Annotated in this window: 54 protein-coding genes, 1 tRNA gene and 1 pseudogene (2 of these 56 cut by a window edge); 27 read left to right on the forward strand and 29 right to left on the reverse strand. The window is 68.5% G+C overall.

The features are described 5' to 3' along the window. Positions 1-136 carry the start of an SDR family oxidoreductase gene (locus tag ACQPYS_RS25275; protein ID WP_433491002.1) on the reverse strand. It extends 680 nt beyond the left edge of the window, so 136 of the gene's 816 nt are visible here — the first part of the coding sequence; it begins with the start codon at positions 134-136; the stop codon falls past the left edge of the window. An 81-nt stretch (positions 137-217) separates the two neighbouring features. Between ACQPYS_RS25275 and ACQPYS_RS25280 the strand changes: the two genes are divergently transcribed. Continuing rightward, entirely contained in the window at positions 218-790 is a 573-nt protein-coding gene (locus tag ACQPYS_RS25280; protein WP_433491003.1) for a TetR/AcrR family transcriptional regulator, read from the forward strand. 82 nt (positions 791-872) lie between these two features. Beyond that, the gene (locus tag ACQPYS_RS25285; RefSeq protein ID WP_433491004.1) at positions 873-1,055 is read left to right on the forward strand and encodes a recombinase family protein; all 183 of its coding nucleotides are present in this window, start codon (positions 873-875) and stop codon (positions 1,053-1,055) included. Positions 1,056-1,256: 201 nt separating this feature from the next. Here the strand turns inward: ACQPYS_RS25285 and ACQPYS_RS25290 are convergent, their stop codons facing one another. The 6 genes from ACQPYS_RS25290 to ACQPYS_RS25315 form a co-directional block, all read right to left on the reverse strand. Continuing rightward, on the reverse strand, positions 1,257-1,448 hold the full coding sequence (locus ACQPYS_RS25290; protein ID WP_433491005.1) for a PspC domain-containing protein: 192 nt from the start codon (positions 1,446-1,448) through the stop codon (positions 1,257-1,259). A gap of 135 nt (positions 1,449-1,583) precedes the next feature. Further along, positions 1,584-2,969: a phosphoglucosamine mutase gene (gene glmM / locus ACQPYS_RS25295; protein WP_431940135.1), complete on the reverse strand. Its 1,386-nt coding sequence runs from the start codon at positions 2,967-2,969 to the stop codon at positions 1,584-1,586. 195 nt (positions 2,970-3,164) lie between these two features. Further along, a complete protein-coding gene (gene rpsI, locus ACQPYS_RS25300) occupies positions 3,165-3,677 on the reverse strand; it encodes a 30S ribosomal protein S9 (protein ID WP_433491006.1) in 513 nt (170 codons plus the stop codon). Continuing rightward, complete coding sequence (rplM, locus tag ACQPYS_RS25305) at positions 3,674-4,117, reverse strand: 50S ribosomal protein L13 (RefSeq protein ID WP_063037138.1); 444 nt, start codon at positions 4,115-4,117, stop codon at positions 3,674-3,676. The genes rpsI and rplM overlap by 4 nt, the downstream gene beginning before the upstream one ends. A gap of 151 nt (positions 4,118-4,268) precedes the next feature. After that, positions 4,269-6,131 carry a hypothetical protein gene (locus ACQPYS_RS25310; protein ID WP_433491007.1) on the reverse strand — a complete coding sequence of 621 codons (1,863 nt, stop codon included), beginning with the start codon at positions 6,129-6,131 and terminating at the stop codon, positions 4,269-4,271. A gap of 88 nt (positions 6,132-6,219) precedes the next feature. Further along, positions 6,220-8,829, reverse strand: coding sequence for an FHA domain-containing protein (locus ACQPYS_RS25315; RefSeq protein WP_433491008.1), 2,610 nt, complete (start codon positions 8,827-8,829; stop codon positions 6,220-6,222). Positions 8,830-8,943: 114 nt separating this feature from the next. On the opposite strand from ACQPYS_RS25315, the gene ACQPYS_RS25320 reads away from it, so the two are divergent. Continuing rightward, positions 8,944-10,377 (forward strand): metallopeptidase, encoded by a 1,434-nt coding sequence (locus tag ACQPYS_RS25320; protein ID WP_063037132.1) that lies wholly within the window; start codon positions 8,944-8,946, stop codon positions 10,375-10,377. 18 nt (positions 10,378-10,395) lie between these two features. Here ACQPYS_RS25320 and ACQPYS_RS25325 read toward each other — a convergent pair whose 3' ends face one another. Further along, a complete protein-coding gene (locus ACQPYS_RS25325; protein ID WP_433491009.1) occupies positions 10,396-11,964 on the reverse strand; it encodes an FHA domain-containing protein in 1,569 nt (522 codons plus the stop codon). Between the two features lie 145 nt (positions 11,965-12,109). Between ACQPYS_RS25325 and ACQPYS_RS25330 the strand changes: the two genes are divergently transcribed. The 11 genes from ACQPYS_RS25330 (at position 12,110) to ACQPYS_RS25380 (ending at position 22,567) form a co-directional block, all read left to right on the forward strand. Next, entirely contained in the window at positions 12,110-13,318 is a 1,209-nt protein-coding gene (locus ACQPYS_RS25330; protein ID WP_433491010.1) for a DUF7373 family lipoprotein, read from the forward strand. 401 nt (positions 13,319-13,719) lie between these two features. Next, positions 13,720-14,778: a TauD/TfdA family dioxygenase gene (locus tag ACQPYS_RS25335; protein ID WP_433491011.1), complete on the forward strand. Its 1,059-nt coding sequence runs from the start codon at positions 13,720-13,722 to the stop codon at positions 14,776-14,778. Further along, positions 14,750-15,760, forward strand: a complete 1,011-nt coding sequence (locus tag ACQPYS_RS25340) for an ornithine cyclodeaminase (RefSeq protein WP_063037124.1) — start codon at positions 14,750-14,752, stop codon at positions 15,758-15,760. Before ACQPYS_RS25335 ends, ACQPYS_RS25340 begins: the two co-directional genes overlap by 29 nt. After that, positions 15,751-17,133, forward strand: coding sequence for an alanine racemase (locus ACQPYS_RS25345; protein ID WP_433491012.1), 1,383 nt, complete (start codon positions 15,751-15,753; stop codon positions 17,131-17,133). Before ACQPYS_RS25340 ends, ACQPYS_RS25345 begins: the two co-directional genes overlap by 10 nt. A gap of 57 nt (positions 17,134-17,190) precedes the next feature. Continuing rightward, the gene (locus ACQPYS_RS25350) at positions 17,191-18,327 is read left to right on the forward strand and encodes a PLP-dependent cysteine synthase family protein (protein ID WP_433491013.1); all 1,137 of its coding nucleotides are present in this window, start codon (positions 17,191-17,193) and stop codon (positions 18,325-18,327) included. Beyond that, entirely contained in the window at positions 18,327-19,745 is a 1,419-nt protein-coding gene (locus tag ACQPYS_RS25355) for an MATE family efflux transporter (RefSeq protein WP_433493128.1), read from the forward strand. Before ACQPYS_RS25350 ends, ACQPYS_RS25355 begins: the two co-directional genes overlap by 1 nt. A gap of 39 nt (positions 19,746-19,784) precedes the next feature. Beyond that, positions 19,785-20,243 carry a flavodoxin domain-containing protein gene (locus ACQPYS_RS25360; protein ID WP_433491014.1) on the forward strand — a complete coding sequence of 153 codons (459 nt, stop codon included), beginning with the start codon at positions 19,785-19,787 and terminating at the stop codon, positions 20,241-20,243. A 250-nt stretch (positions 20,244-20,493) separates the two neighbouring features. Next, entirely contained in the window at positions 20,494-20,976 is a 483-nt protein-coding gene (locus ACQPYS_RS25365) for a pyridoxamine 5'-phosphate oxidase family protein (protein WP_433491015.1), read from the forward strand. Positions 20,977-21,193: 217 nt separating this feature from the next. Beyond that, on the forward strand, positions 21,194-21,769 hold the full coding sequence (locus ACQPYS_RS25370; RefSeq protein ID WP_433491016.1) for a TerD family protein: 576 nt from the start codon (positions 21,194-21,196) through the stop codon (positions 21,767-21,769). Positions 21,770-21,866: 97 nt separating this feature from the next. Next, positions 21,867-22,232, forward strand: a complete 366-nt coding sequence (locus ACQPYS_RS25375; protein ID WP_433491017.1) for a hypothetical protein — start codon at positions 21,867-21,869, stop codon at positions 22,230-22,232. Next, positions 22,229-22,567: a type II toxin-antitoxin system PemK/MazF family toxin gene (locus tag ACQPYS_RS25380; RefSeq protein WP_433491018.1), complete on the forward strand. Its 339-nt coding sequence runs from the start codon at positions 22,229-22,231 to the stop codon at positions 22,565-22,567. Before ACQPYS_RS25375 ends, ACQPYS_RS25380 begins: the two co-directional genes overlap by 4 nt. A 50-nt stretch (positions 22,568-22,617) precedes the next feature. On the opposite strand, the gene ACQPYS_RS25385 is transcribed toward ACQPYS_RS25380, so the two are convergent. From ACQPYS_RS25385 to ACQPYS_RS25410, 6 genes are all read right to left on the reverse strand, one after another. Then, the gene (locus ACQPYS_RS25385; RefSeq protein ID WP_433491019.1) at positions 22,618-23,364 is read right to left on the reverse strand and encodes a MazG family protein; all 747 of its coding nucleotides are present in this window, start codon (positions 23,362-23,364) and stop codon (positions 22,618-22,620) included. Continuing rightward, on the reverse strand, positions 23,361-27,026 hold the full coding sequence (mfd, locus tag ACQPYS_RS25390) for a transcription-repair coupling factor (RefSeq protein WP_433491020.1): 3,666 nt from the start codon (positions 27,024-27,026) through the stop codon (positions 23,361-23,363). Before mfd ends, ACQPYS_RS25385 begins: the two co-directional genes overlap by 4 nt. A gap of 262 nt (positions 27,027-27,288) precedes the next feature. After that, positions 27,289-27,684, reverse strand: a complete 396-nt coding sequence (locus ACQPYS_RS25395; protein WP_063037518.1) for a DUF302 domain-containing protein — start codon at positions 27,682-27,684, stop codon at positions 27,289-27,291. A gap of 61 nt (positions 27,685-27,745) precedes the next feature. After that, entirely contained in the window at positions 27,746-27,985 is a 240-nt protein-coding gene (locus ACQPYS_RS25400) for a YgaP family membrane protein (protein WP_431940121.1), read from the reverse strand. A 50-nt stretch (positions 27,986-28,035) separates the two neighbouring features. Next, a complete protein-coding gene (locus tag ACQPYS_RS25405; protein ID WP_063037516.1) occupies positions 28,036-28,302 on the reverse strand; it encodes a metal-sensitive transcriptional regulator in 267 nt (88 codons plus the stop codon). A gap of 73 nt (positions 28,303-28,375) precedes the next feature. Then, on the reverse strand, positions 28,376-30,514 hold the full coding sequence (locus tag ACQPYS_RS25410; protein ID WP_433493129.1) for an MMPL family transporter: 2,139 nt from the start codon (positions 30,512-30,514) through the stop codon (positions 28,376-28,378). 170 nt (positions 30,515-30,684) lie between these two features. On the opposite strand from ACQPYS_RS25410, the gene ACQPYS_RS25415 reads away from it, so the two are divergent. Next, complete coding sequence (locus ACQPYS_RS25415) at positions 30,685-31,302, forward strand: mycothiol-dependent nitroreductase Rv2466c family protein (protein WP_433491021.1); 618 nt, start codon at positions 30,685-30,687, stop codon at positions 31,300-31,302. Between the two features lie 273 nt (positions 31,303-31,575). Here the strand turns inward: ACQPYS_RS25415 and ACQPYS_RS25420 are convergent, their stop codons facing one another. The 3 genes and pseudogenes from ACQPYS_RS25420 to ACQPYS_RS25430 form a co-directional block, all read right to left on the reverse strand. Beyond that, positions 31,576-32,223, reverse strand: coding sequence for a TetR family transcriptional regulator (locus ACQPYS_RS25420; protein ID WP_433491022.1), 648 nt, complete (start codon positions 32,221-32,223; stop codon positions 31,576-31,578). 95 nt (positions 32,224-32,318) lie between these two features. Further along, a pseudogene (locus tag ACQPYS_RS25425) lies at positions 32,319-32,720 on the reverse strand (RNA-guided endonuclease TnpB family protein); the annotation flags it as partial. Positions 32,721-33,008: 288 nt separating this feature from the next. Then, positions 33,009-33,668, reverse strand: coding sequence for a TetR/AcrR family transcriptional regulator (locus ACQPYS_RS25430; protein WP_063037514.1), 660 nt, complete (start codon positions 33,666-33,668; stop codon positions 33,009-33,011). A gap of 319 nt (positions 33,669-33,987) precedes the next feature. On the opposite strand from ACQPYS_RS25430, the gene ACQPYS_RS25435 reads away from it, so the two are divergent. The 6 genes from ACQPYS_RS25435 (at position 33,988) to ACQPYS_RS25460 (ending at position 39,169) form a co-directional block, all read left to right on the forward strand. Continuing rightward, positions 33,988-34,058, forward strand: a tRNA-Gln gene (locus ACQPYS_RS25435). A 43-nt stretch (positions 34,059-34,101) separates the two neighbouring features. Then, the gene (gene glmU, locus ACQPYS_RS25440; RefSeq protein ID WP_433491023.1) at positions 34,102-35,592 is read left to right on the forward strand and encodes a bifunctional UDP-N-acetylglucosamine diphosphorylase/glucosamine-1-phosphate N-acetyltransferase GlmU; all 1,491 of its coding nucleotides are present in this window, start codon (positions 34,102-34,104) and stop codon (positions 35,590-35,592) included. Then, positions 35,589-36,569, forward strand: a complete 981-nt coding sequence (locus tag ACQPYS_RS25445) for a ribose-phosphate diphosphokinase (RefSeq protein WP_030522272.1) — start codon at positions 35,589-35,591, stop codon at positions 36,567-36,569. The genes glmU and ACQPYS_RS25445 overlap by 4 nt, the downstream gene beginning before the upstream one ends. Before the next feature lie 120 nt (positions 36,570-36,689). Continuing rightward, a complete protein-coding gene (locus ACQPYS_RS25450; protein ID WP_364595110.1) occupies positions 36,690-36,935 on the forward strand; it encodes a hypothetical protein in 246 nt (81 codons plus the stop codon). Positions 36,936-37,014: 79 nt separating this feature from the next. Next, positions 37,015-38,082 carry a hypothetical protein gene (locus ACQPYS_RS25455; RefSeq protein ID WP_433491024.1) on the forward strand — a complete coding sequence of 356 codons (1,068 nt, stop codon included), beginning with the start codon at positions 37,015-37,017 and terminating at the stop codon, positions 38,080-38,082. Between the two features lie 169 nt (positions 38,083-38,251). Next, complete coding sequence (locus ACQPYS_RS25460; protein ID WP_433491025.1) at positions 38,252-39,169, forward strand: ribonuclease Z; 918 nt, start codon at positions 38,252-38,254, stop codon at positions 39,167-39,169. A gap of 173 nt (positions 39,170-39,342) precedes the next feature. Here the strand turns inward: ACQPYS_RS25460 and ACQPYS_RS25465 are convergent, their stop codons facing one another. Continuing rightward, positions 39,343-39,816 carry a winged helix-turn-helix transcriptional regulator gene (locus ACQPYS_RS25465; RefSeq protein ID WP_433491026.1) on the reverse strand — a complete coding sequence of 158 codons (474 nt, stop codon included), beginning with the start codon at positions 39,814-39,816 and terminating at the stop codon, positions 39,343-39,345. 115 nt (positions 39,817-39,931) lie between these two features. Here ACQPYS_RS25465 and ACQPYS_RS25470 point away from each other — a divergent pair, with 115 nt between their 5' ends. Further along, a complete protein-coding gene (locus ACQPYS_RS25470; protein WP_433493130.1) occupies positions 39,932-40,840 on the forward strand; it encodes an NADP-dependent oxidoreductase in 909 nt (302 codons plus the stop codon). A 386-nt stretch (positions 40,841-41,226) separates the two neighbouring features. On the opposite strand, the gene ACQPYS_RS25475 is transcribed toward ACQPYS_RS25470, so the two are convergent. Genes ACQPYS_RS25475 through ACQPYS_RS25490 form a run of 4 tightly spaced genes read right to left on the reverse strand, consistent with a single transcriptional unit; the run spans position 41,227 to position 46,540 of the window. After that, the gene (locus tag ACQPYS_RS25475; protein WP_433493131.1) at positions 41,227-42,453 is read right to left on the reverse strand and encodes a CHAT domain-containing protein; all 1,227 of its coding nucleotides are present in this window, start codon (positions 42,451-42,453) and stop codon (positions 41,227-41,229) included. A gap of 58 nt (positions 42,454-42,511) precedes the next feature. After that, a complete protein-coding gene (locus tag ACQPYS_RS25480; protein WP_433491027.1) occupies positions 42,512-44,023 on the reverse strand; it encodes a tetratricopeptide repeat protein in 1,512 nt (503 codons plus the stop codon). 1 nt (position 44,024) lies between these two features. Beyond that, positions 44,025-45,173: a hypothetical protein gene (locus ACQPYS_RS25485; protein ID WP_433491028.1), complete on the reverse strand. Its 1,149-nt coding sequence runs from the start codon at positions 45,171-45,173 to the stop codon at positions 44,025-44,027. An 11-nt stretch (positions 45,174-45,184) separates the two neighbouring features. Beyond that, positions 45,185-46,540 carry a hypothetical protein gene (locus ACQPYS_RS25490; protein ID WP_433493132.1) on the reverse strand — a complete coding sequence of 452 codons (1,356 nt, stop codon included), beginning with the start codon at positions 46,538-46,540 and terminating at the stop codon, positions 45,185-45,187. A gap of 149 nt (positions 46,541-46,689) precedes the next feature. Here ACQPYS_RS25490 and ACQPYS_RS25495 point away from each other — a divergent pair, with 149 nt between their 5' ends. Together ACQPYS_RS25495 and ACQPYS_RS25500 are read left to right on the forward strand one after the other, a co-directional pair. Further along, the gene (locus ACQPYS_RS25495; protein WP_433491029.1) at positions 46,690-47,229 is read left to right on the forward strand and encodes a lipoprotein LpqH; all 540 of its coding nucleotides are present in this window, start codon (positions 46,690-46,692) and stop codon (positions 47,227-47,229) included. Positions 47,230-47,338: 109 nt separating this feature from the next. Continuing rightward, complete coding sequence (locus tag ACQPYS_RS25500) at positions 47,339-48,139, forward strand: hypothetical protein (protein WP_433491030.1); 801 nt, start codon at positions 47,339-47,341, stop codon at positions 48,137-48,139. Between the two features lie 141 nt (positions 48,140-48,280). Here ACQPYS_RS25500 and ACQPYS_RS25505 read toward each other — a convergent pair whose 3' ends face one another. The 6 genes from ACQPYS_RS25505 to ACQPYS_RS25530 form a co-directional block, all read right to left on the reverse strand. After that, entirely contained in the window at positions 48,281-49,042 is a 762-nt protein-coding gene (locus ACQPYS_RS25505; protein ID WP_433491031.1) for an ESX secretion-associated protein EspG, read from the reverse strand. Positions 49,043-49,112: 70 nt separating this feature from the next. Further along, positions 49,113-50,465 carry a hypothetical protein gene (locus ACQPYS_RS25510; protein ID WP_433491032.1) on the reverse strand — a complete coding sequence of 451 codons (1,353 nt, stop codon included), beginning with the start codon at positions 50,463-50,465 and terminating at the stop codon, positions 49,113-49,115. Beyond that, positions 50,465-50,848 carry a hypothetical protein gene (locus ACQPYS_RS25515; protein ID WP_433491033.1) on the reverse strand — a complete coding sequence of 128 codons (384 nt, stop codon included), beginning with the start codon at positions 50,846-50,848 and terminating at the stop codon, positions 50,465-50,467. The genes ACQPYS_RS25510 and ACQPYS_RS25515 overlap by 1 nt, the downstream gene beginning before the upstream one ends. A gap of 38 nt (positions 50,849-50,886) precedes the next feature. Then, the gene (locus ACQPYS_RS25520; protein ID WP_433491034.1) at positions 50,887-51,438 is read right to left on the reverse strand and encodes a DUF3558 domain-containing protein; all 552 of its coding nucleotides are present in this window, start codon (positions 51,436-51,438) and stop codon (positions 50,887-50,889) included. A gap of 527 nt (positions 51,439-51,965) precedes the next feature. Continuing rightward, positions 51,966-52,172, reverse strand: a complete 207-nt coding sequence (locus ACQPYS_RS25525) for a DUF397 domain-containing protein (RefSeq protein ID WP_433491035.1) — start codon at positions 52,170-52,172, stop codon at positions 51,966-51,968. Continuing rightward, positions 52,169-53,056, reverse strand: coding sequence for a DUF5753 domain-containing protein (locus ACQPYS_RS25530; protein WP_433491036.1), 888 nt, complete (start codon positions 53,054-53,056; stop codon positions 52,169-52,171). The genes ACQPYS_RS25525 and ACQPYS_RS25530 overlap by 4 nt, the downstream gene beginning before the upstream one ends. 306 nt (positions 53,057-53,362) lie before the next feature. Between ACQPYS_RS25530 and ACQPYS_RS25535 the strand changes: the two genes are divergently transcribed. Further along, entirely contained in the window at positions 53,363-53,692 is a 330-nt protein-coding gene (locus ACQPYS_RS25535; protein WP_431940104.1) for a hypothetical protein, read from the forward strand. Further along, positions 53,689-54,159: a hypothetical protein gene (locus ACQPYS_RS25540; RefSeq protein ID WP_433491037.1), complete on the forward strand. Its 471-nt coding sequence runs from the start codon at positions 53,689-53,691 to the stop codon at positions 54,157-54,159. The genes ACQPYS_RS25535 and ACQPYS_RS25540 overlap by 4 nt, the downstream gene beginning before the upstream one ends. A 122-nt stretch (positions 54,160-54,281) precedes the next feature. Here the strand turns inward: ACQPYS_RS25540 and ACQPYS_RS25545 are convergent, their stop codons facing one another. Further along, entirely contained in the window at positions 54,282-55,454 is a 1,173-nt protein-coding gene (locus tag ACQPYS_RS25545; RefSeq protein ID WP_433491038.1) for an aminotransferase class V-fold PLP-dependent enzyme, read from the reverse strand. Between the two features lie 205 nt (positions 55,455-55,659). On the opposite strand from ACQPYS_RS25545, the gene egtA reads away from it, so the two are divergent. Further along, positions 55,660-56,783, forward strand: partial view of an ergothioneine biosynthesis glutamate--cysteine ligase EgtA gene (gene egtA, locus ACQPYS_RS25550; protein ID WP_433491039.1) — the 5' portion only. It continues 253 nt past the right edge of the window; the window shows 1,124 of its 1,377 coding nt (coding positions 1-1,124); it begins with the start codon at positions 55,660-55,662; its stop codon lies off the right edge, out of view.

Raw genomic sequence — 56,783 nt, forward strand, 5'->3', positions numbered from 1 at the left:
CGGCCGCCCGGTGCGCTACGCCGTCCGGCCGTGGCCCGGGTCGGCGGGACACCGCGGCTACCTGCTCGCCGGCACCTGTGAGGTTTCGGACCAGCTCGCCGCCGACATTTCCGGTCGCGCCAGTTACCACGATCACTACGACTCCTCGAAATAAGTTAGTTGACTGACTTACGGGAGACGCTAGTCGGGCCGCGCTGACTTGTCTAGACTTAGTCAGATGACTCACTCAACTGCGCGGGGGCCGGACAAGCGGGAACGTCTCACCGCCGCCGCAGCCACCGTCCTGCATGAGCAGGGGGTCGAGAAGACGACACTCGCCGACATCGCGCGCGCCGCCGACGTACCCGTCGGGAACATCTACTACTACTTCAAAACCAAGGACGAGCTGGTCGAGGCCGCCATCGGCGCGCACGGCGACACGTTGCGCGCACTGCTTGCCAAGCTCGACTCGCTGCCCACCCCACGTCAGAGGCTGGACGCGCTCGTCCGCGGCTGGGTCGATCAGCGTGATCTCGCCGCGCGGTACGGGTGCCCCACCGGCACGTTGGCCTCGGAACTGGACAAGCGCGCCGACGGCCTAAACCAGCAGCTGGCCAAGCACATGCGCAGCCTGGTCGACTGGGCCGAACGGCAGTTTCATGAGATGGGACACCAGCGCGATGCGCGCGAACTGGCCGTCGCGCTGATCGCCGCATACCAAGGGATCTCGGTGCTGACCAACACGCTCCGCGAGCCCGAGCTGATGGCCACCGAAGGCCGCCGCCTGCAACGCTGGATCGACTCCCTCTAACCCGCACGGGCGGGGGCTGTATCCGACCTCCGCACCCGCAATTGCGCAGCTCGCGCCGCCTGAGCCGCACCAGGTTTCGCAGATGACATGCACCCACAAGGCCTCCGGGAAAGACACCAGCCGGCCCAGGCTCGACGAGCTGCTCGCGTTCGTCCGCGAAGGCGACGAAGTGATCGTGCACTCGATGGATCGGCTCGCCCGCAACCTCGACGATCTGTGCCGGCCGAGCAGGCTGCGCGGAGCAGACCACAGCCCTGGCGCGTGATCTTGGGTTCTAGTGGTCGTCAGGGCTGCGGTCTATCTCGGGCCGGTGGCTACATGAAGGTGGTTATCGGCCCATTCCGTAGGCGTGTGCTTCCTGGCGGACGGCCGCGCGGACTTGGTCCAGTTGCTGGCGCTGTCGTGAGGTGTGGTCGGTCCGCATGTTGCGTGACCGGCCTGTTCCGCAGGATGCTTCAGCGCCGGGTCAGCGCTTCGGCATCAAGATCCACAACGCCAGGTAGATCAGGAACTGCGGTCCGGGCAGTAGACAGGACGCGACGAACAGGAGCCGGACGAGTCCGGAACTCCAGCCGAGGTATTCGGCGATACCGCCGCAGACTCCACCGATCCACCTATCGGTGGACGAGAGGGTGAAACGGCGTGCGGGGGCGGTCATGGCGGTCCTTTCGATCGCGTTGCTATACCGTCCACTATCCGCACCCGGCCGGTGGCCCGCATCGGCAGCGCCACCGACCCGCACCCTGATTTCCGGGGTCCGCGGCTCAGGGTCGGACCCTGAGCCGCGGACCGTTCAGACCGCCGCGACCAGTTTCGCGAGATCCTCGGCGAGCTGCTGAGCCCTTTCGTGCTCCTCGGCCTCCACCATCACCCGGACCAGCTGTTCGGTACCGCTGGGGCGCAGCAGAATCCGCCCGGTCTCCCCGAGCTGCGCCTCGGCGGCACGGACGGCCTCCAGGACCCCGGGGTCGGCGTTGACCGCGACTTTGTCCGTGACCGGGACATTCACCAGTACCTGCGGGACCTTCTGGATCACATTCGCCAGCTCGGCCAGGGTCGTGCCGGTGCGCGACATCCGCGCCATCAGCTGCAGACCGGTGAGGATGCCGTCACCGGTGGTGCCGTGACGCGGGAAGACCACATGGCCGGACTGTTCCCCACCGAGGGTGTAACCGCCGCCGCGGAGTTCCTCGAGAACGTAACGGTCACCGACTCCGGTGGTACGCACGGTGATGCCGGCCGCGCGCATCGCCAGGTGCAGTCCCAGATTGCTCATCACGGTGGCGACGAGGGTGTTCCCGGCCAGCGTTCCGGCGTCCCGCATGCCGATGGCGAGGATCGCCATGATGGCGTCACCGTCCACCACCTCGCCCGCGGCGTCCACCGCCAGGCAGCGGTCGGCGTCGCCGTCGTGGGCCAGACCAAGGTCGGCCCCGTGTTCCCGGACCGCGCGCTGCACCTGTTCGATATGGGTCGACCCGCAGCCGGCATTGATATTGAGCCCGTCCGGGTCCGCGTTGATCGCGATGACCCGGGCACCGGCCTCCCGGTAGGCCGCCGGGCCGACCTCCGAGGCGGCGCCGTGCGCGCAGTCCACGACGACGGTCAGTCCGCTCAGATCCCGGCCGGTGGCCTCCACCAGATGTTCGATATAGCGCTCATGGGTCCCGCCCACGCCGAACTGGCCGGGCAGATCCGTACCGGGCTGCCGCGCCCCGGCGGCACCGAGTACCCGGCCGATCGCCGCACCCGTGGGACGGTCCGTCCCACCGGAGGCCACCCGGGCCTCGATACGTTCCTCGACGGCGTCTTCGAGCTTGTGCCCGCCCGCCGCGAAGATCTTGATTCCATTGTCCGGCATGGGATTGTGCGAGGCGGAGATCATCACGCCCAGACTCGCGTCGTACAGACCGGTCAGATAGGCGACGGCCGGGGTCGGCAGCACACCGACCGGTAACACATCCATTCCCGCGGCGGTCAGGCCCGCGGTCACCGCGGCCTCCAGCATCTCCCCGCTGGCGCGTGGATCCCGCCCGACCACCGCGACCTTGCGGTGACCGGTGTGCAGGTCCACACCCAGGACCTGCGCCGCCGCCCCGGCAACCCGTAACGCCAGCTCCGGGCTCAACGTATCGTTGGCGAGCCCGCGTACGCCGTCGGTGCCGAACAGATGTCCCATACCTTGCCCCTCGTCAGTGAGTCCACAGCGCGCGACGACGCCTGCCGAAACTGCCCTCGGAACGGCCGGCCGACGAACACCGCGGTAGATATAGCACGAGAGCAGGCGACCGGACTCCGGCCGGTCGCCTGCTCTCGGAACCGACACCGGCTCGTCCACCCGCACGCGGCGGGTGGACAGCCGGCATCGGCGATATCAGCGCTTCGAGTACTGCGGCGCTTTACGGGCCTTCTTGAGGCCGTACTTCTTGCGCTCGGTGGCACGCGGGTCACGGGTGAGGAACCCGGCGCGCTTGAGCGCGGGGCGGTCGTCCGCATTGACCACGGTCAGCGCCCGGGCGATGGCCAGGCGCAGCGCGCCGGCCTGACCCGAGGGGCCGCCGCCGTGCAGGCGGGCGTACACATCGAAGGATTCGACGCGCTCGACGGTGACCAGCGGCGACTTCACCAGCTGCTGGTGGACCTTGTTCGGGAAGTAGTCCTCGATCGAGCGGCCGTTGAGCACGAAGTTGCCGGTACCCGGCACCAGGCGCACGCGGACCACGGCCTCTTTACGGCGGCCGACGGTCTGCACCGGACGGTCCAGCGGGGCCACGTACTCGACGAACTCGGCGTCGTCGTCGTAGACGACACCCTCGTCCAGCACCTCGGCGGCGGCGTCTTCGACGACCGCTTCGTCGTATTCGGTGTATTCCTCGGGAGCGGTCACTGGGCCACCTGCTTGATCTCGAACGGAACGGGCTGCTGCGCGGCGTGCGGATGGGTCGGGCCCGCGTACACCTTCAGCTTGCCGGCGATCGCGTTGCCGAGTTTGTTCTTGGGGATCATGCCCTTGACGGCCTTCTCCACCAGGCGGTCGGGGCGCGTATCCAGCACCTGACCGACAGTGCGGGACTTCAGGCCGCCAGGATGCCCGGAGTGGTGGTGGATGAGCTTGTTCTGCCGCTTGTTGCCGCTGATGGCGACCTTGTCGGCATTGATGATGATGACGAAATCGCCACCATCCATATGCGGTGCGTAGGTCGGCTTGTGCTTACCGCGCAGCAGATTCGCTGCCTGCACGGCAAGACGGCCGAGCACTACGTCAGTGGCGTCGATGACGTACCACTGCCGGGTCACGTCACCCGCCTTCGGGCTGTACGTAGGCACAGTGCTTCCCTGTCTGTCGTCGATGCTGCCGGCCCAGTGCGTGGTCGAGGGGTTCCCGGCGGCCGGTTGAGACCCGGGCCTCGGCGTACCACACACCAGCCGGTGACGATACCAGCCGGGTGGTGCCACCCGGAAACCGCCCGGACACTGGTCAGATATCGATCGGCGGGCCCGGGTCGGCGATCCCCGGTAGACCGGGTACCAGATAGCGGAGGGTGTCGATACCGGGTTCGGCGCATTCGGCCGGATCCCGTTCCTCGGCCGCTCCGGGTTCCGGTGCCGCCCGGCGCGCGGAATCGCCGGGCGCGGGGGCCGTGGGGACGCGAGCGTAGAGCGGAAGACCGCCGTTGTCATCCGCGTCCTCGGCGCCTGGAGCGGAGCCGCGTGGCTCGACGGTGACCCGTGGCATGGGTACACATCCGGCCGTCGCGGTCGACGCCGCGATGCCGGGTGCGGCCGTTGCGTTGATCACCGGTTCGGTTCCGGCGCCGGCCTGTGCGGTCCCCGCCCCGTCCGCGCCCCACGCCGTGGCGGCGAGTGCGGCCACACCGATGACGGCATGGGCGCCGAACAGATTGTCCTTCATCTTGTTCCAGAGCTTGCCCTTGCCCCGGTCGCCCTCCGGCCCCGGGCCGGGCCGCTGCCCACCGCCGGGCCCGGGCTGGCCGGGGTCCTGCGGCGCCGCGGACTGAGCACCGGTTTCCGGATCGGGTGGCCGGGTGAACCGGCTGGCCGGCCCCGAGATCGGTGGCGGCAACTCGCCCCGGTCGACCTTCACCGTGGCGTCCTGGTCCGGCTGCGCGGACGGGCCGTACGGTGCGGGGCCGGGCCACCCCGGCGGCGCCGCGGGCCCACCCGGCACCGGACCGCCGGGCCCGGACTGTTCCGGGCCGGGACGCGAGGCGTTCGGATCGGGCCGGGCCGGCGGTGGCGGCACTGTCACGTGCGGACCGGGCGTCGGCGGATTCGGGGCCGGCGGGTGCGGGCCCGGTGCGGGCCGGTAGGCGCCGGGCGGCGGGTTCCGACCCGGAACAGGTCCGTTCGGAAATAATCCGGCCGGCGGCTGCCCGGGAACCGCATAGTTCGCGGCGGGCTCCGGCTGCGGCGCCGTATTCGGCCCGGCCTGCGGGTAGGGCGCCGGCTCCTCCTCGTCGTCCTCGCTCTCGCTGATCAACAGATGCGTGGCACCGAGAACGAGCGCGTGCATGGGATGTTCCGCCTTTTTCAGGCGCTGCCCCAGATGGTTGCGGAAGGCGAACCGCAGGGTCTCGTTGAACACCACCTGCCCGGCGAGCAGGACCGTCGAATTGTCGGCCCCGATGGAGCGGGCCGCGGCCATCACCTCGATCACGGTGTCGTCGGCTACGCGGGGGTTGCGGGTCGATTCGGGCTCGATCGGTACGTACACCGATTCGGTGGGCCGCTCCTCGTCTCCGTGTACCGCGACCACCAGCACATTCGCCCGGCCGTCCACCACCTGACCGTCGAAATGGACCGCGGTGGCCCCGACTCCTTCGGGCAGGGCGGGATCAGGCGGCCGGACCAGGCCGAGGGCGCGGACATAGCCCGACAGCGCGATCGATTCCGGGATCGGCTCGACCTCGACATCGAGCTGCTCGACCAGCTGGGCGTAGGCGTCGATCTTCGCGTCCGGCCAGTCGTCCGGATACGGCAGCGCGACCACATCGGGTTTACCCCGCAGATAGGTCCCCACCGCGGCCAGCGGGTTGTAGAGACGGGCCCGGAACACCAGCTCGGCGGGCCAGGTCGCCCCGGCGATGACGATCTGCGGATGCCCGAGGATGTCGCGGACATCGGGGATCGCCATCCCCAGCTCGGGCCGCTGCCGGTCCGCGCCGGCGGTGTAGAGCCGGCCGGAGGCGTCGGCCAGCAGATAGGCGGGGGGGTTGTAGCTTCCCTCGACCTGTACGGGGCGGATGGGCACGCCGGATCCGCCCGCGGCCACGGACACCACATCCCACCCGAGATGTACCGCCCCAACTCGCACCATCACAGGCATCAGTGTGCCTGGTGTGTGGTCGGCGCGCTCGCCGCCCCCACCCACCAGCGGCGGAGGCGGCGGATCGGCCCGTTCACCTGTCTCATCTCGCGGACTTCTTCAGCCGCAGCCGGGTCCAGGTGAGGAGCGCGAGCATCACTGTGATGGCCACCACCAGGCCGATATCCAGGAACCATGCGCTACGCGTGTGTTCCCAGAAGGCGTCCTGTTGCGAGTGGACGAACAGTGAGCGAATATCCACCGTCGACGCCGCCGCGGCGTAGCCCCAGCGCGAGGGAAACAGCCACGAGATCTGTTCCAGCACCACCCGGTCGGTCACCGGGATGAGACCGCCGGCCATCACCAACAGGCCCATGATCGCTACCACCAGCAGCGGCATCACCTGCTCGCTCGATTTGGCCAGACTCGACAGCAGCAGCCCGAACACCACACAGGCGATCGCCGTGACGGCGATATCTATATAGAGCTCGGCGCCACCGATGGCCAGCGCCGAACCCTCCTCGGGCCGTTTCTTGCCCAGCAGCACGAAACCGATCATCACACCCGATTGCAGCAACGCGGCCACACTGAAGACCACGATCTTCGCGGTCAGGTAGGCCCCCGACCGCAATCCGACCGCGCGTTCGCGCAGGAAGATGGTCCGCTCCCCGACCAGATCACGCACGGTGAGCGTGGACCCCATGAAGCAGGCGCCCAGAAGCAGCACCACCAGCAACTGTTGCGGTTCGGAACTGCCGGCCCGGACGAAGTTGCCGTCGTCGGTCTGGATGAGCGGTGGCGGCGAGAACCCGTACTGTCCCGGCACCACCAGCGACAATCCGCCGAGTACGAACGGCAGCAGCACCAGGAAGACCAGGTAGCCGCGGTCGGCCAGGATCAGCCGCAGCTGCCGCCGCGCCAGCGTAGAGAACTGTTTCCAGGCACCGGACTGCGGGGGCGAACCACCACCGCTCTGCCGTGCCGCGGGCGGCGGCGGGGGCGGCAACGCCGCCTGCCGGGATCGGTAGTGCGCGAACGCGGCATCCGGGTTGGCCGCCACATCGGCGAAGATCTTGGCCCAATCGCTGGTCCCCAGCGCGGCTTCGACACCGGCCGGGTTTCCGGCATAGGCGGTTTTACCGCCGGGCGCCAGCAGGACCACCTGGTCGCACATGTCCAGGCAGGCCACGGAGTGGGTGACCACGATCACTACGCGACCGGCGTCGGCCAGTTCGCGCAGCATCATCATGACCTGGCGGTCGAGAGCCGGGTCCAGGCCCGAGGTTGGTTCGTCCAGGATGAGCAGTGAGGGACCGGTGAGCAGCTCCAATGCCACCGAGGCCCGCTTGCGCTGGCCACCGGAGAGCCGGTCGACCCGGGTATGGGCGTGTTCGGTGAGCGAGAGTTCGCGCAGGACACCGTCGATCACCTCGCGACGATCGGCAGTGGAGGAGTCGGGCGGCAGTCGCAGTTCCGCGGCGAACCCCAGGGCCTGCCGGACGGTGAGCTGCCGGTGCAGCACATCGTCCTGGGGCACCATGCCGATACGGGAGCGTAGCGCCTCGTATTCCGCGTGCAGATCACGACCCTCGAAGGTCACGGCACCACCGGAGGGTTGAGTGCTACCCGCGATCAACCGCGACAGCGTCGACTTACCCGCCCCGGAGGGACCGATCAGCGCGGTCAGCGTGCCACGCGCGGCCTGCATGTTCACATCGACGAGCAGCTGTTTGTTGCCCTCGACGGTGAACCCGACCCCGTGCACGGCCAGGCCCTGTTCGGCGACCGGGCGCTGCCGGTGCACCAGCGTGCCCTGCTGGACCTCGAAGTCGATATTGCCGATGGTGATGATGTCGCGTTCGCGCAGCACCGTGCGCTGCTGCCGGACACCGTTGACGAATGTTCCGTTGGCCGAACCGAGGTCCTCGATGGCGAGACCTTCGGCCCCGGCGACGAGGCGCGCGTGTTTACGCGAGGCCAGCGGATCGTTGACGACGATCTGGTTGTCCGAGGTCCGCCCGATCGCCAGACCCCCCGGCGGGATCCGGTCGGCGCGGGCGATCGGCCCCTCGATATTGCGATGGCGGACCGGCGGAACGGCAGCCACGCTCGCCTTGGCGGTCATATTCACATTGGCGGGCTGCGGCGGGACGACCGGCGGCTGGGCCGCGGTGGCGACCTGCGGTGCCCGGGGCGGCTGCCCGCCGTGCGGCGGCCGTTGCTGCGGTGCCGGACGCTGCGCGGGCAATGGCCGGCTGGGGGTCTGACCGCGCTGGCCGTGCGGTCCGACCTGCGGGTGCGGGCCGGACTGCGGCCGGGGAGGTGGCGCGGGACGCGGCGGCGGCTGGGCGGGACGCGCCTGCGACGGCGGCCGCGCCGGCTGCTGTTGCTGCTGGGGGACTCCGGAGGGAACGAGCCAGAGCAGTGGACCGCTGATCGCGTCACCGAGCCGGACCTGGGTGGCCCGGTCGATCGGAACGGGCCCACCGACCCGGCGAGCATCGACGAACACCCCGTTGGTACTTCCGTTGTCGGTGAGCACCCAGGCTCCCGACTGCCAGGCCAATATCGCGTGGACCCGTGATACCAGCGGACTGTCGACGAACAGCGTCACCTCGGGCGCACGACCCAGAGTGATCTGCTGATTCGAATCGAAGACTCGTTCGGTTCCATCATGGCGCACCGTGATGGTGCGCACCCCCGGTGCAGACATGCAGCGGATACTATTCCATTACCCGGGCGTCGGAGGCGCCCCCGAGCAGGGGCGAACTCCCCGCTCCGGAGGCGACGAGCGGCACCCGAACCGGCCGAATTTGGGGGAGGATCCATGCCGAAACTCACGACCGCAGCTGTCGTCGTCTCGGCGTTGTGCGCACTGCTGCTGGTCACCGGGTGTACCCGTGCCGTGGACGGCCGGGCGGTATCGATCTACGACAATCCCTTCCAGGTCGCCGGTCTGCCGACCACCAGCGGCCCCAGCGGTCCCCGGGAGAACCCGCCGACCTCCGACCTCGTCGCCGAGCACAGCGACGGCGGCGAGATCGATACCCTCGCGCTGAACGCGGTCACCGATGTACAGGCGTACTGGGAGCAGCACTACGACGCCGAGTTCGAGGGCGAGTTCGAACCGGTCGGCAAATTGATTTCCTGGAGTGCCCGGGATTCGCGACGCGAATCGGTGGAATTCTGCACCGAATCGACCTATCGGATGGTGAACGCCGCCTACTGCCGGCTGGACAACTCCATCGGCTGGGACCGGGCGCTGCTACTGCCCACCATGACCGAGACGTTCGGGAAGATGTCGGTGGTGATGGTGATCGCCCACGAGTACGGGCACGCCATCCAGAACAACGCGAATATCGTCGACCGCGACGACCCGGTGATCGTCAAGGAACAGCAGGCCGACTGTTTCGCCGGGGCATACATGCGCTGGGTGGCCGAGGGGAAGTCGGACTACTTCACCATCAACACCTCCGACGGCCTGAACTCGGTCCTCGCCGCCACGGTGGCGATCCGCGATTCGGATCCCGACGATCCCGAGAGCGTGCACGGTTCGGCCTTCGAACGGGTTTCGGCGGTGCAGATCGGTTTCACCGACGGCGCCAAGGGGTGCAAGGGGATCGATATGAACGAGATCGACCAGCGCCGAGGTGATCTGCCCCAGAGTTTCGAGGGCACGTCCGGGGAGTTCGAGATCACCGAGCGGAGCCTGGTCGAACTGAGCAAGGCCCTGTCGGTGATCCTGCCGAACCCACAGGAGCCGACCTACCGTTACGACGGGGCCGAAATCGAATGCAGCGACGGCGTCCCCACCGAGCCCGTCACCTATTGTCCGGCCAGTAATACGATCGCCACCAATATCGACGGACTCGCCGAGCGCGGGGCCGCCACCGATGATTCGGAGGTCCCGCTGCCGGTGAAGGTCACCGGAGACTACAACGGCTACGTGGTGTTCATCTCGCGCTACACCTTGTCGGTGCAGCAGAGCCGGGACCAGGAACTGGTGGGGGCGAAAACGGGGTTGCGGGCGGCTTGTCTGTCCGGGGTGGCCACCGGGAAGCTGGCGGAATCCGGGCGGGCCGAGGGCGATATCACGCTGGCCGCCGGTGATCTGGACGAGGCGGTCTCGGGCCTGCTGGCCGACGGCCTGGCCGCCAGCGATGTCGAGGGTAAAACGGTGCCGAGCGGGTTCTCCCGCGTGGATGCCTTCCGCGCCGGGGTGCTCGGCGGCGAGGACACCTGCAGCGCCCGGTACGAATAACGCGCGGCCGCACCCGCGTCACAGGCCGAAGGGGGGCGGCGCGGCCGATTCGTACCGCAGCATTCGATGGCCGATCAGGATCTCGGTGCCGGGCACCAGCACCACGGCTTGATGCGGCGGGATTCGGACCCAGTCCCGGAAACCCGTGGCCCGGGTGCGGGTGCCGTTGGTGGACCCCCGGTCGACCAGCGTCACATCCCAGTTCACCAGCAGCAGCTCCGCGTGCGCGCGGGACATCCCGCCAGAATTGTCGGCCACCTGTAGTGGGGTGAGGCCCCGGCGCGCGGGTTCGGAATGCTCCGGATCGCGACCCAGCACGGAATCGCTTTCCAATAGATAGGTCGCACCGTCGTCGAGGACCAGGATGCCCAGCGGCGGGCGCACCACTTCGATCAACGGCTGCGTCTGGTCCACGGGCATACCGCAGACGCTGCAGAATGCCGCCCGGGGATCGGTGGGATGAGCACGCGCGCATTTGAATCCCATGACCTTCACGGTGAGCGCGGTGCCCTTCGCGGTGGCCTCGGTCCGGCGCCGCAGTTCCGGGTCCAACGGGGGCGTCCCGCGCTCGGGTGGCCCGGACAGCGCGTCGGGTGACACGTACGGCCGGTGCCGGCGCGGGGTGGGATGTGCGGGTGTCCGGTACGGCGCTTCCGGCTCCGGTTTCCGGGAGTCCGCCGTCTCGTCGGGTCCGGCCGCCGGACCGCCGCGCGGGGGCTGCCGGCCGCTGATCTCGGTCTGTGCCCGGTGCGGATCGGTGTCCGGGACCGCGGTCGGCGGGGCGCCGGTGGGATCCGGATCTCGCGGGTCACCGCGGAACCCACTCACCCGTTCGGACAGTTCGACCGTGTCCGGCAGTGGCGTCGATACGGCGGTGGCCACGGCATCGGGGTCCACCGGTGCCGCGGGTGGCCCGTCCGGCGCCTGGAGCGCGGGCCGCATCGTGCCGCCGGTCACCGCGGTTTCCGCGGCCGGCTCCGGTGCCGCCCGCATACCGGTCGCCATCACCCGGGAACCGGTCGGGCCGCCGGGGTCACCGGTCGATGTCCAAGCGATCATCCCGCCGGCCTCGGCGATGCCCTCCACCAGCCGTCCGATACCACGGGTGGCCGGCAGTACGGGCCGGAAATCCACGTCCGGGTCGCCGGCGGTGTCGTCGACGAACAGCGCGACCGCGCGGTCCGGTATCGCCGCCGCCCGGTCGACGGTGAAGACCGCGTCGCGACCGTGGAAGTACTCGCTGTCCGCACCGTCGAGGACCGCGGTCACGGCACCGTGCAGGAATATCGCCACCCGATCCGGACCGGCCGCGGAGAGGATGCCGAAATCGACCGCGGTGCCCGGGCTCGTCCGGTCTGCCTGGGCCATGAGCCATCTGGTCGCCTCCCGGGCGATCAGCGCACCCGGGCCGTCGGGCCGGCACACGGCGGCCTCGTGCACCAGTTCGGCAAGCTCGACCAGGGCCCGCACCGCCGGAGAATGCTCGGTGGGCCGGCCCGCACCGCGATGGGCCACCAGCACCACGGCCCCCGCGATCCGGGCCGCCGCATGCGCGCCGACGACGACTTCGACCTGCTGATCCCACACGAGGATCAGCTTCCGTCGGAGTCGCGCTGCGGTTGGCCTGCCACCAGTCCAGGGTATGGCACGGCATCGCGACGCCCCTCCCCGAGACCGCCGTCCGTCGGGTAACTTCGACACCGCAGTTTCGATCGGAACGAGGGGCCAGCCCATGGTTCGGATATCGCGTGCCAGCACCGTCACCGCGGTCGTCGCTCTGGTGGCGGCCGCACTGTCCGGATGCGGTTCCCTGGCGGGGACACCGGTCCCGGGCGAGATCGACGTGCGCACGCTGGCGGTCGGCGACTTCCCGGTCGACAGGTTCGGCTACCCCGCCGACGCGGGCGGCAGCGGGCCCGTCCTGGAGGGCATCCGCATGTCGGAGGCGGTCGTGACCAGCAGCCAGGTCGATCCTTCCCTGAAATACGGCCGCGGTTCGAAGGTGCTGCCCGATACCGCGACCGCGATCAATTTCCTGGCCAATGTGTCCGAGCCGGTGCTGAAGAATCGCCGGATGGTGGTCGGGTACGCGGCCAGCGGGGCCGATCGTGACGATCCGGAGGGCCGGACCCGCCCGGATCCCGATGCCACGGCGATCACCGTGGTGGCGCTGCGTTTTCCCGATACCGCGGCGGCGGCGAAAGCGGCAAAGGAATTGGAGGACGCCGATATCGGGGTCTCGCCGGACAACCGGCGGCTGAAGTCGGAGAAGCATCCCGACGCGCTGGTGCACTGGCGGCCTGGTATCGCCAATATCGGCGCCTTCCTGGCCCACGACGAGTTCGTGATCTCGCTGTTCGTGCAGCGGCCGAAAGCCGATAGCAAGGATCTGGTGTCCTGGGTGGACAAGACCTTGACCGCGCAGCTCGCCCAGCTCGGCCGGTTCCGTCCCACCCCCATCGCCGATATCGCCGATCTCCCGGTGGATCCGGAGAACCTGCTCTCCCGCGTGGTGGTCGCGGACCGTTCGGGTCAGGTTCCCGATCCCGACAAGTTCGCCGTCTATGGCCGCAACTACCTGATCAACTCGGCCGATGATCAGCCCGCCCGCGCCCGGCTGCTCGACGAGTCCGGATTCGAGGCCACCGCCTACGCGGACGGCAGTTCGGTGGCGCGGGTCCGCGATCCAGCGGGTGCGCCGATCCTGGTGGACGGTTTCGTCGAGTCGACGGGTGCGGCCTACGATCCCCGTCCCGCCCCGGCCGATGTTCCGGGCGCGAAATGCCTGCAGCTCAACAGCTCCGGCGATCCACAGCACCAGTACCGGTTCCGCTGCTTCGTGCCGTACAAGCGGTATGTGGGCGTGGTATCCAGCGACAGCGAGAACGAGATCGAGCAGAAGACCGCGGCCCAGTACGCCCTGCTCGCCAACAGCCTCTGACCCCGGCCGGCCGGTCGGTGACCGGCCGAATTCGTTGCGGCACGGACTTTCTCGCCGCACGGCGCGGCACGCCGATTTTGCCGCAAGGGCAGGCTAGCCTTAGCGTGTTCTGCGTCTCATCGTGACGCGAGCGATCGGCGCCCGCATACCCGTCCACCAGCACCTCGAGCGTGTAATGCGCAAACGCTATCGCACGCCATAGTTAGGCTACCCTTGCCATGAGTGCGTGGAAGCACTAACTTCGCATCGACTCATCACCGCCGGTACTCCGAACAACGCTTCCGAGAAGGGAAATTTTGGTGAAAAGCGTTCTCTCCCAACGTAAGACGCTTCACCCTCCTAGCATCGAAGATATCGAGCACCGTGAGTTATCCGAGACAGCCGGACGGGCGGTACGTGGCTTGGCCGCTGAGATCGCCTTCACACTGCCTCGCACGCCGACTACTACCCCGCGCACTCTCGCCGACCCCGCGCTGATCGAGCTGATCGCGGCCCGCGCCGGCGAACTCCCCGCGGAAGTCCACACCGCCATGTGCCCGCCCGCCACCGCGGCCGGCGCGTGCGTGCTGCGCCGACTGCCGCTGCGCGACGACGAAATCGGTCCCACCCCACCGGATTGGCAGAGCGCGACCGCGTGGACCGCCGAACCCGACCGCCCCGGCTGCTCGTTCGAGCTGGATATCGCCATGCTGCTGCTGGCCGCGGCGGCCGGGGAACCGTTCGGCTGGGCCGGTCAGCAGGACGGCCGCCTGGTCAACAACATCGTGCCCGCGGCCGGACACGAGCTCGAGCAATCCGGGGCCAGCAGCACCATCCTGCTCAGCCCGCACACCGAGGACGCCTTCCATCCGCTGCGCGCGAATCTGCTGTTGCTGGGCTGCCTGCGCAACCCGGACCGCGTCGGCACCACCGTCTCGTCGGTGCGCAGAGTCGGCCTCACGGCAGCGGAACAGGATGTGCTGCGCACCCCCACCCTGCCGATCCTGCCGGACGTCTCCTATGGCTCCGACTTCGACCGCGAAACCGCGGTACCGGTGCCCACACTCTGGTGCGAGCCCGGGCACGAAGGCAGGCCCGAGGCCCTCACGATGCGATTCGACCCCGCCTACACCCCGCTCGACGACGCCGGCCCGCACTACCGCGCGGCTTACCAGCGGCTGGAAAACGAACTCGAACGAGTATGCGTTCTGGCCTGTCTCGAACCCGGTGAGCTGCTCCTGGTCGATAACGATGTCGCAGTTCACGGCCGGGTTCCGTTCACCGCGCGCTACGACGGCACCGACCGCTGGCTCAAACGAGTGAACATCCGGCTACCCGAACGCCCTCGCCGCGCAGCCGAATCCGGGGAGAATGGATACGGTCAGCGAATCATCGCGCCCTTCGCGCCGCTACCGGCGCAACGGGCGCGGGCAGAGCGGAACGGTGCAGTAGATGATCGAGGATCCGTTGAGCACACGTGACCGGCCGACCCCCCTGCGTGTCCTGAGCCGCGGCGATCTCGCCGATGTGCCGGTGGCCCCGGCCGAGGTGGTCCGCGCGGTGGAAGAGGCGTATATCGCACTGGCCGCAGGGGATTCCGATAATCCACGCAAGCTCAGCGTGGCCAATCCGGACGGCTGGTCGGTCGCCTACGCGATGCTGGGACGGGACGGACGGCGCCGGGTGGTCGCCATGAAGACGTCCTACAAGTTCGATCCCGGCCACGACCGCACCACCAAGCGCTACTACACCACGATCACGCTGTATGACGACACCACGGGCGCGCCCATCGCCATGATGGACTGCGCGCGGGTGGGCGCGCTGCGCACCCCGGCGGTATCGGCGCTGCTGGTGCGCGAGACGGTACACCGTGACGCCGATACCGTGCTGCTGATCGGGACCGGCACCCAGGGCCGCAACGCGCTACCGCATCTGCTGGCCGCCAACCCGCAGTTGCGCAAACTGATGCTCTACGGCACCCACCCCGAGGGACTCGAGGCGGTGCACCGGCAACTCTCCGACTACGCCCCGCACGCACTGCTGGAGACCGTCGACGACCCCTACGCCGCGGCGCGGACCGCGGATGTGGTGCTGGCGACGGCCGGACCGGGCACCGAGGTGGCCATCGAATCCGAACACCTCAAACCGGGTTCGGTGGTGGTGCTGGTGGGTTACGGACTGGCCCCTTCCACACTGCACGGCGCCGACCGGGTGATCGCCACCAGCGCCGAGCAGATGGCACTGACCGGCACCGATATGGCCGACGACAACGGCGAACTACGCCGGGTGGACGCGGAACTGCCGCAGATACTGAGCCGGCGCGCCGTCGCCCGGCAGCGCGCGGACCAGAAGATCTTCGTCTACAACAGCGGTCTGGTACTCACCGATATCGCGGTGGCCCACGCTCTGGCCGAACGGGCCATCGCCGAGGGCCGCGGCACGGAGGTCTCGCTATGGGATTGACCGGAGCCGATGCCCCCACCGGCGCCGGATCCGGATCGTCGGACCACTACGGGGGGACCGTCGCGGCGCCGGTCCCCGCCCATCGCGATCGGTGGGAGCAGCGGATCCTGGCCGATCCGCAACTCCTGGGCGATATCGCCTTCGCGGTCGGTGGCCCCTTCCACCTGATGTATCCCGCCCGGGTGGTCGACAATATCCGCGGCTTTCAGCGGGTTTTCACCGAGACCGGGGTTACCGGCGCGGTGTACTACGGCAAGAAGGCCAATAAGGCGGCCTGTGTGGCGCGGGCCTGCGCCACCGCCGGGGCCGGTATCGATGTATCGAGCACCGGCGAACTCACCGCCGCACTCGGACAGGGCATCCGCGGCGCCGATCTACTGGTCACCGGGCCGGAGAAAAGCGACGATCTGCACTGGCTGGCCGCCCGGCACGGATGCCTGATCGCCGTGGACAGTATCAGCGAGTTGAAACGCCTGACGGTCTTCGATATCCCGGTCCGGGTATTGCTCCGGGCGCTGCCCCCGGCATCGGCCAGCCGGTTCGGCATGTCGGCCGAGGAACTGGATCACGCCGTTTCCGAGTCGGCGGATCACCCGTCGATCTCCCTGCAGGGGTTCAGTTTCCATCTCTCCGGTTACGACCCGGCCCCCCGCGCCGAAATGGCCGGGCAATTGCTCGACCGGTGCCGCGCCGCACGGGCGCTGGGCCATCCGGCCACCACCATTTCCATCGGCGGCGGGTTCGGTGTCGATTACGTGCCTGCCGCCGAGTGGGCGGAGTTCCGGGAACAGGTGACCCGCCGCTGGTTCCATTCCGGAAAAGCGTTCGAGTCGTACTATCCGTATTCCTTCCCCGAACCCGGCCCCGCCATGCTCTCCGCGATTCTCGGACGCCACGGGCTCGCCGGCCGCTTGCGGCGCACGGAGACGACCCTGGCGGTCGAACCGGGCCGCGCCCTGCTGGACCGGGCGGGCAGCACGGTATTCCGGGTACAGGGTGGCAAGACCCGCCACGAACACGGACAGCCCTACCGGATCCTGACGGTGGACGGTTCGAGTCTGAGCCTCTCCGAACAATGGTTCGACAGCGAATACCTGCCCGACCCGGTCCTGTGGCCGGAGGGCCCCGGGACCCCGACCGCCACGGTCGTCGGCGCCGCGACCTGTCTCGAATCGGACATGCTGAGCTGGCGCCGGATTCCGTTGCCCCGCGCGGCCGCGGCCGGCGATCTGCTGATCTACCCGAATACGGCCGGATATCAGATGGATTCCAACGAATCGCCCTTTCACGAACTGCCCCTTCCGCCGAAGGTGGTGCTTTCCGAAGCGCCGGGCGGCCGGTATCGCTGGGCCCTCGATCAATCCCGTTCCTGAGACCATCGGTCCCCGGTCTCTTCGCATTGCCCGTTATCGACGCCCAGGAGATCCGCCATGCCCCTCGTCACCCATGTCACGGACCTGATCGGCCGCACCCCGCTCTTCGAATTGGCCACCACCGGGTCCGGCACTCGATTACTCCTCAAGCTGGAACAGTTCAATCCGACCGGCGCGGCAAAGATCCGGATGGCGCGGGAAATGGTTCTCGACGCGGAGCGTCGGGGTCTGCTGCGCGAGGGCGGACATATCATCGAATCCACATCCGGAAATACCGGTCTCGGTCTCGCGGTGGTCGCGGCCGAACGCGGCTATCGTTTCACCGCGGTGGTCGACCATCACGCGAGTAAGGACAAATTACGGGCGATGCGGGCAATGGGCGCGGAGCTGGTTTTCGTCGCCGACGACGGCGACGACAATCTGGCGACCTCGGCGCGTGAGGATCACGCGGCCGCGCTGGCGGCCGCGCAGCCCGACGCGTTCTTCACCGAACAGCACAACAACGATGCCAACGCGGTGGGCTATTACGCGGTGGCCGAGGAGTTACTGGCCGAGGTGGAGCGGGTCGATATCCTGCTGTCCGCGGTCGGCACCGGTGGTTCCCTCTTCGGTACCGCGACGCGGCTGCGCCAGCTGGGCTGTGTCCCGCGGGTGATCGGTGTGGAACCGGTCGGTTCGATCGCGTTCGGCGGGCCTGGTGGGCCGTACTGGCAGTCGGGCACCGGTACCCCGCCCGGGGCCACCATCGGTACGGCCGTGGACTACGACCTGCTCGATGAAGGCGTGAAGGTGACCGACCGGGCCGCGTTCGCCACCTGCCGCGCGATATCGCGGCGGCTGGGCCTGATGCTCGGCGGTTCCGCGGGCGGTTCGGTCCATGCCGCGCTGACCCGGCTCGAGGAGTTCCCGGCCGGGTCCACCGTGGTCACCATTGTCTGCGACGGCGGCGAGAAATATCTCGACACCGTCTTCGACGACGACTGGATGGCCGCCCGCGAACTGCTCGATACCGAGACCGAACGCGAAGTACATGCCATGCTGACGCGCTACGCTCCCACGAACCGGGGCAATCATCGGGTGGGGGCGGCCGTTTTGAACGACGCCGTGACCGGGAATACCCACGCCGTCCGAGTCGGCCGACCGGACGAACATGAACATACGGAGGAATCGGACACTATGGTGCGGGCCCGGTGATCAGCACACCCCTCTCGCGAATCCGTCCCGACAACCGGCGCACGGCCGGTCCGGCCGCCCTCGCCGCCCTCGCCGCTCCTATCGCGCTCACCCAATTGGCACAGGTCGCCGTATCGACCACCAATATCGCCCTGATGGGCAGCCTCGGTGTGCGCGCGGTCGCCGCTGGTGGCCTGGCGCTGGTGCTGTTCAACCAGATCCGCACCATGTGCGTCGGGTTGATCACCGGGAGCGGCAATCAGATCGCCGCCGTGGTGGGGGCCGCCGGGAAACGCGGCGACGATCCCGGCCCCGAGGTCCGCGAGGTGGTGCGGTCCAGTTTCCTGATCGCCACCGCCGCCGGTCTGCTCGGCGGCGCGATACTCATCGGGCTGGGGTGGTCGCTGCAATGGCTCGGCCAGGATGCCGGCGTGCTGGCCGAGGCCCGGCCCCTGATGGTCGCGTTGGCCCCCGGCCTGCTGCCCTGCCTGTGGTTCCAGGTGCTGCGTCAGTACACCGTCGGGATGCGGCGCCCGCAGGCCCTGCTGGCGGTGACCCTCGGTTCCATCGCGGTCAATCTCGTTCTGGCCTTGGCGCTGATCCACGGCTGGGCCGGTATGCCCGCGCTCGGACTCACCGGTGTCGGGGTGGCGACCTCGCTGGTTTTCCTGCTCATGTTCGTCGTGTTCTGGACGATGGTGCGCCGCGATCCCGAACTCGGCCCCACCCTGCCGATCCGGCCGTGGCCGGTGCGGATGGCGACGGTGCGCGGTGAACTGCGGCTGGGCACGCCCATCGCCCTCACCTACGGTTCGGAAGCCGGGATGTTCTCGGTACTCGCGCTGGTCATGGGGGCGCTCGGTCCCGCGGCGCTGGCCGCCCACAATGTGGTGTACCAGGTGATCTACATCGTGTTCCAGATCGCCGTCGGTATCTCTCACGGCGCGTCGGTGCTGGTCAGCCACGGTGTCGCCAGGGACGAAACCGCGGACGCCCGGGGCCTGGCCCGGCTGGCGCTGCGGTTCGCCGGGGTGGTCACCCTGGTCACCGGCCTGGCCTATGTATTCGTCCCCGACCTGGTACTGCGCCCGTTCCTCGATCCCGCCGACTCCGCGACCGTGGAATTGGCCCGATCGCTGCTGCTCATCGGCATCGTGCTGCAGTTCTTCGACGCGGCCCAGAACATCGGCACCGGGCTGCTGCGCGGTCTACAGGCCACCAACGCGGGCTTCCGCCTGTCGGTGGTCGGCTACTGGATCGTCGGACTGCCGACGGCACTGTTGCTGGCCTACCCGGCCGGGCTGGGCGCGGCCGGGGTCTGGTGGGGACTGACCGCGGGCCTGGCCGCTACCGCCGCACTCATGTTGCGCAAATACTTCGGCCTGCTCGACGAGCACGACGCCCTCCTGGCTCCCCGACAGCGCGCAGCGGTAAGTTAGGGTTGCCTTTCCAAAACCTCGAGCGGAAGGAGCAATGCGGTGCGTATCGTCGTCCTGTTCGGTTCGGAGATGGGCACAGCGGAGACGGTGGCCGAGGGTATCGCCGAGGAACTGACCGAACACGAGGTCGCCGTTTTCGATATGAGCGAGTTCGATATCACCGGTCTCGACCCGGAGACCTTCCACATCATCGTGTGTTCCACCTATGGCGAGGGCGATCTGCCCACCGGAGCCGAACCGTTCTTCGAGGCCCTCGAAGCGCATCGCCCCGATTTGACCGGGCTGCGTTTCGCGGTGTTCGGGCTCGGCGATTCCGTCTACGACCACACCTTCAACCGGGGTGGGGAGATCGCCGCCGAGAAACTCACCGGGTGCGGCGGGGCGCAGGTCGGCGAGCACGCCCGCCACGACGCCTCCACCGAGATCAAAGCCGCCGTACTGGGCCGCGAATGGGTCCGTACCCTCCCTTTGACGTCCGCGGCCCTCACCCCCGCCTGACTCGCCGAACCCGGAAACCGGTGGGCCGCCGACGACCTCCGGCTGCCGGCCACCGGGTCCCCGAAGGGCCCTCTCCACCTCCCGTTCTCAGGGTCGCCTTGGCCGCGCCGCCCGGTTTCCGGTCGGCCCCGGGGTGTTTCATCGCAGGTCGGGGGCCGGTACTTCCTCCGCGCCTGTCCGCGCCGACCTCTAGACTGGTGCGTGGTACGGCACACCCCCGCCGCACCACGTCGATCCAGGAGGGGACGATATGGCAGCCGGAATCAGTACTGCGGAGAATCCCGCAACCGACCATCCCGAGCTGGAAGCGCTGCCGGAGTGGCCGCAGGAGACGATCGCGGTTCTGGTCACCACCGATCCCGCGCCGCACGCCATTCCGGTGTCATGGCCGGTCCGCGCCGGCGACCGGCGAATCCTGCTGAGTCTCAAATTCGATCGTGGCTCGCTGGCCCGGCTGCGAGAGCGGCCGCAGGTGGCGCTGCTCATCCTGGGCGGCGGGAATGTGGCGCTGTGCGCCCGGGGCGCGGCCAAGGTCATCGCCGAGGAGATGCCCGGCGCCGACGACTATGTGGCGGTACGCCTCGATGTGGATGTGATCGACGATCACCGGCAGTCGGCTTTCGCCGTCGCGCAGGGCATCCAGCGCACGGTACTCGACGACAGCGAACTGCGCGCCCTGGAACACCGGGTGGCGACACTGAAGTCCTGGGCGGAGAACGAAGAGAAGATCTGAGTTCACCCGGCGCGCCGCCGTCGGACATCTTCGGCACGTCGCCCGGCGGGCGTTCCCGCTGCCGATCACCGAGTGACTCCGGAGCCACAACAACTCTCGGGTCCGGCGCTCACCGGCGGGCGCCCGCCGGCCGCCCCATCGGTGCGCGCGGTGTCGTGAACTCTGGGCGCCTCGGCGCCGCAACAATCAGGCGCCGCAGCGCCTCGGGAAGGAGAACATGAGCGTCAATCTGGCCAAAGGCGGCAATGTCTCGCTGTCCAAACAGGCCCCCAACCTGACCAAGATCGCCGTCGGACTCGGCTGGGACGTGCGGACCACTATGGGCGCCGACTACGACCTGGATGCCAGCGCCCTGGCCACCGGACCGAATCTGAAGGTTCTCTCCGACCAGCATTTCGTCTTCTACAACAACCTCCGGTCCCCGGAGGGCACCATCGAGCACACCGGTGACAATCTCACCGGCGAAGGTGACGGGGACGACGAGGTGATCAATGTGGACCTGGCCAATACGCCGGAGACCATCACCAATATCTTCTTCCCGGTCTCCATCCACGATGCCGATCAGCGCGGCCAGTCCTTCGGCCAGATCCGCAACGCCTATATCCGGGTCGTCGATCTGTTCACCGGCGCCGAACTCGCCCGCTACGACCTCTCCGAGGACGCCTCCTCCGAAACCGCCATGGTGTTCGGCGAACTCTATCGGCGGCAGGGCGAATGGAAGTTCCGGGCGATCGGCCAGGGCTACGCCTCGGGTCTGGCGGGGATCGCGCGCGATTACGGCGTCAACGTCTGACATCGTGGAGCGTCCTCCGCGCCGATCGCCACCGCCGGCCCGGCAAGTGACCCGCGCTCCCGGGCCGTCCACGCCTTCCCCGCTCGGCTTGTGAGGTATGGCACGAGGCCGCCGGCGGACCGCAGGGGAGGGTGGTGCGAAGCCCTCGCGGAAGCGGGCGGCGAAGAAGGCCGAACCGACCGCAGCGCGGGAGGCGACCGCTTTCGGCCGCAGTCGTTTGGCACAGGTCCGGTTGCGTGACGACGAAATGCGAGCTCTCGAGCAGGTCATGCAGACTCTGGAGCTCGCCTCGACCTCGGATGCCCTGCGCGAAGGACTGAAGCTCTTGGCGAAAGAGGCTGCGGAGGTGGGTGCGGCCGAGGAGATCCGAGCTTTCTATCAAGAGCAACCCGCGCCACTCCCCGCCGGTGTCGTCGAACCGAGTGATTCCGAGCTCGCGGCCGCGGATGACATGCGGTGGTGAGTGCCGGCACGCCTTTGCGAGGCGAGGTCTGGGGTTGTGCTCTGCCTCAGCCGGTGGGGGCTCACCCCGTGGTCGTCCTGACAGTCAACCGAATAGCCGAACCGTTGGCTGCTGTGACGGTCGCGGTGATCACCGGCACATCGGGTCCCCGAACCACCCATGTTCCGGTCGGACGTGATTCGGGGTTGAGCCGCTACGACGGGTCGTATGTGAATTGCGCCGATCTTCATACGGTGGCGAAGCCGTATTTGCGGCGAAGACTGGGACTCCTCGCACCGAACGAGCTGCGGTGTGTGGAGGACTCGGTGCGTCTGATCCTCGGACTGCAACTCTGATTTCGGTTGCCGGCCACCCGGCCGCTATAACTGCGCCACCTGTCAGTGACTCACGGGGCCACGCTCGGCCAGTACTGAATCCAGTCCGCAGCGGTGAGCGGGCGGCGGGCACCCCGGGCGGCCTCGGCGCCGTCCTCGGCCCGGCGGATCGCGGCGGCGAAAGCCAAGGTGGCCTTGCGCAATCGTTCTTCGGCGCTCTCCGCACCGCCCAGGTGGACGACGCGCAGGTCCGCCGGAATCAGTTCCTCCGGGAGACCGGCGCGGGCACTACGAGAGCGGACCTTCTCGGCCAGCGCCAGCGCCGGTTGCGCCATAGCGATACCGTCCAGGCAGGAACGCCGGGTCTTCTCCGCGGACTTCTTTTCCTCCCATGCCTTTTCCTGGACCGCGACCTTCTCTTCCACCGTGACCGCCGTACCGAAGCCGTATTCGTCGGGCCCGGCGGCCAGGTGCGGACTGCGGTTCACCAGTTTGGCGACCAAGGCGGCGGCCACGTCATCGATGGTGAATTCCCCGGCCGCTTCGGCTATCCGCGAATGGAACAGCACCTGGAGCAGCAGGTCGCCCAGTTCCTCCCGGATCGTCTCGGCGTCCTCGTGCTGGATGGCGTCGAGTAGTTCGTAGGTCTCCTCCAACAGATACGGCCGCAGCGAATCGTGGGTCTGGGTGACCTCCCAGCCGCCGAACCGCCACAGCCGGTCCATCACCTCGACCGCTCCGGCCAATCCGGCGGCCACCGTGGCGGTTTCCGATTCGAGCACACCCGGTTCGGGCCGGTCGGTACGCGCGTCGCTCATCGCGCCGGACTCACCTCGGTCGCGACCGTGAGATCCACCGCGCCGGCGGCCTTGCCGTCGAGGGCGAGCAGCAGATCGGCCAGATACTGCAGCAGCGCCACATCGCGCAACCGGTCGGCGCCGACGCTGTCCTGCACCCGCGGCAGCGGCAGCTGTACCACGGAGCTGGCCGCGCGGTAGTTCGCGCTCGGATAGATCCGTTTGAGCCGCATCTGTTTCGAATCGGGCAGCGACAGCGGCGATACTTTCACCGTGGTGCCGGTGACCGCGATCTCGGTGACCCCGTACTCCCGGGCCAGCAGCCGCAGTTTCGCCACCGAGACCAGCCGGCCGACCTCCACCGGCAGCGGACCGTAGCGGTCGGTGAGTTCCTCGACCACCGCAGCCAGCGCCGGATCGTCGTGGGCGGCGGCGAGTTTGCGGTAGGCCTCCAGCCGGAGCCGGTCGCTGGCGATGTAGTCGGGCGGGATATGCGCGTCCACCGGGAGATCGATCCGGACCTCTTTGGTCTCCTCGGTGGTGATCGGTTTGCCGTCCGCGGCCGCGCGGTAGGCCTCCACCGCCTCACCGACGAGCCGCACATAGAGGTCGAAGCCGACGCCCGCCACGTGGCCGGACTGTTCGGCGCCCAGCACGTTACCGGCGCCGCGGATCTCGAGGTCCTTCATCGCCACCGCCATTCCCGCGCCGAGATCGGAGTTCTGCGCGATGGTGGCGAGCCGGTCGTAGGCGGTTTCGGTGAGCGGTTTCTCCGGCGGGTACAGGAAGTAGGCGTAGCCGCGCTCGCGGCTACGCCCGACCCGTCCGCGCAACTGGTGCAGCTGGGAAAGACCCAGCGTATCGGCGCGTTCCACGATCAGCGTATTGGCATTCGAGATATCGAGACCGGTTTCGATGATGGTCGTGCAGACGAGGACGTCGAATTCGCGCTGCCAGAAACCCTGCACGGTGCGTTCGAGATTATCCTCGTTCATCTGCCCGTGCGCCACCACGACCCGGGCCTCCGGGACCAGATCCCGGATCCGCTTGGCCGCCTTGTCGATCGAGGACACCCGGTTGTGCACATAGAACACCTGGCCGTCACGCAGCAGCTCACGCCGGATCGCGGCGGTGACCTGCTTGTCGTTGTAACCGCCGACATAGGTGAGCACCGGATGCCGCTCCTCGGGCGGCGTCAGGATGGTCGACATCTCCCGGATACCGGCCAGGCTCATCTCCAGCGTGCGCGGGATGGGGGTCGCGGACATGGTCAGCACGTCCACATGGGTGCGCAGCGCCTTGATGTGCTCCTTGTGCTCCACCCCGAAACGCTGCTCCTCGTCCACGATCACCAGGCCGAGGTTCTTCCACCGCACCCCGGTCTGCAACAGCCGGTGGGTGCCGACCACGATATCGACCTCCCCCTCGGCCATCCCCGCGAGCACCTCCCGCGATTCCGCCGGATCGGTGAACCGGGACAGGCCCTTCACGGTCACCGGGAAACCGGCGAGACGTTCGGTGAAGGTCTGCAGATGCTGCTGGGCCAGCAGGGTGGTCGGCACCAGGACCACCACCTGCTTCCCGTCCTGCACGGCCTTGAACGCGGCGCGCACCGCGATCTCGGTCTTGCCGTATCCGACGTCGCCGCAGACCACCCGGTCCATCGGCACGGCCTTCTCCATATCCGCCTTCACATCGGAGATGGCGGTGAGCTGATCGACGGTCTCGGTGAACGCGAACGCGTCCTCCATCTCCCGCTGCCACGGCGTGTCCGGGCCGAAGGCGTGGCCGGGCGCCGCCTGCCGGGCGGCATAGAGCTGTACCAGTTCACCGGCGATCTCCCGGACCGCCTTACGCGCCCTGCGCTTGGTGTTCGCCCAGTCCGCGCCACCCAGTTTGGACAGGCTGGGCATTTCCCCGCCCACATACCGGGACAGCTGGTCCAGCGATTCCATCGGCACGAACAACCGGTCGCCGGGCTGACCGCGTTTCCCGGGCGCGTATTCGATCACCAGGTATTCGCGCCGCGCGCCGCCGACCGTGCGCTCGATCATCTCCACGAACCGGCCGATCCCGTGCTGGTCGTGCACCACCATGTCGCCGGCGTTCAACGCCAGCGGATCCACCTGGTTGCGGCGTTTGGCGGGCAGTCGCTTCCCGTCGCCCGGCGCGGTGACCCGGTTACCCGTGAGATCGGATTCCGCGACGACCACCAGGCCCGCGTCCCCGAAGATCACTCCGTCGTGCAGCGACCCGCACAGCACTCCGACCACCCCGGGCGTCGGCTCCGCGCCGGCGTCCAGTTGCGCGGCCGGGACCTCGGCCTCACGGAGGCGCTCCAGGGTGCGCTGAGCCGTACCGTGCCCGGCCAGCACCACCACCGCGCGGCCGCCGGTCGTCACATGTGCGCGCAGCGACGCGAAAATGGTCGCCACGAGTTCGTCGGACCCCCGCGCGGTGGGGCCGGACTGCACCGGCAACTCCACCTCCGACGGATCCCCGGATGCCAGCGGGCTCAAGGTCCACCACGGCAGTTCCCGCGCCTCGGCGCTCGCCTGGATATCGGCGAGCGGGCGATAGGCCGACGCCGCCAGATCCAGCCCGTGCGCGCCCAGCGGCGCGTCGCCCCCGAAGGAGGCCGCGGTCCACGACGCCTCCAGGAACTCCGCACCGGTCCGCATGAGATCCGCCGCCCGGGTGCGTACCTTCTCCGGATCGCACACCAGCAGGTGGGTGCGATCCGGCAACTGCTCGGTCAGCAGGCGCAGCTCGCCGGGCTGCAGCACCGGCAGCAGCGCCTCCATCCCCTCCACGGGAATACCCTCGGCCAGCTTCGCCAGCATCTCCACCAGCGCGGCATCCGCCGGATTCGCCGCCGCCACCGCCGCGGCCCGCTCCCGCACCGCCGGGGTGAGCAGCAGCTCCCGGCAGGGCGGCGCGACCACGATCTGCGCCGAGGTCTCGCCGAGCGAACGCTGATCGGCCACCGAGAACGGCCGCAATTCGGCGATCTCGTCGCCCCAGAACTCCACCCGGACCGGATGGTCCGCGGTCGGCGGGAACAGATCCAGAATGCCACCGCGCACGGCGAACTCGCCGCGCTTACCGACCATATCCACTCGCGTGTAGGCGAATTCGACCAGCCGCGCGACCAATTCGTCGAAATCGGCTTCCCCGCCGATCCGCAGGACGATCGGTTCGATATCGCCCAGACCGCTCGCCATCGGCTGCATCAGCGACCGCACCGTCGTCACCACGACTCGCAACGGTTCCGGGAACACCGGATCCACCCGCCCGTCGCGCGACCCCCGCCCCTCATCGAATCGCTGCGCGATGCCGTAATCCTGCGCCAGCCGCCGCAACACCTCCAGCCGCCGCCCGACCGTATCCGCGCCCGGTGACAGCCGCTCGTGCGGCAGGGTCTCCCAGGACGGGAACTGCGCGACCGCCGGCCCCAGCATCTCGCCCAGCTCCAGCGTCAGATCATCGGCCTCCCGGCCGGTCGCGGTCACCACCACCACCGGCCGCTCGACGGCCATGGTCGCCGCGACGAACGACCGCGCCGCCGCCGGTGCCACCAGCTCCACCGGCGATCGCCCGAGCATCCCGGAGACGGTCCGCAACGCGGCATCGGCGCCGGCCGCGGCGGCCAGCCCCGCCAGCGGTGGACGAGACGAGGACATCAACGACTCCTGAACTCGGGTCGATCGCTCAGTACAATCAGGCGATTCTAATCAACCGCCCCGACCGGGCTCCGACTCCCCCGCTGCGGTATCGCGGCTTCCGACACGGTGGGTGCGAGCGCACGTCATCCGTGGTCCCGAGTCGACCCGTGAGCGATGTCACCCGGCCGTCCCTCGAACCCGCCGGTTATCCGTCGCCCGAGCACACGGTGAGGCCCGCAACCGCATCCCGGTTGCGGGCCCCACCGGGCGCCGCCGTGGCTTATCGATGCAGTGAGTCGATGGCGGCCTGCAATTTGGTGGCCGCCTCGGCAGCGACGGGCTTCAATGCAGGATCGGCGGTGACCTGGACCATCAGCTGCGGGTTCATCGCCTCGACGATGACGTCATCGGAATCGCGTGATCGGCGGACGACAACATTGCAGGGCAGTAGCAGTCCGATCTGCCGGTCGACCTCCACCGCGCGGTGGGCCAAGGGTGGGTTGCAGGCACCGAGGATCAGGTAGTCCTCCATTTCCTGCCCGAGTTTGGCCTTCAAGGTCGCTCGCATATCGATCTCGGTGAGCACACCGAAGCCCTGAGCTGCCAGCGCCTGGCGTGTGCGCTCGACCGCATCTTCGAAATCGGTCGTGAGAGCAGTGGACAGTCCCAAATCGATGCTGTTGCTCATAGTGGGTAGGACCTCCTTGTCGAGATGTTCGATCGGCGCAGGTTCGGTATCACTGACGCGCGCAGACGGTGGTGCGGGCCGGCACGCCGAGCCTGGCCATGAGCAGGCTCGCCGGGCACCAGCCGACCGCACTGTAGAGCAGCAGGTTGGCCCCCACCAGAGTGGTCAGGACCAGCCACCACGGTGAGATCGCCGCCGCCAGGGCCGTCCCGGTCAGGGTCAGGATTCCCGCAAGTAGCGGGACGATACGGTCGATGGCCCATTCACGGGGCCGCAGCGAATTCTGCATGGCTGGCGTCATCCTTTGCCCGAGGCGGCCATTTCCCCAGCGCGTGCGGGTCAGGCCAAGGTCAGAAACAGTTTTTCCAATTCGTCGACAGTCATCGGGTTGGTCTCGTCGTCCTGACGATCCAGGCATTCGCGCAACCCGCTGGCGACGATCTTGAACCCGGCCCGGTCCAGCGCCCGTGACACTGCCGCGAGTTGGGTGACGACGTCTTTGCAGTCGCGTCCCGCTTCGATCATCGCGATCACCCCGGCCAGCTGGCCATGGGCGCGGCGCAACCGATTGAGTACCGGTGCGATGCTGTTCTCGTCGCCGATCATCATGCTCTCCTTCTCCATCATTCCTCCACGAATGATACCCCTCGGGGTATATAACCCTCGCTTTCATCCCTGTTCACTTCCCGTGCGCGAAGTTGATGGTGGGCAGCACTTTGCCGAGCCATCGGGGCGACCACCAGGCGGCGTGCCCGGTCAGCCGCAGCATCACCGGTAGCAGCACGAGCCGGACGGCGACGGCATCGAGCAGGACGGCGACGCCGAGGATGATGCCCATCTCTTTCGGCGGTAGGGGCTGCGCCAGAGCGAAGGTGAAGAAGACCGCGACCATCACCGCGGCAGCGGCGAAGATCACTCTCCCGGAGTGGGCCAGGCCGTCGATATGGGCGATTTTCGGATCCTTCGAGTGCTCGTAGTGCTCCTTCGCGGTGGCCAGCAGGAACACGGTGTAGTCCATGGCGATCGCGAAGATCATCGCGAAGAAGAACACCGGCCCCCACCCGTCGAGGAAACCCTGCGGGGTGAACCCGAGCAGGCTCGCACCGTGACCGTCCTGGAAGATCAGCTTCGCCACACCGAAGGCCGCCGCGGTCGACAACAGGCTCACCAGAGTCCCCAGCGCGGCGACCAGCGGGGCGCGCAGCGCGACCAGCAGGAGCAAGAAGCCCAGCGCGAGGATGACTCCGACGATGATCGGCAGATAGTGGTCCAGGGCGGCCTGCAGATCGAGGTTCTCCGCTGGAGCGCCGCCGACCAGTGCTTGCGCCGGCAGGCGCTCACGCAGCCCGTCGAGGATCGTGCCCATTCGCCCGTCGGAGGGGTCGACGGTGGGCAGGGCCTGCATCATCACCAGACCCGAGCCGTCACCGGCGGGCTGCGCGGGGGTGACCATGGCGATACCGTCGCCGGCGGCGAGACGCGCGGTGTCGGCGGCATCGGCGGCGGGGGCGATGATCTGCAGTGCGCCCGGCGCGCCGGGGCCCAGTTGCCGCTGCACCAGCTCGTACCCTTGCCGGACGGGTGCGTCGGCCGGGACGACCTGGATCGAGGGCATGGCCACTTTCAGTCCCAGCACCGGGATCGCCAGCCCGATCAGTACCGCGAGCGCGGCGATGGCGAACGGCCACGGGTGCGCGTGCAGGAGTTCGCCCCACCGCGCGAACCGCGGCGAACGATGCTCCTGCCGTTTGGCGTACGGCAGCGCGGCGGCGTTGATCCGGCCGCCCAGCGCCCCCAGCGCCGCGGGCAGCAGAGTGAGCGTCGCCGCGAGGACGAAGACCACCGCGAGCATGATGCCCACCGCCATGGTGCGCACCGCGGGCGCCGGAACCAGCAGGACGGCGGAAAGACTCACCAGCACAGTCAATCCGGACAGCAGAACAGCCTTACCGGCGGTGTCCATGGTCTCGGCCACAGCGGCGCGGGTATTGCCGGCCTTGGTCAGGGCGTCGCGAAAACGAGCGACGATGAACAGGGCGTAGTCGATGCCCAGGGCGAGGGCGAACATCATCGCGAAGTTCATTGCCCACACCGAGATGGGTGTGATCTGGTTCAACAGCACCAGCCCACCGGCCGAGGCCACCAAACCGGCGACGGTCAGCAGCAGCGGCAATCCCGCCGCCACCAGCGAGCCGAAGGCCAGCACCATGATCGCCAGAGTCACCGGCCAGGAGAACAATTCGGCCTTGATCATCGCGTCGTGGTTGGCCTTGTTGAAATCACTCCACAGCGCGGACGCGCCGGTCGGGTAGACCTCCACCCCGTCGCCCGACAGCGCCGTCAACGCCTGTTTGTGCTCGTCGACCGCACGAACCATATCGTCGGTAGAGGCGTTCGCCCCGGCGAGCAGGATGCCGGTGTGCCCGTCCGGGCTGATCGTCATCCCGGGCTGCGGTGCGACGATGGCGCCGAAGCGGCCGTCCCCAGCGAATTCGGCCGCCACATCGGCCAGCACCCGCTGCACCGCCGGACTGTCCACGGTTCGGGCGTCGGAATGCACCACCACTTGCACGGCCGCCGAGGAATTCCCCCCGAAATGCCGCTGGGCCAACTCCCGCACCTGTACCGATTCCGACCCGTTGGCCTGCCACCCGGCTCCCGCCAACGAAGAGAACACACTCGGCGCCGCCGAGCCCAGCGCGACCAGCACGATCAACCACACACCGAAAACCCAGCGCGTGCGCCCGGCCATCGTCGCACCCAAGCGCGACAGCGGCCCGCCGACCGCTCGGTCGGCTTTTCCCCGCTCGGTCATCATCTCCGTCACCGCTTACCTCCGTCTCTGCTGGTCGCGCCCAGATCGCTGGTCTTCTTATACCCCTGGGGGTATGCAATATCAGCGATAATACCCCAGGGGGTATATTCGACAAGGTGATGGTGGCGACCCCGCGTCGTCCCGCGAACGGAAACCTTCGAAGGAGAACGCCCATGGCCCAGATAGACCTGTACGTGGACCCCATATGCCCATTCGCGTGGGTTACTGCACAATGGCTGCTCGACAGCTCGGCCGGGCAACACACCGTCACGCTGAAACAGATGAGCCTTGCGGTACTCAACGACGGACAGGCTGTCGACGCCGACCACGAACCGATGATCACCCGCTCACGACGGATCGGCCGACTGTTCGCCGCCGCCCGGAAACGGCACGGCGAGGAGGCGTTCACCACGCTGTACCTGGCGCTGGGCGTCAAGCTACATCCGCGCGAACCGGACACCGACGACGATACGGCCGCCGCCGGGGCGCTCCGCGCGGCGGAGCTGGACCACGTACTCCTCGGCGCGCTCGACGACGCCACCCTCGATCCGGCGGTCATCGAAGCTCATCAGGCCGGTCAGACCGCGCTGGGCGGGCGCGGCGGCAGTCCCATAATCTCCATCGACGGGCAGGGCTTCGCCGGCCCCGTACTCACCGCACCACCGGCTCCACACCGCGCCACCGCCCTGCTGCGTGCACTGGTCACTGCCGCGACCACCCCCGAATTCGCCGCGCTACAGCGCCCTTACCAGGGTCCGCCGGCCTTCACCGTCGACGAGAGCAAACACTGATGTGTCACCCCGCCCGATGCCGTACCTGCGGCAAGACCACCTGGGCCGGTTGCGGCGCGCATATCGACGCCGTCCGCGCTCGGGTCGCACCACAGCAATGGTGCCCCGGCCACGACACGTCCGACGGAACCGGATCGCGCCGCCGGCTCCGGCTCCGGCTCCGCTGATCGTCCGAGATCTACCGCGGCAGCAACCGAGCGCCCCGGGATCACGGCAATCGACGGCGCGATCCGCCGGCCGGACACCGACCGGCGGGTGCGCCAGGAACTACAGCTAGGGCACGTACCTGCGCAACCGCCGGGCCGCGAACTCGCGGAAGTACGACACTTTGTCGTCGGGGACGATGGAGGGAAGCAGGAAGTACCAGGCCCGTTCCATGCGGGACGCCATCTGGTCGACCGATTCGGTGCCGACCGCCACGATATGGATTCCGGTGGTGAGGCCGTACAGCAGCAGGCCGACGGTTTCCGGGTCGAGGTCGGGGAGCAGATCGCCCTGGGTGATCGCCCTTTCGGCGAGGAGGCGGTAGGTCTCCCCCCAGGTCTTGGCGATATTGTCACCGTTGGCGCCGCGGTAGTCACCGATCTGGTGGGTCAGTTTGAGCATGGCGCCGACCATCGGATCGTTCATCGACAGGTCGGCGACCACGTAGGTGATGCCGATGGCGGCTTCGAGAGCGGGGACCCGGGGGTCGAAGAATCCCTTGCAGGAGGCGATGAGGCGTTCGTTGCCCTGATCGACCACCGCGCGGGCCAATTCCTCTTTGGACCCGAAGTGAAAGTACAAGGCGCCCTTGGTCACGTTGGACTGCGCGATGATCTCGCTGAGGCTCGCATTGGCGTAGCCCAAGCGTAGAAAGACGTCGGCGGCGCCCGCCAGGACCGAATCGCGGGTGATCTCCGCACGCGCTTGCCTAGCCATCACTTCCGCCTTTGACATCCCCCCGCCACCGCAGGGCCGGGATTCCCTGCCCCGCGGCAGGGCGTTCCTGTTTCATCGACAGTTGCCTCCCAGCATCAACTGCGGGGCGGTCTCACACCATCTCCGCAGGCGAGCACCGCAAGCCCTGCGGCGCGTATGTTCCTCGCGGCGTTCACGTCCCGATCGTGGCCCGTGCCGCATTCCGCGCACTGCCACTCTCGCACGTGCAGCGCCATATTCTGCCGTAGCGCACCGCACTCGCTGCACTGTTTGGTGGACGGGTAAAAGCGATCGACGGCGACCACTTCGTTCCCGTACCACTCGGCCTTGTACTCCGGTAACGAACGGAACTCCGACCAACCGGCATCCGAGCTCGCCCGCGCCGGGCAACGATTCCGGATCATATTCCGCACGCACGAATCCTCGATGGCGATCACTTGGTTCTCGCGCATCAACCGAGTCATGAGTTCGTGCAGATGATCGCGGCGACGGTCCGCGCGGTAGAAGCGGTATCCGTAGGCCCGCTTCACCACCGTCGACGTCGTACTCGACACGATAGAACATCGGCGAGTCACGCGTATGGGGCACCGACCCGGCCCCGCGGGACCGGGCTTGCGCGCTCCGTTTCCCGGTCATCCCAATAACCAGCCATCCTGAAGTAGACCGACATTGTCGAAGTAGACCGACTTACCGCCCGAACAGCACCCAAAGGATGGGTGAACCGTACCATCCGTGTTCGCTACGTCTCTCGATTCGTCGGCTTGCCCGAGTTCGCCGGTAGTTCATCACCGGTTGCCCGAACTGTGCTGCCCGCCCGGGGAGTTCGCCGGAGGCGGGCCGGGAACGGCGGGCCATTCGGAGCTGAGCTGGGGATCGGCCTCCAGATGACTCAGACCGTTCCAGCACAGATTGACCAGATGGGCCGCGACGACTTCCTTGGACGGGCTGCGCACATCCAGCCACCAGGTGGCGGTGGTGGCCACCATCCCGACCAGTGCCTGTGCGTACAGTCCGGCCAGGCTGATATCGAAACCACGGCGCTCGAAATCGCCACCGAGCAGATGCGCCACCTGATTGACCGCCTCGTTGAGCAGACTCGAGTAGCGGCCGTCGGTGGAGGACACCGGTTGATCACGGACCAGGATGCGGAACCCGTCGGTGCGCTGCTCGATATAGGTGAGCAGGGCCAGGGCCACCTGTTCGAGCCGCACCCGGGACCTGTTGTTGGTGAGCGAGGAGGTGATCATGTCGAGCAACATCGACATCTCCCGATCGACCACTACCGCGTAAAGCCCCTCTTTACCGCCGAAATGCTCGTAGACGACCGGCTTGGAAACCAGGGCGCGTTGCGCGATCTCCTCGATGGACGTGGCGTCGTAGCCGCGCTCGGCGAACAGGGCGCGACCGATCTCGATCAACTGCTGGCGCCGCTGGGTGCCCGTCATCCGCTGCCGGCCCACCGGAACCGGCTCGGCGGACTCTGCGGCGTTACCGGCGGCCCGCAACTCCTCGGTTGTTCTCGGTTCTCCCGACGCCACGTTCCCGCCTCCCTGGTTATCGGGGCCGCGGGGGCCGGAGCCGGACCTGCGACCAGAACCATCGAGATCAACTGTCCCAGACCTCTGGCTGCCGGAGACACCCGGGCGGCACCGGGCCGCTGGCGTGTCGCCACCACCACGGTTCGACGTATCCCGGGGTGGCATGCGAGTATCGTTCCCGTGCCGGGGCACAGCGACGGGTTTCGGGTACCCGCCGGTGTGACAGTCCGCCGTAGTGTAATGGCAGCACCTCTGATTTTGGTTCAGATAGTTCAGGTTCGAGTCCTGGCGGCGGAGCAGCTCGCGTGCACGATGACCATCGTCGGCCCGAGGGAGATTCATGCAGGAGCAGACCGCCGTCATCGTGCTAGCCGCAGGTGCCGGTACGAGAATGCGGTCGAAGACGCCCAAGGTGCTGCACCCGCTCGCCGGGCGCAGCATGCTGGCGCACGCGCTGTACGCGGCCCACGCCATCGACCCGCGCCATCTGGTGACGGTGGTGGGACACGACCGGGAGCAGGTCGGAGCGGCCGCGGCCGCGGTGGCCACCGAACTCGACCGGGAGATCGTGCCGGTGGTGCAGGAAGAGCAGCTGGGCACCGGGCACGCCGTTCAGGTCGGGCTCACCGGCCTGCCCACCGATTTCTCCGGTGACGTCATCGTCACGTCCGGGGATGTCCCGCTGCTGGACGGGCACACCCTCGCCGCGCTGCTCGACGAGCATCGCAGCTATTCCGAGCGCCCCGCTGTCACGGTCCTCACCTTCGTCCCCGACGATCCCAACGGCTATGGCCGGATCGTGCGTGACGCCGACAGTGAGGTCGCCGAGATCGTCGAGCATGCCGACGCGACCCCGGAGCAGGCCACGATCCGCGAGGTCAATTCCGGCGTGTACGCCTTCGACGCCGGGGTGCTGCGCACCATGCTGGGCCGGCTGTCCACCGCCAACGCCCAGCACGAGCTGTATCTGACCGATGTCCTGAAACTCGCCCGCGAGGCCGGCTACCCCGTACAGGGCGCCCGCCTGGTGGATTCGGCCAAGGTCACCGGCGTGAACGACCGCGTACAGCTGGCCGCCGCGGCCCGGACACTCAATCGCTACATTCTGGAACGCCATATGCGCGCCGGCGTGACCATCATGGATCCCGCCACCACCTGGATCGATACCGATGTCCGAATCGGCCGCGACACCGTGGTGCGCCCGGGGGTCCAACTGCTGGGTACGACGGTGGTCGGCGAGGAGGCCGAGATCGGCCCGGACTCCACCCTCACCAATTCGGTGGTCGGGGACGGCGCCCGGGTGATCCGCACCCACGGTGAGGCCGCGACGATCGCCGCGGATGCGACGGTCGGTCCGTTCAGCTATCTGCGGCCGGGCACGGTGTTGGGCGAGTCGGGCAAGATCGGCGCCTTCGTGGAGACCAAGAACGTCGAGATCGGCCGGCACACCAAGATCCCGCACCTGACCTATATCGGCGACGCCACCATCGGCGAGCACAGCAACATCGGAGCATCCAGTGTGTTCGTGAACTACGACGGGGTGCGCAAGCACCGCACCGTCGTGGGGTCACACGTGCGTACCGGCAGCGATACGATGTTCATCGCCCCGGTGACCGTGGGTGACGGCGCCTACACCGGGGCAGGTACTGTACTGCGGGAAGACGTCCCACCGGGCGCGTTGGCGGTGTCCGGCGGAACGCAACGCAATATCGAGAACTGGGTGCAGCGGAAACGGCCGGGAACCGCTGCAGCAGATGCGGCGGCCAAGGCCCTTGCCGCCGCGGAGACACCAGGTCGGGCAATAAAGCTTAAGGATGGCAACCAGCAGTGACCGCGTCATGGATCGACAACCAGAAGAACCTGATGCTCTTCGCCGGACGCTCGCACCCCGAACTAGCCGAGCAGGTCGCCAAGGAACTCGACGTTCATGTGACCCCGCAGACCGCGCGTGATTTCGCGAACGGAGAGATCTTCGTCCGGTTCGAGGAATCGGTCCGCGGTTCCGACGCTTTCGTCCTGCAGAGCTTTCCGGCGCCGCTGAACCAGTGGCTGATGGAACAGCTGATCATGATCGACGCGCTCAAGCGTGGTTCGGCCAAGCGGATCACCGCGATCCTGCCGTTCTACCCCTACGCCCGGCAGGACAAGAAGCACCGCGGCCGCGAGCCCATCTCGGCCCGCCTGGTCGCTGATCTGCTCAAGACCGCGGGTGCCGATCGGATCGTCACCGTCGATCTGCACACCGATCAGATCCAGGGCTTCTTCGACGGCCCGGTCGACCATATGCACGCGCAGCTGCAGCTCGCCGAGTACGTGCGCACCAACTACAGCCTCGACAACATCACCGTGGTCTCCCCCGACTCCGGCCGGGTCCGGGTGGCGGAGAAGTGGGCGGATTCGCTGGACGGCGCGCCGCTGGCGTTCATCCACAAGACCCGTGATCCGCTGGTCCCGAACCAGGTGAAGTCGAACCGGGTGGTCGGCTCGGTCGAGGGCCGCACCTGCATCCTCATCGACGATATGATCGACACCGGCGGCACCATCGCGGGCGCGGTGAACGTGCTGCGTGAGGCGGGTGCCGGCGATGTGGTCATCGCCGCGACGCACGGTGTGCTGAGCGCCCCGGCCGCCGAGCGGCTCGCATCCTGCGGTGCCCGGGAGGTCGTGGTGACCAACACCCTGCCGATCACCGAGGACAAGAAGTTCCCTCAGCTCACCGTGCTGTCGATCGCGCCGCTGCTGGCCCGCACCATCCGTGAGGTGTTCGAGAACGGTTCGGTGACCGGACTGTTCAACGGCAACGCCTGATCCTCTTTCCGAGCGGCCCCGGACCCATCGGTCCGGGGCTGCTCGGCGTTCGGAGGCGGGCGACGACACCGCTGGTCACGGTCCCGCCGAGCGGCCCCGCGGCGGCGCATACTGGTTGGTATGGATCGCGAACCACGAGAGCCCGATATGGGCGACGACGACCAGGAGGACGAGGTCCGCGCCTACGAACGCTATATCGAGGACCCACCCGCGGACCTGCGCATTCACAACCGGGAGGGCGACGACGACGGCCGTCTCGGGATAGCCGACGAGCTGCGGCAGGAACCGGACCGGCGTGACCGGGCCGACGACGACAACCGCCCTGCCGAGGCCGCCGCCATGCACATCGAGGAAGAACCCGAATAGGGACGACCCGCCAGCTGACGCTGCGCCCGCACCGCGGTACCGGCCTACGAGCCCTCGACGATTCGAACGAGGAGACGTGATGAGCACACCGCAGGACCCGCGCGACTCCGGCGACCGGCCGGAGGACAGAAGCACAGACCGGCCGGAACCCGATTCCGGCGCCACCGGCCGGCCTGCGGCGGAACGCCCGCGGGAAGCACCGGACGAGCCGTACATCACCCCCAACGCTCCGCAACCTCCCGACGAGACGCAGACCCCGGGTAACACTCCCGAGCCACCGGCGGGTGGGGCGGGGGCCGGCGCTCCGCAGCCGCCCGAGGGCGGCGAACCGCACGGTGGTCAGGCGGCACGGTCCGACGAACCACCCACCGAGTACCTGCCGAAGCTGCTCGGCCGGGAGTCTCGGCCGGCGTCCGGGCCGGAACAGGCCGCGCAGGGGTCCGGCGAAGGCGCCGGCGCCCACGACTACGGCCGGCACCCCGGCACCCCGGAGCAGCGACCGCCCGGCGGCGAAGTACCCCCGCAGGCATGGTCGGCCCGGCCCGAGGAGCAGTCTCCAGGGCAGGCCTGGCAGCAACAGTCACCCGGCGGGTACCCGGGTTCCGGGCAGGCCCAGGGCGGGTCGCCGTATCCGCCACCGGGCGGTGGACAGTACCCACCGCAGGGCGGGTTCGGCGGGCAGTCGAGCGGCGGGTACGGCGGCCAGGGCGGCTGGGGTGCGCAGGAACAGTCCGGGTGGGGTCCGCGGGAACAGGCGGGCTGGGGCGGTGCCCCCGGATGGTCCGCCGGCGGCGCGCCGGGCGGACCGCAGAGCGGGTGGCCGGGCGCGTCGCCCGGTGCCGGGGGTTATCCCGCCTACCCCGAACAACAACAGCAGTACCAGCCGTATGGCGCCGACCGGAAGCCGGAACGTTCGGGGCCGCAGGTGCTGTCCATCATCGGTTTCGTCTGCGCCGCGGTTTCACTGTTGTTCTGTCCGATCGTATTCGGCGCCGCCGGTATCGTGCTCGGAGTCATCGGCCATATCCGTGGCGAACCCCTGGGCAAGTGGGCGGCCATCGCCGCCGCGCTATGTCTCGTGGTGGGCGTGGTGGTCGGGTTGCTCCTCACCGGGACCGAGATCGTACCCAACGAATCGTTCGGCTGACCGGAGGTACAGCCGACCACCGGCCGCCGGGGCCCGTTCCGGTCGCACTTGCGCCCACGTACTACGCGGGGCAGCGGCGGCGGATATCGTCTGGCCCATGCCCGACGAACGAGGCGCCGGTGGATTCGCGGCGGCGACAGGGGCGGCCGCGCCGCCGTGGTGCGGATAGATGTCACAGCGGGAACTGGTCGTCTTGGGCACCGCGAGCCAGGTGCCGACGACCCAGCGCAATCACAACGGATACGCACTGCGCTGGGGTGGTGAGGTCGTCCTGTTCGATCCCGGCGAGGGCACCCAGCGGCAGATGATCCGTGCCGGGATCTCCGCGACCGACCTGACCAGGATCGCGATCACCCACTTCCACGGTGACCACAGCCTGGGCCTGGCCGGGGTGGTGCAGCGGATCAACCTGGACCGGGTCCCACACCCGATCGACACCTACTTCCCGGCCTCGGGCCGGCGGTTCTTCGACAACCTCTGCGACGCGACCGCCTACTACCGGACGGTCGAACTCCGGCAGCGGCCGATCACCGGGCCGGGCGCATTACCGGCTCCCGGCGCTCCCTTCGAGATCACCGCCGCCCGGCTGGACCATCCGGTGGAAGCGTTCGGTTACCGGCTCACCGAGCCCGATTACCGGACCATCCGGCCGGAGGCGCTGGCCGAACTGGGCCTGCACGGCCCGGTGGTGGGTCGTCTGCAACGTGCGGGCGAGATCGACTGGCAGGGCCGGACCGTGACCCTCGATGAGGTGAGCACGCTGCGGCGCGGCCAGAGTTTCGCGTTCGTCATGGACACCCGCATCTGTCCCGGCGCCCGGGCACTCGCCGCGGGAGTGGACATGCTGGTGATCGAAGCGACCTTCGTCGAAGCCGATTCCCGGCTGGCCGCCGAGCACGGTCACCTCACCGCCGGGCAGGCCGCCCGGATCGCCGCCGAGGCCGGTGCGCGGACCCTGGTCCTCACCCATTTCTCGCAGCGCTATCCCGGCGTCGACCAGCATCTGGCCGAGGCGCGGCAAGAGTTCGGGGGCGAGATAGTCGTGGCCGCGGATCTGGACCGTATCCCGTTCCCGTCCCGCCGCTGACCCACTGCGGCCGGACGGAGGCCGGCACGGTCCCGTGACCGGCTCTATCCGCGTCCGGAGAATTTGCCGATTCTGGCCGCGCTCGGCCCGCGCTGGGTCGAGTCGACGGCCGAGGACACCTACCTGCTCGGGCTCCGGGCGCTGGTCAGCGGCCTGGTCGGACCGGAGCGGGGCTAGGACGGACCGTTGGCGCCGACGGCTTCGGACGCGGACAAGCCGAGGTCGAACTTCTCGCGATTGGCCTGCACCTCGTCCATATGGGCCTCCGCCCACATCTTGATCCCGCGCATGATCCCGTGCAGCGAGAGCCCGAGTTCGGTCAATTCGTAGGTGACGGTGACCGGCACGGTCGGCGTGACCGTGCGGGTCACCAGGCCGTCTCGTTCCAGGGTGCGCAGTGTCTGGGTGAGCATTTTCTGGCTGACCCCGGCCAGCCGGCGGGCCAGCTCGGAGTAGCGCAGCGGCTGCGGCTCGCCGCCGCACGCCACGCCGGAATGGGGGCCGCCGCTGCCCAGGGCGGATAGCACCAGCGCCACCCATTTCCCGGAGATCCGTTCCAGCAGCTGCCGACTGGGACATCCCGCGAAGAATGCGTCGTAGTCCACCTTGCGTAGCGCCCGCTGCTGGGCCGCCGTCGTCGTCGCCATAGCCCGCTTCTTCCTACTCGGCGGTGGGATACGCACTTTCAGGTGCCTACTTCCCGATAGAGAGTTACCACACCATTGTGGAGGCATGACACAGAAAACACCACAGGAGGCCACCGTGTCCGGTACTTTCCGCAGCGCGATCGTCCGTACCCCGGGCGGACCCGATTCCATCGAGATCATCGACGTACCCGTGACCGAGCCCGCCGCGGGACAGGTGCGGGTCGCGATAGCCGCCGCCACCGTCAACCCCGTCGACCTCGCGCTGACCGCGGGCGTCTTCCACGACCTCGGCCTGATCACCCGGTCGGAGTACACCGGGATCGGCACGGATTTCGCCGGCACCGTCACCGCGGCCGGGCCCGGCGTCGAGCTGCCGGTCGGCACCCGCGTCGCGGGCCTGATCGGTGGATTCGACCGCGATTTCGGCAGCTATGCCGAGCAGGTGACCGTCCCGGTGAGCGATATCGCCCGCGTGCCCGACGAACTCGATCCGGCCACCGCGGCGACCGTCCCACTCAACAGTCTCACGGCGGCCCAGCTGGTGGATCTGCTCGGCGCCGGGGAAGGCCGTGACCTGCTGGTCACGGGTGCCGCTGGGGCCTTCGGCGGCTATGTGACGCGGTTCGCGCAGGAGCGCGGCTGGCGGGTCACCGGACTGGCCCGCGTCACCGACGAGGAGTTCGTACGCGGGCTCGGCGCCGATTTCACCGCCACCGCCACCCCGGGTTGGGACGCGGTGGCCGATGCCGCCACCCTTCAGGAAGCGGCCTTGCCGCTGGTCCGCGACGGCGGCCTGTTCGTCGGAGTGCGGCCCGGCGCCGAACCACCGGCCGAACGCGGTATCACCGTCCGTGCCGTCGCGGTACAACCCGATGCGGAACGACTCGCCGGGTTCCTCGCCGATACCGCGAGCGGCCGTCTTCCGGCCCGGGTGCACGCGGTCCTACCGCTCGACCGGGCCGCCGACGCCCACCGGGAACTCGCCCGGGGCGGGGTGCGCGGGAAATACGTACTACAACCCTGAATCGTGTCGATCCGGGCTCGACGTGGGACGGGACGGCGCGGCGGCGCAGGAGGCCCCCGGACCCTTCGGGGACACCGGAGACACGACGGGTAGCCGCGCCACCGGTGGTCCGATCACGGCCGCCACAGCACATCGGACCCTGCGTCGGGACGGATTCGATCGCCCGAAAAGGCGGGATCCATACCCGATGCGATCGTATACCCGAACAAAAACTCCTGCGGCGCAATGTGAGAGGCAACAATGATTCGCAATTCGCCGGCACGATCATCGGGTGCGTCGGCGAAACCGCATTTGTAGTGGCCGAATAGGCCGCGGTGTACTGCTCCGGACACTACGGCCGATCGGAGATTACTCGATTGCGACACGGCCCGGCCCACCCACGGGTATCAGGTCGCGAAGGTGGCGAATGCCGACCACAGCACCGGCGAATTCTCGATGGTGCCGGTCGCGCGCCAGGCGCGTAACCGGTCGCGTTGCCATTCGGCCAGTTCCGCCACCGGATCGGTCGCCTCGTGGGCCGTATCGACCACGCGGACGATCTCCTGCAGTGGAGTCGCGTCCGCGGCCGCGCCCCAGCGCTGGAAGGCGAGGTCGGTCGGTAGCGGCCAGCGGGTAGCGGTAACGAGTTCGGCGCCACCGGTGATCATGGCCGCGACGAGCCCCAGTGCCTCGGTGAACCGCAGATCGCCGCCGCTTTCGCAGGCGATGAGCGCGACCCGGCCGGGCACCGGCCACAACTCCTGGCCCGATACGGGGTCGGCGGCCAGCGTATGGGTACCGAGCAGCAGATCCTTCGCCGACAGCGGTCGATGCGTGCGCTGCGGTTCGGCGAAACCGGCCGTCTCGGCGGTGCAGGCCAGATGCAGTTCGGTGGTCTCGCTCCGGCCGGATTCCGGCGCGGCCGCGGTCACGTGGCCGACATAGAGCAGCCGGGCTGCCCCGGCCCGCAGCGTGCGGGAGAGCCAATCGCGGTCGAGGTCGATACGGCGGAAGAGCTCGGCGGGCGTGGTGACCTCCGGGCGGATCCGGCCGGAATCGATATGGCTTGCCAGGCGTCGGGTCAGCGGTGTCGGATCGGTCATCCGGCCGAGGACCGAGCCGAGTTCGGAATCGGCGCGGAAGCCGGGTATTCGGGGGTCGAGTACGGCGACCACCGGCAGTTCCCGGGTTTCGGCCCAGCAGCGCGCGATACGCGTGGGCCCGTGCACCACTCCGGCGGGTGCGAGCAGCCCGATATCGGCGATATCGATCAACCGGAGTTCCGGTGCCGGGGCCAGGATCTCCCACGGCACCTGGGCGACCCGGGGCGCGGGCTGGAGCCGGATGAGCGGCCGGATCCCCTGCCGGTAGAGCGTATGCAGCTGTCCGGCCAGGTCATAGGGCAGCAGCGCGCGGGAAAGATCGCGGGCCAGCAGGTATTCGGTATCGGGTGTGGCGAACGCGGCGGTGGTGAGGGTGCGTTCCAGACCGCCGGGCACGGTCGGATCCGGGAGCGCGTCCGCCAGTTTCCGGACCACCGCGTCGATATCGGCACCGGGTAGCGCCGCCACACCGGGCGCGGCGTCGTCGCCGACCCAGTGCCAGGACATGTACATATCACCGGCGTCGGCCATCCGCACCACCACGGTGGGCTGATCGTTCAGCACAACTCCCCCGTACTCCGATCCCCGCTCATACCGCGATCACCCGATCCTCCCGGACGCGCTGTCCGTACCGCTGTTCGGCGGCCGCGATGTAGTCCCCGAGCGCGATACGCGCGTCGGGCCCCACGGCCAGCCGCGCGGGCGGCGCCACCGGTAGGCCGGCCGCCGCCGCGACCCGGGCCAGGGCGGCACCCAGATGCAGCGGGCCGGATCCGGATTCGCCGGCTGTCGGCGGTACGGGATCGTCCAGCGGGAACTGCGGGCGTTCCACTCGTTCACCCGGGGTCGTATCCAGTGTCGTCCCCGCGCACTGTGTCTCGATGAGATCGGTGAGCAGCCGGGCATCCCCGCAGAGGTAGGCGAAGCGGAAGGCCAGCCGGACGGCGGGGTCGGCGATCTCCCGGTTCCACCGCTCGCGCTGACTGCCGCCCGGCAGCGTGTAGCGCACCGCGTCGATGGTGATCGCGGCGGGTACCGCCAGGGCACGGCCCAGCGCCAGTAGTTCGGCGGGCGGGGAATCCATATCGTCGACCACCATCTGCACCAGCACCGCGTGCCAGTAATCGAGTTGCGCGCACTGCAGACCGAGACCGCGTTCGGCGTAGACGGTGAACGCGGCGTCGAGCAGCCGCTGTCCCTCCCCGACCATCCCGCGCGCGTAGGCCACCGTGGCGAGCCGGCACTGCACGGAGGCGGCGTCGAGTACCGCCCCGGAGTCCTGGAAGCAGTCGAGGCCGCGCCGATACCATTCGTCGGCCCGATCGACCTCACCGCGGCATTCGGCCAGGAAACCGCGGATCTTCCAGCCGACTCCCGCCCGGTACCGGAGTCCCGCCCGCTCGTAGTAGGCCTGACTGGCCAGCACCAGTTCCTCCGCCTCGTCGAGCCGGCCGAACCGGCCGAAGAGCTGGGCCAGGTTCTGCCGGGTATCGGCGACGGCGTCGCGGTCCCCCGCCGCGGTGAACGCCGCCAGCGCCTGCTGCGCGAAATCCACCCCGAGTTCCCGGCGACCGGTTTCGAAATACGCCCCGGCCAGGTTCATCAGTGGGTGGCCGGCCAGGTGGGGCGCGAAACGAAGTGCGGTGTCGAGCGATTCGGTAGCGGTCTCGATGACCCGGCTCCACTGGCTGCGATGGGCCGCGACGGCGCTGAGCGAGAGCAGGCACGAAACCCGCAGCACACCCAGGTCGGTAGCGTCGGCGAGTAGATCCCGCGCCTGTTCCAGCACCGCTTGGGCTTCGTCGAGCGAGCCGAGATGCTGGAGGGCCTGCGAATAATTGATCAGTGTGGAGGCCCGCTTCTCGCGGGCGTCCGCCGGAATCCGTGCCAACGCCGCGCGGTACCGGGCCGCGGCACCGTGGTGGTCACCGAGTTCGTCATACATGCTCGCGGCATTGATCAGCGCGCTGGTGTGGACTCCGTCGGTGGTGGTGTCCACCGCGTGTTCGAATATCCGCAGCGCCTCGGCGATATCGCCACGCTGGTAGGCGGCCGCGCCCTCGTACAGCAGTTCCAGTCCGGGGGGCTCTTCCGCGCTCATCTCAGAAATCCGAATCTTTTTCGGCGGCCGTGGTCTCGGCCCGCAGTGGTCCTATATCGGTGGGTCCCCCGGCCGCCGGTGGCCCGCCGGCGCGCGCCGGGCCGACTCCGGGGCCGGACTCCGCACGCCGCAGCCGGGCGTGCGCGAGTTCCCTGATCCGCTCTCGCTGCCGCGCATCCACCGCCGGATCCGCGGGGTCACGCGGATCCGGACCGGGAAGCTCCGTGGCGAACTGGGATGGGTCCGCCCTCCGCGGTGGCGCCGGGCCGACCCCGGGTACATAGACCTCCACCCCCGCTACCGTGTCCGCCGTGTCGGCTACCGCGGCCGTCCAGCTGTCCCCGATCAGCACCAGCGCGGCGCCGTGATCGCCCGCCGGGGTGCGGACCAGCGCGTACGGTCGCAGATGGGCGGGCGGTTCCCCGCGCAGGCCCGGCGCCGCGACCGCCCGGACCCGCAGCGAGTTGACACCCCCGGTACGCGTGAGTTCCCACGAGACGGCACGTTCGGAGGCATCGACCACACCGGGCGGGCAGTACCGCCAGTCCCAGCCCGCGCTACCCCGTTCGAGTACCAGCGCAGCCTGTGGATCGCGCTGCCCACCGGCGGCCAGCGCGTAGTCGGCGGCATGCCCGGAAGCGGGACCACCGAGGCGGTATCCCATCTCCGGCACTTCGGTGATCTGCACGGACTCGACGAGCTCCGCGGCATCGGCACCGGCGACGACGCCCTCGCAGATCTCGCTCAATTCCGCGATCTCGCCCTCGAGTTCGGCCGCGTCGAGGGCCGGGATCCCGTCCACCATCGAGGCAGGCCACCAGCGGGCCGCCCAGTGCGCGTAACCGAGCCGGCGCACCGCGGCCGCCAGTTCGGGTCGCTCCGGACGGGCCGGCAGCTCCACGGGCCCGGAGTACTCGTCGGCCGCCACCGCGACAGCGGCGCCGTAGAGCGCCCACAACCATTCCTGCGCGGTGTCCAGATCGTGCAGGATCGCCGCCGGAATCTGTGGTGGCGCCAGCACACTCCAGCTCAGGTGGCCGCCGGCGACCTCCAGTACCGCGGTGTCCAGGCCGGGATCGGTATCGGCCGGAGTCGGCGAACCGGGCGGCGCGATACTCCACAGCCCCGGTCCGATTCGCTGGATACGCACACTGTCGACCATCACACCGCCCTCGGTTCGGCCGTATCCGGCTCCCGCACCGCCTGCGCGCTGAGAACTTTCCGGACCCGGGCGCGGTGATCGAGCACCACCGAGCGGGCCACCCCGTCGAGCAGATCCCAGAGCTCGTCGGGTTCGGTGACCGGCAGCTCCCGGACATCGCGCCCGTGCAACCGCACCCACAGGCGCCGCAGGTACGGACGCCACGGGGTCCGCAGTTCGGTGGCGATGGCGGCGAGCGGGTTGCCGTCCCCGGGCACCCGGTGGACGGCCAGCCGCCGGGCCTGCAGCACATAGGCTTCGCGCTGCCAGCGCCCGTTGACCAGCCGGTGCGCAGCCGACGCGCCGGCCTCCGCCCGGGAGCGGCAAGGATCCGGCGGTGCGATCGGCGCCAGACCGAGGGCCAACTCGACGCCGGCGGCCGCGGTGACGCGCAACGATTCGCCCAGCAATGCCCACGGTGCGCAACTGCGGGCGACCTCCGCGGCGACCAGGTCCGGGATCGGTGGCAGTTCGGCGCGTTCGGTGGAGACCTGGAGCACCGTGAAAACCCGTTCGTGCACGGTGCGATCGAACGGTAACCCCAGCGTCGCGGTGGACGCCGATTCCCCGACCTCCGGGCGCCGCGGAACAGAATGGGTGGTCAGGCCGAGTTCGTGCGCCCGATACCGCGCGAGATCGGTTGCGGCGTCGCGAGTTTCCGCGAACCACAATCCGATCCCGGAATGGGTCCCCGCGTTCGCGGCGGCCAACCGGTCGAGCAGGCGACGACCCGCGCGGGTATCGGTGCCGGTGCGGGAGGCGACCGCACAGTCCAGCAGTTCCCGCAGCTGCGCGGTGTGCTCGACCGGTACCGCGGGTGGCGGCGGACGGCGGCGCCAGGCCGTGGTGAGCAGATCGTCGAGCAGCGCGGCCCGGGCGGGATCGGTCAGATGGTCTTTCAGGGCCTGGGTGGTGCGCCCGGCCGCGAAGCCGTGGATCTCACGCAACACCGCCTCGGCCCGCACCCGGTCCCGGTGGGGATCGGGGTGGCCCCGGGTGGCGGCCAGCTCGAAACAGCGCTGGAAATACAGATCCTGCGCGGTGCCCTCGGTGATCCGCAATCGGCGGCGCACCTGTTTGAGCAGCGTGAACCAGGCCGCGGTCGCGCGCAACGCGTCGGCGTGCGCGTAGACGCGCGCGGCGAGCAGAGTCGCACCGTCGGCCGTCAGTACCGCGCCCCCGCAGCTCGGATACTGCACCGGCCGGATGACCAGCGGGTCGAGGATCAGTTTCACGGTCCGGCGCAGCGGCCCGCCCTGGGGGCCGCTCAACGCCTCGACGCCCTCGAGACCGCGCCACACCTCATCGAGCACCATGGCCCGCGGTCGTCGCATGTGCCCAGGTTATCGGAGTTTCACCCGGGTGGCGGTGCCGAAAGTTGGGATCGGTAGGCGCGCAGCGATTCCTACTTTTCTCGTAACGGCCACGCACACCGGGCCGGAACACCGAGAGAACAGGACCCACCATGAGCACCACCATCTTCCGCCTCGGCGCCGTCGCCCTCGCCGCTTCCGCCACCCTGCTGCTGTCCGCCTGCGGCGACGACACGGGCACCAGCGCCGCCCCGGCGGCCCCGAGCTCGCCGGCCGCCGCCCCCGCGGGGGACACCGGCGGTGGCGAATCGGCCGCGCTGGTCGACGGAAAGGCGCTGACCGGCGATTTCGAGACCACCTGCGTGAAGCAGGGCAACACCCTGGCACTGGCCCTCACGGACAACAACAACGCCCAGTATGGGCAGTTGAGCGTCAGCGCCGGCATCCTCGACGACAAGACCGTGCAGGCGGTGGCCATCGCCGGCAGCCAGGGCGGTTCCTCCGGGATGCCCTACGCGGTCGGTTACGGCAACGGCCGGCCCGGAGGGTCCGCCCAGGTGACCAAGGACGGCGACACCTACACCGTGACGGGCGAGGGTATCAGCGCCCCCGATATGGCGAATCCGCTGGCCGGGCCCGCCACCGCGGCCTTCGAGATCACCTTCGCCTGCTCGACCGTCGTCGGCGGCTGATCGGCCCGGACATCCGGCTCCCCGTCGCCCCGCACCTCGGCCCCCGCGGCGATGCGTCCGGGGCGACGAGGTGGCCAGGTATCCGGACCACGAACATCAGGAGAGAATCATGATCCGCGCCCTGCGTGCCACCGCCCTCGCCGTCGAAGCGCTCGCGATCGGCTTCTACCTCTGGCACGGCCTGACCTACGAGCCCACCGTCTACGAACCGGCCGCCATGGCCTGGCTCAACGGCTTCCTGGCCCTGCCGATCATCGCATCCACCCTGGTCGTCATGGTCTTCGCATTCACCGGCTCGGGGATCTTCACCGCACTCACCGGCCGCAACACCGGCGAGTTCCGTGACGCACCGCTGGGTCTGGGCACCGTGCGCTCATTCACCCACACCGGGGTCACCCTGAACGACCAACCGCAGATCCGGATCGAGTTCGGCGTCGAGGGCGCGCAGGGCGAACGATTCGACGCCACGGCGAGAACGGTGGTCCCCCTCACCGAACTCGCCCTGCTGGCACCCGGTGTGGTGCTGCCCGTCCGCTACCGGCCGGACCGGCCCGGGATCGTCGAACTGGACCAGTCCGGTGACAGCGCCGCGGCGCAGCGGGTGATGAACGCATCCCTGATCCGCAAGGGGTTCACCACCTGGGCCAAGGTGGATATCGCCGCCCGCGGTATCGCGGCGCAGGCGGTGGTCCGGTCGCTCACCGTCCCGGGCGAGATCCGCGACGGATACTCCAAAGTCGCGGTGGGACTGGTGGTAACCCGTCCCGACGGCAGCACCTTCGCCACCTGCTCCGAGAAGTTCCTGCCGCCGACCGCGATCGGAAACGTGCAGGTCGGCCGGATCGTCACGGCACACTATCTGCCAGCGAACGAGAAGGAGGTGGTGCTGTCGATCCCGGTCAACGCATGAGCCGCCGAACCGGTACGCCCGTTCCCCGCTCGGGAGCGGGCTCACCTGCGTGCATCGGGCCGAACGCCTGGTCGACTCGACTCACCGTGATCCTGAGGGCCTCGGCAGCCCGTACCACTGCCGCTCAGGCAGTCTTGTCCGTCACTGAGCGGTGCTGGTCCGGACTCGGTGGGCGGCTTCCAGGCGGCTGCGGAGTTGGTGCAGGATTTCGTCGGCCGGGCCGGGGGTGAGGGTGAAATCGTCGGTGTTGTGGTTGTGCAGCAGGTAGCGGCCGTCGTCCGGGTAGTCGAGCCAGAGAAAGGCGTACCCGTCGCCGGTGGGCCGGGTGTCGACGGTGTAGCCCGGATAGACGGTGATCTCGCCGGTGCCGGTGCGGGGGCGGCGGAAGAAGCGCTGCAGTTCCTCCTCCGGGGACAGGCGCGTGGGATGCCGGGAGTACACGGGTGCGTTCAGGTCGCTACGTCGGGCGCGGATGGGTTGATGGCGGCCGGCCGCGATCTGTGGCAGGCCCGCCACCAATTGGGCAGCCAGCTGATCGGTGCGGAGCTGGGTGAGGACGATATCGCCGCCGGATTTCCGTGCCGGCCCGGGTAACTGGCCGGCCAGCACAGCGACTCGGCCGACGACGCCGGCGTGCATCCGTACCGTGGTGTGGAGGCCGTGGACACCGTAGACCTCCACGCGGATCTCCGGCTCCAGGAGCACGGTGAGCGCCCGGTACAGCCGCTCGTCGAACACCGGCCGCAACCGGCGTGCGCACAGCTGCCGGTACCGCCGGAAATCGTCGTCGTGCGCCATCCGGTGCGGCTGGTATTCCAGCGGATACGGTAACCGGTCGCGTCCCATGGCCTCGAGGGCCAGCGTGAAATCGTAACCGTCCAGCTGCCAGCGGGATCCGTTCACGCGGTGCCCACTGTGTCGGAGCGAAGCCCTGCGTGGTCACGCTGCGCTACCGCCTCCGGACCTGACTCGTTCATGCGCCGATCACCCCGCCCGGCGGAAGCACCCGCGGCTGCTCGCCGAGCAGTTCGGTGGCGCGGTCCTGGATGAGATAGTCGGGTGTCTTGTGTTCGTCGTCGTCCTCCCCGCGACCGCGTTGGCCACCGGCGCCCATCGCGCCGGGCATCCCGGACATGCCACGGGTAGCCGCCGGACTACCGGAACGGGTCGCGGGACCGGCCGTCTGGTTCGTACTGCCGGGAGTTCCACCGAGAGTGCGGCCCGGCGTGCCCGCAGGCTGTTGCCCACCCGGGGTGGAGACCATCGGTGCGCCGGTAGTGGTACTCGGCGAACCGGCTGTGGTGGTGGTCGGGCGGCCCACCGGTTCCTCGAGCGGCACGGTGCTCGCCGGTGTCGTCGCTGTCGACGGGGTGGTCGACGCCGGAGTTTCGGTGCCGGCGGAAGTGGTTGCCGAATCCTGCGGTGTCTCCTGGCCGAGAGCGGCCGTGTCCTGCGGGGTCGTGCCGGCGGGGTTCGTCCCGGCCGGGTTGGTGCTACTCGAGTTCGTACCGGAGGGGTTCTGCATGCCGCCGGGTCCTACCGGCTGCTGCGTTCCGGCGCCGTCACCGACCGGGTTCTTCGTCACCGGCAGCACCGGGGTTTTGCTGTCCACGGCCGTGACTCCGGGCTGATAGAACTCGATCATCAGATCCTGGGCCTGCGCCTGCGCCTCGTTGGCGCGATGCTTGGCGGCCTTGACGACACCGTTGCCGGGAATATGGCCGACGAACTCATCGAACCCGGACACCTCGACCGGCGGCACGATCGACATCTTCGCCTGAGCCAGATAACCCTGCATGAGGTCGATACCGTTGGCGACCATCTCGAAGCTCTTGACCAGCTTGCAAGCCTCGGTCGTAAACGTACGAGTGCCTTCGACCGCCGCGTTCGCGGACCGACCGCCCCATTTCTCGTTGATCACCGTGTCGACGTTCTTGCCGAAGGTGTCGAGCGCGACGGAAAGATCCCCGGTGAGCCGCCGCCAGCCATCCGCACCGGCATTGATATCGGCCGATGCCACGGCCGGATGCTCGGAGTTACCGTTGAGTGCTTCCCAGATCTGCTGATGCGTCCAGGTTTTGAACGCTTCCCTGGTAGCGGTGGCCGGGGCGTACTCGCCGTCGAAACCCTCGCTCACCCGGGCCAGTTCGTTGTTGATGTGTGTCCGGTCGCCGCTCCACTCCTGCTCACCGGCGCCGGCGGCATCGGAGGCGCGAGTGCGGTTGCCGTCGGATTCGTCGTAGTTGCCGGTGACTTCATCGACTGCGGAATCGACGGTGGCGACGGCGGCGACGATCGCGGCAGCGACCAGCAATGGTGCGGGCATCAGCGGAGTCCCTCCCCGGCGGCGGTGGTCTGGGAGGAGTTCTGCTGATCGGTCTCGGAGAGTTCGCCGATCATGGCGGCGTAGGTGTCGCTCATGACGGTCACGACCTCGATCAACCCATCGATGCGGTCCACTGCCGAATCGCCGTTCTCGCCCCCCGTAGCTTTCAGCTCGAATTTGCTCTTCATATCCTGTGCGGAGGGCAAACCTCCGTAACCCGCGAGGCGGCCGAGTGTCATAGCATCGTCGCGGCGTTTTCGAAGATTGAACAGAAGTGTGTCACATTCCTGGCGGAGAAGTGTTCCCACCTCGTACTCGACGTGCAGTTCACCATCGATGGCCTGCTGCTTGAGATTCTGCCAATGTTTCAGCTGGTCACTCATGTTTTCCACACCTATCGAGAGCCGATGTACGGGGTTCGCTACTTCGGAAGGTGCGGTTCGAGGGCGGAGGCGAACTCGCCGGAAACCTCGCAGATGTCGCGAGTCCAGCCCTCCTCTTCGAACCAGGTGGCCTTGATCTCGAACATCCCCTGTTCGGCTGCAAAGGACGTGTAGCAGGATTTACCGTCGATTTCGGTCTTGTCGTTGGAGCGGAGCGCCTGGCGTGAACCGACGGTGGTTTCTACCTTGTGGACAAGGTTGTCGTTCGCGCGGGCTTCGTCCAGGTTGTGCGATGTCGACAAGACGCTTACCCGAATCAGGTTATCGGGCGTCAGCCAGGCACACACCCGCCAGGAGGATTCCCCTTCCGGCGGATCGGTCACGACGTCCTTGCTGGCCGGACTCAGCCCGGCCTCCGTCACGACCTGGTCCGGAAGTTCGGTACAGGGATTGAAGACTTCGATGGGCCCCGTGGTGGTCGACACCGTTGTACCGGTCGCAGCTCCGTCGGTGCTCGATGTGCACCCAGTGACCAATGCTGTCGCAGCCGCCGTAGCGAGCATGGTACGGACGAAGTCGGCGGTTCGCATGGATCTCCCCTGTGTCGGTGCGGCGGATTACCCCTCCATCACTATAGGATGCGCCTACAAGCTCCGTGGTTTCAGCAGATTGGGACGACCACGGCCTTGGCTCCCGGCACACCTCGACTCGACCGATCCGTGCCGCTTGAACATCAACCGCATCCGGTGCATTCGATGCCTTGAGCACTGCGATGATCGTTGTGCTGTTGACCGGCGTCCTGCGCTGTGTGTCGGGGCCCTCCGCTCAAGAAGACCCGGACGAATCACGATCGGTCGAGCTGCACCGAGGTCAAGAGCTCATCCCACGCGGCGGCGTCGAAAAGGCCTGGCCCGGTCCGGTATTTGCTGTTCCGACTCCAGCGCTGCCCCCAGTGAGATGAGCGACCCCTATGAACTTCCGATCGGGTGGGTTGTATCAGCTTTTGAACTACCGATCATCGGTTGAACCGATCACCAGCACTCCTTGCATGGCCAGAGATCGTGGCGAATCCCGCGACCGCGGTCCGGGCAACCGCCCGGCAACTGGGACAACAGAGTTATGAACGGTCGAACATTCCCGTACGCGCGGCGCTCACGAACTCCTGCCATTGGGATCGGGGAAACAAGAGCACAGGCCCAGTCGGATTTTTACTGTCTCGAACTCCGACCGTCCCAGAGCCCAGCCCGGCCACTTCGACGCAATCCCGAGAGGGACCGCTGTGTCGGCTCTTGAACCAACGCGCATCGCACAGGTCAGTCTTCACGTCTTGAACTCCTCCGCAACCTTCGCGATCAACGCTCGGGTTTCCTGCTCGCTCAAAGCTACACGCTCGATCGCCTCGGTGGCGGCCCGATACTGCACGACCTCCTCCCGCCGTTCGAGGTAGAGACTGCCGGTAAAGCCTTCCACGTAGACCACCGGTGGGTCCATCAAACGAGTGTTGGGCAGCATTTCGAATTCAAGGAACACGAACGAACGCACGAGAAGGCCCACCAGACTGCGTGCCCGGAAGGGTACGACACGCACACTGATATTCGCCGCTTCGCTGACTGCGAGCAGGTGTTTCAGCTGGCGCGGCATAACCGCCGACCCGCCCACTCCATGGCACAGTACCGCCTCGGACAAGAGCGCGTTCAACTCGAACTTGCTGTTACGCAGATTCTTCATCCGTTGTTCTGACACTGCTATGCGACGTTCGACGTCCTCGGGAGCCAGTTGCGGACTTTCGGTCCAGATCATCTCGCGCCGGTACTCCGGAATCTGCAGCAGTCCGGGAAGCAGAGTCTCCTGCCATGTAGTCACCCGGGTGGCGGACTCCTCCAGTGCGAGATAGTGGTTGAAATCCCCGGGGATCTGGTCGGCGTAGGCCCGCCACCACCCACCCCCGCTCTGTTTCGCCGTCCGTGAATCCTCCAGCAGATCCAGCAGGAACCGGCGTTCCTCGTCCGATGCTCCGTACCGGTCGCACAGACCGTTGATCTGCAATGTCGTGGGCCGCGACGCGTGCCCGTCTTCCATGCGGCCGATCGTCTGAGGACTCACTTCGATGGCGCGGGCCGCGGCGGCCTGCCTGATACCGCTGCGTTCCCGCAGTCGACGCAGTTCGCGGCCGAGTGCTCGTTTCGGGAGTGTGGATCCACCCGCCATTTTCTTACCTTCCCTAATTATCGAATGCATTTATGGAACACTCCGGCCCGGAACACAATGCCGGAATCGGCCCGGCACGGATGCCGGGCCGAGTGGGCAAGAATCTCCACCGAGGCGGTTCCACATAACGTGCTGTTCCGGTCTACTGATTTCGCGCCCGGCGCAGGCAATCTCCCGAAATCCATTGGGAAACACCGGTTCCACCACCTGGAGCGTTGTGTAACCGGTGGTCCGATCGCGGCCGCTACTCCCGATCGGGCCCTGCGCCGGGCTGCACCCCATCGCCTCTGAAGCAAAGGCAGAGCCATGCCCATCGCGATCGTATACCTGAACAAAAGTCTCTGTGGCACAAAGCAAGAGCATCACGAAACCGAATGTCGAGATTTCGCCCGCGCGCACGGATACGGTGTCGCCCGGGTGGTAGTGGAATCCGGAGCGGATGTGCTGCCATGGACATTACGAAAATCAGAATTGCTCGGTGGCGGCGCCATTGTGACACCGACCGTGGAACATATCGGGTTTCGCGCGCCGGTGGTGCTCGAACGCTGCGGGCTGATGGTCGTCCACCCTTACGGGTGGTATCGCCACGGCGAGGTGGATCGGTGGATACCGGCGACACCCGAGGTCTATCGGTGACCGATCACGAACCCGGCGCGACCCCGAACGATTCCCTTCCCGCACCGGGCGGGCAGCCGATAGCCATCGGCTACCTGCGCACCGATTTATGCGGGCATCGCGGATTCGTCACCGCGCGATTGCGGTTGGCCGCCATCGCCCATGGTTACCGGCTTCGCTGGCTGGTCGAACTCCCGGCCGACCCCCGGCCGGACCATCTCACCACACTCCGCGCCGCACTGGACCGGACCGGAGCCGACGCGGTGATCGTCGCGGCGACGACGCACCTACCCGGCAGACAGCTGCATGCCTTGCGCACCATCACACCGGTAATCGCGGATACCACCGTGCTGCCCCGGACATCCGAGTTCCGCGCTCGGCTGCGCGCCCTTCTCGGCCGTTATCTGCTACGAAAGCACGGGCGGTCGCGACGCGACGCGGACTGCGCGCCAAATGAACTTCCCAGTACCAGGGGATGCCGTTGGTAGCGTAGCGGGCCTTTTCGCTTCGATATCGGTTTGTGTGTCGAGGGGGCAATACTTCACCGGCCACCGGGATATCCCTCGCGCGAATGCCCTGAAACTCGTCCGGTAGGCACTGGATGCCGCGATTACAACCCGGCCACCGCACCGACGAATCGGTCGAGCTCGTCCCGGCCGACGAAACAGTGCGGGGACGCCCGCACCACCGAATCCAGTCCCCGCGCGGACATATCGAGCAGCGTGGACGCGCGGTGGCTGACCGTCACTGTGATGTCTTTGCCCAGCAGTCGGTCCCGGACCTCCACCGGCGCCGTTCCGGCCACCGTGAACGAGACGATGCCGCTGTGCTCCACCCCCAGATCGCGGACCGTCACCGCGGGCAGGTCACCGAGCGCACCCCGCAGGTACTCGGCGCGTTCGGCGATCGCCGAGTACACCGTCTCCGGCCCGAGCTCGAGCAGGTAGCGCACCGCCGCACCGAGCCCGAGCCGGGCCGCGACATCGTGCTCCCAGAACTCGAACCGGGATGCGTCCGGAGCCATCTCGTACTCCCGCGGACCGGTCCACCGGGCGCTGTGCAGATCCAGCCGGCCCGGTTCCAGCGCGGCCGCCAACTCGGGCCGCAGGTAGAGGAACCCGGTGCCCCGGGGCCCGCGCAACCATTTGCGGCCGGTGGCCGACAGCGCGTCCACCCCGAGTTCCGCGACATCCAGCGGCAGCTGACCGGCGGACTGGCAGGCATCGAGCAGGACCAGCGCGCCCACCTCGCGCGCGATCCGCGCCGCGGCGGCCACCGGATTCACCAGCCCGCCGTTGGTGGGCACATGCAACAGCGAGACCAGCCGTACCCGGTCGTCCATCATCGCGGCGAGCGCGTCGAGGTCGATCCGGCCCATCTCGTCGCTGGGGATCTGTTCCACCCGGGCGCCGGTGGCCCGCGCGCGTTGCAGGGCGGCGATGGCATTGCTGGCGTAGTCGGCCCCGGAGAGCAGGATACGGTCGCCGGAATGTAGCGGAACGGCGTAGAAGAAGTCGGTCCAGCCGCGGGTGGCGCTGTCGCTGAGGGCGATGGTGTCGGGGGTGGTGTTCAGCAGGGTGGCTATCGCCTCCTTGACCCCGGCCAGGTCGTCGAGGCGTTCGTTGGCGGCCCGGTATCCGCCGATCTCGGCCTCACGCCGCAGATGGGCGATCACCGTCTCGGTGACCACTCGGGGTGGAAGGGAGGACCCCGCGCTGTCCAGGAAAACCGCCCCGGCCCCGACTCCGGGCGTATCGTCACGTACTCGCTGCTCATCGACCATGCACCCGAGCCTATGCGGATCCTTGACCCGTTCGCGGCGCAAACGTGTCCGCCCCCCTCGCTACCCTGGATTCCACGCGAGGCCCGAGCGGTCCGCCGGCCCGGCCGGTGCCCCGCCGTAGATCGAAGACGAACCGACAATCGAACACCTGCTCGGGCAGTCGAACACGAGATACGAACCAGCGAGAAGCCGCACGGAGGTTGGTATGGCGGTCACGCTCGAACATCCGGAATCGACCAGCGACCTACCAGCGCACCCGGCCCTGTCCAGCCGCGCGGCGGCCGAAGCGTTTCTCGGGGGCGTCTGTTTCAAGGTGGGCCCACCCGGGCTCGTCGGCGCCGAACTCGAATGGTTCACCGTCTGCCGTACCGGTCGTACGGCACGCCGCGGCGCACGACGGCCGCCCCCGGGCGAGACCCACCACCTGTTGACCGGGCCCCGGCCCACGACCGAACTGCTGGCCCAGGCCCTGGGCCCCCACGCACCCCGCGCCATCGCGCCCGATTCCCCCGCCCGCCCGTTACCCGGCGGCAGCCGGGTCACCGTCGAACCCGGCGGGCAGATCGAACTCTCCAGCATCGCCGTCACCGACGCCGCCGACCTGTGTGCCCGGCTCCGCGCCGACGAACAGCGGCTGCGCGAACTCCTCGGCACCCGGTCCATCCGGATGGTCGCCGCCGCCGCCGATCCGGCCCGCACCCCCCGATGTCAGCTGGGGCTACCGCGATACCGGGCGATGGAGCACTACTTCACCCGGATCGGCCCCTACGGGAGGCTGATGATGAGCAATACCGCGGCCGCCCAGGTCAGCGTGGATATCGGTGCCGACCACGCCGACCTCACCGCCCGCTGGACCGCTCTGCACGCCGTCGGCCCCGCCCTGATCGCCGCGTTCGCGTGCTCGCCGGTGCTGCGCGGGGCGCCCACCGGGGAGTGGGCCTCCCAGCGCATGCGCACCTGGCTGCACCTGGATCCGGCCCGCGCCTGCCCGCCGGTCGCCGACTGGCCCGATCCGGTCACCGGCTATGCCCGCTGGGCGCTGGACGCCCCGCTGCTGTGTGTCCGCCGGTCCGAGTCCGCCGGACGGGTCGCCTGGGCGGCGCCCCCGGATGTGACCTTCGGCGACTGGCTGTCCGGCGCCCTGGACGACGTGATCGGCCGCCGACCCGATATCGGCGACCTCGAATACCACCTGACCACGCTGTTCCCGCCGGTCCGGCCCGCCGGATACCTCGAGGTCCGCTATCTCGACGCGCAGCCCGGCGACGGCTGGGCGGTCCCGATCACCGTCGTCGACGCCCTGCTGTCCACCCCGGCCGCGGTCGCGGA

Origin of the sequence: Nocardia grenadensis (assembly GCF_050942415.1) — a bacterium.
GTDB classification, from domain to species: domain Bacteria; phylum Actinomycetota; class Actinomycetes; order Mycobacteriales; family Mycobacteriaceae; genus Nocardia; species Nocardia grenadensis.

Excerpts from the sequence above, each read along its gene's own strand:
- ACQPYS_RS25280 (WP_433491003.1), top strand. The coding sequence starts at position 218 with ATGACTCACTCAACTGCGCGGGGGCCGGACAAGCGGGAACGTCTCACC.
- ACQPYS_RS25285 (WP_433491004.1), top strand. The coding sequence starts at position 873 with ATGACATGCACCCACAAGGCCTCCGGGAAAGACACCAGCCGGCCCAGG.
- ACQPYS_RS25290 (WP_433491005.1), bottom strand. The coding sequence starts at position 1,448 with ATGACCGCCCCCGCACGCCGTTTCACCCTCTCGTCCACCGATAGGTGG.
- glmM (WP_431940135.1), bottom strand. The coding sequence starts at position 2,969 with ATGGGACATCTGTTCGGCACCGACGGCGTACGCGGGCTCGCCAACGAT.
- ACQPYS_RS25315 (WP_433491008.1), bottom strand. The coding sequence starts at position 8,829 with ATGTCTGCACCGGGGGTGCGCACCATCACGGTGCGCCATGATGGAACC.
- ACQPYS_RS25320 (WP_063037132.1), top strand. The coding sequence starts at position 8,944 with ATGCCGAAACTCACGACCGCAGCTGTCGTCGTCTCGGCGTTGTGCGCA.
- ACQPYS_RS25330 (WP_433491010.1), top strand. The coding sequence starts at position 12,110 with ATGGTTCGGATATCGCGTGCCAGCACCGTCACCGCGGTCGTCGCTCTG.
- ACQPYS_RS25340 (WP_063037124.1), top strand. The coding sequence starts at position 14,750 with ATGATCGAGGATCCGTTGAGCACACGTGACCGGCCGACCCCCCTGCGT.
- ACQPYS_RS25345 (WP_433491012.1), top strand. The coding sequence starts at position 15,751 with ATGGGATTGACCGGAGCCGATGCCCCCACCGGCGCCGGATCCGGATCG.
- ACQPYS_RS25350 (WP_433491013.1), top strand. The coding sequence starts at position 17,191 with ATGCCCCTCGTCACCCATGTCACGGACCTGATCGGCCGCACCCCGCTC.
- ACQPYS_RS25365 (WP_433491015.1), top strand. The coding sequence starts at position 20,494 with ATGGCAGCCGGAATCAGTACTGCGGAGAATCCCGCAACCGACCATCCC.
- ACQPYS_RS25370 (WP_433491016.1), top strand. The coding sequence starts at position 21,194 with ATGAGCGTCAATCTGGCCAAAGGCGGCAATGTCTCGCTGTCCAAACAG.
- ACQPYS_RS25375 (WP_433491017.1), top strand. The coding sequence starts at position 21,867 with ATGGCACGAGGCCGCCGGCGGACCGCAGGGGAGGGTGGTGCGAAGCCC.
- ACQPYS_RS25385 (WP_433491019.1), bottom strand. The coding sequence starts at position 23,364 with ATGAGCGACGCGCGTACCGACCGGCCCGAACCGGGTGTGCTCGAATCG.
- mfd (WP_433491020.1), bottom strand. The coding sequence starts at position 27,026 with ATGTCCTCGTCTCGTCCACCGCTGGCGGGGCTGGCCGCCGCGGCCGGC.
- ACQPYS_RS25400 (WP_431940121.1), bottom strand. The coding sequence starts at position 27,985 with ATGCAGAATTCGCTGCGGCCCCGTGAATGGGCCATCGACCGTATCGTC.
- ACQPYS_RS25405 (WP_063037516.1), bottom strand. The coding sequence starts at position 28,302 with ATGATCGGCGACGAGAACAGCATCGCACCGGTACTCAATCGGTTGCGC.
- ACQPYS_RS25410 (WP_433493129.1), bottom strand. The coding sequence starts at position 30,514 with ATGATGACCGAGCGGGGAAAAGCCGACCGAGCGGTCGGCGGGCCGCTG.
- ACQPYS_RS25415 (WP_433491021.1), top strand. The coding sequence starts at position 30,685 with ATGGCCCAGATAGACCTGTACGTGGACCCCATATGCCCATTCGCGTGG.
- ACQPYS_RS25420 (WP_433491022.1), bottom strand. The coding sequence starts at position 32,223 with ATGGCTAGGCAAGCGCGTGCGGAGATCACCCGCGATTCGGTCCTGGCG.
- ACQPYS_RS25430 (WP_063037514.1), bottom strand. The coding sequence starts at position 33,668 with ATGACGGGCACCCAGCGGCGCCAGCAGTTGATCGAGATCGGTCGCGCC.
- glmU (WP_433491023.1), top strand. The coding sequence starts at position 34,102 with ATGCAGGAGCAGACCGCCGTCATCGTGCTAGCCGCAGGTGCCGGTACG.
- ACQPYS_RS25450 (WP_364595110.1), top strand. The coding sequence starts at position 36,690 with ATGGATCGCGAACCACGAGAGCCCGATATGGGCGACGACGACCAGGAG.
- ACQPYS_RS25455 (WP_433491024.1), top strand. The coding sequence starts at position 37,015 with ATGAGCACACCGCAGGACCCGCGCGACTCCGGCGACCGGCCGGAGGAC.
- ACQPYS_RS25460 (WP_433491025.1), top strand. The coding sequence starts at position 38,252 with ATGTCACAGCGGGAACTGGTCGTCTTGGGCACCGCGAGCCAGGTGCCG.
- ACQPYS_RS25465 (WP_433491026.1), bottom strand. The coding sequence starts at position 39,816 with ATGGCGACGACGACGGCGGCCCAGCAGCGGGCGCTACGCAAGGTGGAC.
- ACQPYS_RS25475 (WP_433493131.1), bottom strand. The coding sequence starts at position 42,453 with ATGGCCGACGCCGGTGATATGTACATGTCCTGGCACTGGGTCGGCGAC.
- ACQPYS_RS25480 (WP_433491027.1), bottom strand. The coding sequence starts at position 44,023 with ATGAGCGCGGAAGAGCCCCCCGGACTGGAACTGCTGTACGAGGGCGCG.
- ACQPYS_RS25490 (WP_433493132.1), bottom strand. The coding sequence starts at position 46,540 with ATGGTGCTCGATGAGGTGTGGCGCGGTCTCGAGGGCGTCGAGGCGTTG.
- ACQPYS_RS25495 (WP_433491029.1), top strand. The coding sequence starts at position 46,690 with ATGAGCACCACCATCTTCCGCCTCGGCGCCGTCGCCCTCGCCGCTTCC.
- ACQPYS_RS25500 (WP_433491030.1), top strand. The coding sequence starts at position 47,339 with ATGATCCGCGCCCTGCGTGCCACCGCCCTCGCCGTCGAAGCGCTCGCG.
- ACQPYS_RS25510 (WP_433491032.1), bottom strand. The coding sequence starts at position 50,465 with ATGCCCGCACCATTGCTGGTCGCTGCCGCGATCGTCGCCGCCGTCGCC.
- ACQPYS_RS25515 (WP_433491033.1), bottom strand. The coding sequence starts at position 50,848 with ATGAGTGACCAGCTGAAACATTGGCAGAATCTCAAGCAGCAGGCCATC.
- ACQPYS_RS25520 (WP_433491034.1), bottom strand. The coding sequence starts at position 51,438 with ATGCGAACCGCCGACTTCGTCCGTACCATGCTCGCTACGGCGGCTGCG.
- ACQPYS_RS25530 (WP_433491036.1), bottom strand. The coding sequence starts at position 53,056 with ATGGCGGGTGGATCCACACTCCCGAAACGAGCACTCGGCCGCGAACTG.
- ACQPYS_RS25535 (WP_431940104.1), top strand. The coding sequence starts at position 53,363 with ATGCCCATCGCGATCGTATACCTGAACAAAAGTCTCTGTGGCACAAAG.
- ACQPYS_RS25545 (WP_433491038.1), bottom strand. The coding sequence starts at position 55,454 with ATGGTCGATGAGCAGCGAGTACGTGACGATACGCCCGGAGTCGGGGCC.